Source organism: Novispirillum itersonii (assembly GCF_014205675.1).
Classification (GTDB): domain Bacteria; phylum Pseudomonadota; class Alphaproteobacteria; order Rhodospirillales; family Rhodospirillaceae; genus Novispirillum; species Novispirillum itersonii_A.
Map to the genome: position 1 here is coordinate 113,467 of NZ_JACIIX010000005.1, position 54,747 is coordinate 168,213.

Annotated in this window: 53 protein-coding genes and 2 CRISPR repeat arrays (1 of these 55 only partly in view); of the genes, 17 read left to right on the top strand and 36 right to left on the bottom strand. The window is 67.3% G+C overall.

Going from position 1 to position 54,747, the window contains the following annotated elements; translation table 11 throughout:
• The 3 genes from FHS48_RS08465 to FHS48_RS08475 form a co-directional block, all read right to left on the bottom strand.
• On the bottom strand, window positions 1-1,448 hold the 5' portion of the coding sequence (locus tag FHS48_RS08465) for an HD domain-containing phosphohydrolase (RefSeq protein ID WP_311769109.1). The gene continues 910 nt to the left of window position 1, outside the view; only the first 1,448 of its 2,358 coding nucleotides appear in the window; its start codon is at window positions 1,446-1,448; its stop codon lies beyond the left edge, outside the window.
• 240 nt (window positions 1,449-1,688) lie between these two features.
• Complete coding sequence (locus tag FHS48_RS08470) at window positions 1,689-2,072, bottom strand: VOC family protein (RefSeq protein ID WP_184263129.1); 384 nt, start codon at window positions 2,070-2,072, stop codon at window positions 1,689-1,691.
• A 20-nt stretch (window positions 2,073-2,092) separates the two neighbouring features.
• Entirely contained in the window at window positions 2,093-2,875 is a 783-nt protein-coding gene (locus FHS48_RS08475; protein ID WP_184263130.1) for a sulfite exporter TauE/SafE family protein, read from the bottom strand.
• 134 nt (window positions 2,876-3,009) lie between these two features.
• Between FHS48_RS08475 and FHS48_RS08480 the strand changes: the two genes are divergently transcribed.
• Window positions 3,010-3,921 (top strand): LysR family transcriptional regulator, encoded by a 912-nt coding sequence (locus tag FHS48_RS08480; RefSeq protein WP_184263131.1) that lies wholly within the window; start codon window positions 3,010-3,012, stop codon window positions 3,919-3,921.
• 170 nt (window positions 3,922-4,091) lie between these two features.
• Window positions 4,092-4,602: direct repeats of the CRISPR family, unit length 33 nt; unit sequence GTTTCAATCCACGCTCCCCCGTGAGGGAGCGAC.
• A 330-nt stretch (window positions 4,603-4,932) separates the two neighbouring features.
• Here the strand turns inward: FHS48_RS08480 and FHS48_RS08485 are convergent.
• The 6 genes from FHS48_RS08485 to FHS48_RS08510 all read right to left on the bottom strand — a co-directional run bounded on the left by FHS48_RS08485 (window position 4,933) and on the right by FHS48_RS08510 (window position 10,480).
• A complete protein-coding gene (locus tag FHS48_RS08485) occupies window positions 4,933-6,408 on the bottom strand; it encodes a PepSY-associated TM helix domain-containing protein (RefSeq protein WP_184263132.1) in 1,476 nt (491 codons plus the stop codon).
• 84 nt (window positions 6,409-6,492) lie between these two features.
• Complete coding sequence (locus FHS48_RS08490; RefSeq protein WP_184263133.1) at window positions 6,493-6,810, bottom strand: hypothetical protein; 318 nt, start codon at window positions 6,808-6,810, stop codon at window positions 6,493-6,495.
• Window positions 6,811-7,039: 229 nt separating this feature from the next.
• The gene (locus FHS48_RS08495; protein WP_184263134.1) at window positions 7,040-7,789 is read right to left on the bottom strand and encodes an ABC transporter ATP-binding protein; all 750 of its coding nucleotides are present in this window, start codon (window positions 7,787-7,789) and stop codon (window positions 7,040-7,042) included.
• A gap of 4 nt (window positions 7,790-7,793) precedes the next feature.
• A complete protein-coding gene (locus FHS48_RS08500; protein WP_260402397.1) occupies window positions 7,794-8,840 on the bottom strand; it encodes a FecCD family ABC transporter permease in 1,047 nt (348 codons plus the stop codon).
• Window positions 8,841-8,848: 8 nt separating this feature from the next.
• A complete protein-coding gene (locus FHS48_RS08505) occupies window positions 8,849-9,982 on the bottom strand; it encodes an ABC transporter substrate-binding protein (RefSeq protein ID WP_221443429.1) in 1,134 nt (377 codons plus the stop codon).
• Between the two features lie 81 nt (window positions 9,983-10,063).
• The gene (locus tag FHS48_RS08510) at window positions 10,064-10,480 is read right to left on the bottom strand and encodes a hypothetical protein (RefSeq protein WP_184263136.1); all 417 of its coding nucleotides are present in this window, start codon (window positions 10,478-10,480) and stop codon (window positions 10,064-10,066) included.
• A gap of 264 nt (window positions 10,481-10,744) precedes the next feature.
• Between FHS48_RS08510 and FHS48_RS08515 the strand changes: the two genes are divergently transcribed.
• From FHS48_RS08515 to FHS48_RS08525, 3 genes are read left to right on the top strand one after another with little or no spacing between them, the layout of a single operon-like run.
• Entirely contained in the window at window positions 10,745-11,854 is a 1,110-nt protein-coding gene (locus tag FHS48_RS08515; RefSeq protein WP_260402398.1) for an SMP-30/gluconolactonase/LRE family protein, read from the top strand.
• Between the two features lie 35 nt (window positions 11,855-11,889).
• The gene (locus FHS48_RS08520) at window positions 11,890-12,876 is read left to right on the top strand and encodes a sodium-dependent bicarbonate transport family permease (protein WP_184263138.1); all 987 of its coding nucleotides are present in this window, start codon (window positions 11,890-11,892) and stop codon (window positions 12,874-12,876) included.
• A complete protein-coding gene (locus FHS48_RS08525; protein WP_184263139.1) occupies window positions 12,873-13,184 on the top strand; it encodes a P-II family nitrogen regulator in 312 nt (103 codons plus the stop codon). The genes FHS48_RS08520 and FHS48_RS08525 overlap by 4 nt, the downstream gene beginning before the upstream one ends.
• A gap of 48 nt (window positions 13,185-13,232) precedes the next feature.
• Here the strand turns inward: FHS48_RS08525 and FHS48_RS20425 are convergent, their stop codons facing one another.
• Window positions 13,233-13,847, bottom strand: a complete 615-nt coding sequence (locus tag FHS48_RS20425; protein WP_184263140.1) for a TetR/AcrR family transcriptional regulator — start codon at window positions 13,845-13,847, stop codon at window positions 13,233-13,235.
• A gap of 96 nt (window positions 13,848-13,943) precedes the next feature.
• On the opposite strand from FHS48_RS20425, the gene FHS48_RS08535 reads away from it, so the two are divergent.
• Window positions 13,944-14,378: a DUF2214 family protein gene (locus tag FHS48_RS08535; protein ID WP_184263141.1), complete on the top strand. Its 435-nt coding sequence runs from the start codon at window positions 13,944-13,946 to the stop codon at window positions 14,376-14,378.
• A 30-nt stretch (window positions 14,379-14,408) separates the two neighbouring features.
• On the opposite strand, the gene FHS48_RS08540 is transcribed toward FHS48_RS08535, so the two are convergent.
• Both FHS48_RS08540 and FHS48_RS08545 read right to left on the bottom strand, forming a co-directional pair.
• On the bottom strand, window positions 14,409-15,056 hold the full coding sequence (locus FHS48_RS08540) for a class I SAM-dependent methyltransferase (protein WP_184263142.1): 648 nt from the start codon (window positions 15,054-15,056) through the stop codon (window positions 14,409-14,411).
• A complete protein-coding gene (locus FHS48_RS08545; protein WP_184263143.1) occupies window positions 15,056-15,478 on the bottom strand; it encodes a hypothetical protein in 423 nt (140 codons plus the stop codon). Before FHS48_RS08545 ends, FHS48_RS08540 begins: the two co-directional genes overlap by 1 nt.
• A gap of 209 nt (window positions 15,479-15,687) precedes the next feature.
• Here FHS48_RS08545 and FHS48_RS08550 point away from each other — a divergent pair, with 209 nt between their 5' ends.
• A complete protein-coding gene (locus FHS48_RS08550; RefSeq protein ID WP_221443430.1) occupies window positions 15,688-16,065 on the top strand; it encodes a winged helix-turn-helix transcriptional regulator in 378 nt (125 codons plus the stop codon).
• Window positions 16,066-16,082: 17 nt separating this feature from the next.
• Here the strand turns inward: FHS48_RS08550 and FHS48_RS08555 are convergent, their stop codons facing one another.
• Window positions 16,083-16,964, bottom strand: coding sequence for a DUF2189 domain-containing protein (locus FHS48_RS08555; RefSeq protein ID WP_260402399.1), 882 nt, complete (start codon window positions 16,962-16,964; stop codon window positions 16,083-16,085).
• A gap of 340 nt (window positions 16,965-17,304) precedes the next feature.
• On the opposite strand from FHS48_RS08555, the gene FHS48_RS08560 reads away from it, so the two are divergent.
• Window positions 17,305-18,477 (top strand): nucleotidyltransferase family protein, encoded by a 1,173-nt coding sequence (locus FHS48_RS08560; RefSeq protein ID WP_184263144.1) that lies wholly within the window; start codon window positions 17,305-17,307, stop codon window positions 18,475-18,477.
• A gap of 7 nt (window positions 18,478-18,484) precedes the next feature.
• Here the strand turns inward: FHS48_RS08560 and FHS48_RS08565 are convergent, their stop codons facing one another.
• Window positions 18,485-19,825, bottom strand: a complete 1,341-nt coding sequence (locus tag FHS48_RS08565; RefSeq protein ID WP_184263145.1) for a YihY family inner membrane protein — start codon at window positions 19,823-19,825, stop codon at window positions 18,485-18,487.
• 142 nt (window positions 19,826-19,967) lie between these two features.
• On the opposite strand from FHS48_RS08565, the gene fabI reads away from it, so the two are divergent.
• Complete coding sequence (gene fabI, locus FHS48_RS08570; protein WP_184263146.1) at window positions 19,968-20,804, top strand: enoyl-ACP reductase FabI; 837 nt, start codon at window positions 19,968-19,970, stop codon at window positions 20,802-20,804.
• A 6-nt stretch (window positions 20,805-20,810) separates the two neighbouring features.
• Entirely contained in the window at window positions 20,811-21,902 is a 1,092-nt protein-coding gene (gene aroC / locus FHS48_RS08575; RefSeq protein WP_184263147.1) for a chorismate synthase, read from the top strand.
• A 1,024-nt stretch (window positions 21,903-22,926) separates the two neighbouring features.
• On the opposite strand, the gene FHS48_RS08580 is transcribed toward aroC, so the two are convergent.
• Window positions 22,927-23,631: an SDR family oxidoreductase gene (locus FHS48_RS08580; protein WP_184263254.1), complete on the bottom strand. Its 705-nt coding sequence runs from the start codon at window positions 23,629-23,631 to the stop codon at window positions 22,927-22,929.
• A 119-nt stretch (window positions 23,632-23,750) separates the two neighbouring features.
• Between FHS48_RS08580 and gcvA the strand changes: the two genes are divergently transcribed.
• The gene (gene gcvA / locus FHS48_RS08585; RefSeq protein WP_184263148.1) at window positions 23,751-24,650 is read left to right on the top strand and encodes a transcriptional regulator GcvA; all 900 of its coding nucleotides are present in this window, start codon (window positions 23,751-23,753) and stop codon (window positions 24,648-24,650) included.
• A 391-nt stretch (window positions 24,651-25,041) separates the two neighbouring features.
• Here gcvA and FHS48_RS08590 read toward each other — a convergent pair whose 3' ends face one another.
• The 3 genes from FHS48_RS08590 to FHS48_RS08600 all read right to left on the bottom strand — a co-directional run bounded on the left by FHS48_RS08590 (window position 25,042) and on the right by FHS48_RS08600 (window position 27,925).
• On the bottom strand, window positions 25,042-25,881 hold the full coding sequence (locus tag FHS48_RS08590; RefSeq protein ID WP_184263149.1) for an OmpA family protein: 840 nt from the start codon (window positions 25,879-25,881) through the stop codon (window positions 25,042-25,044).
• A gap of 246 nt (window positions 25,882-26,127) precedes the next feature.
• Window positions 26,128-27,171 (bottom strand): class I SAM-dependent methyltransferase, encoded by a 1,044-nt coding sequence (locus FHS48_RS08595; RefSeq protein ID WP_184263150.1) that lies wholly within the window; start codon window positions 27,169-27,171, stop codon window positions 26,128-26,130.
• Window positions 27,172-27,277: 106 nt separating this feature from the next.
• Entirely contained in the window at window positions 27,278-27,925 is a 648-nt protein-coding gene (locus FHS48_RS08600) for a TetR/AcrR family transcriptional regulator (RefSeq protein ID WP_184263151.1), read from the bottom strand.
• Window positions 27,926-28,012: 87 nt separating this feature from the next.
• Here FHS48_RS08600 and FHS48_RS08605 point away from each other — a divergent pair, with 87 nt between their 5' ends.
• Window positions 28,013-28,723 (top strand): DAPG hydrolase family protein, encoded by a 711-nt coding sequence (locus FHS48_RS08605; RefSeq protein WP_184263152.1) that lies wholly within the window; start codon window positions 28,013-28,015, stop codon window positions 28,721-28,723.
• A gap of 15 nt (window positions 28,724-28,738) precedes the next feature.
• Here the strand turns inward: FHS48_RS08605 and FHS48_RS08610 are convergent, their stop codons facing one another.
• The 7 genes from FHS48_RS08610 to cas3 form a co-directional block, all read right to left on the bottom strand.
• On the bottom strand, window positions 28,739-29,146 hold the full coding sequence (locus tag FHS48_RS08610) for a hypothetical protein (RefSeq protein WP_184263153.1): 408 nt from the start codon (window positions 29,144-29,146) through the stop codon (window positions 28,739-28,741).
• Window positions 29,147-29,357: 211 nt separating this feature from the next.
• Window positions 29,358-30,319: direct repeats of the CRISPR family, unit length 31 nt; unit sequence GTTTCAATCCACGCCCCCGTGAGGGGGCGAC.
• 336 nt (window positions 30,320-30,655) lie between these two features.
• Window positions 30,656-31,522, bottom strand: coding sequence for a type I-C CRISPR-associated protein Cas7/Csd2 (cas7c, locus tag FHS48_RS08615; RefSeq protein ID WP_184263154.1), 867 nt, complete (start codon window positions 31,520-31,522; stop codon window positions 30,656-30,658).
• Window positions 31,519-33,354 carry a type I-C CRISPR-associated protein Cas8c/Csd1 gene (gene cas8c, locus FHS48_RS08620; protein WP_184263155.1) on the bottom strand — a complete coding sequence of 612 codons (1,836 nt, stop codon included), beginning with the start codon at window positions 33,352-33,354 and terminating at the stop codon, window positions 31,519-31,521. The genes cas7c and cas8c overlap by 4 nt, the downstream gene beginning before the upstream one ends.
• The gene (gene cas5c / locus FHS48_RS08625) at window positions 33,351-34,019 is read right to left on the bottom strand and encodes a type I-C CRISPR-associated protein Cas5c (RefSeq protein WP_184263156.1); all 669 of its coding nucleotides are present in this window, start codon (window positions 34,017-34,019) and stop codon (window positions 33,351-33,353) included. The genes cas8c and cas5c overlap by 4 nt, the downstream gene beginning before the upstream one ends.
• Window positions 34,020-34,252: 233 nt before the next feature.
• On the bottom strand, window positions 34,253-34,447 hold the full coding sequence (locus tag FHS48_RS08630; protein WP_184263157.1) for a hypothetical protein: 195 nt from the start codon (window positions 34,445-34,447) through the stop codon (window positions 34,253-34,255).
• A gap of 2 nt (window positions 34,448-34,449) precedes the next feature.
• Window positions 34,450-35,070, bottom strand: coding sequence for a hypothetical protein (locus FHS48_RS08635; protein ID WP_184263158.1), 621 nt, complete (start codon window positions 35,068-35,070; stop codon window positions 34,450-34,452).
• A gap of 28 nt (window positions 35,071-35,098) precedes the next feature.
• The gene (gene cas3 / locus FHS48_RS08640; protein ID WP_184263159.1) at window positions 35,099-37,300 is read right to left on the bottom strand and encodes a CRISPR-associated helicase Cas3'; all 2,202 of its coding nucleotides are present in this window, start codon (window positions 37,298-37,300) and stop codon (window positions 35,099-35,101) included.
• Between the two features lie 160 nt (window positions 37,301-37,460).
• Between cas3 and FHS48_RS08645 the strand changes: the two genes are divergently transcribed.
• From FHS48_RS08645 to FHS48_RS08655, 3 genes are all read left to right on the top strand, one after another.
• Window positions 37,461-37,811 carry an NHLP leader peptide family RiPP precursor gene (locus FHS48_RS08645; protein ID WP_184263160.1) on the top strand — a complete coding sequence of 117 codons (351 nt, stop codon included), beginning with the start codon at window positions 37,461-37,463 and terminating at the stop codon, window positions 37,809-37,811.
• 33 nt (window positions 37,812-37,844) lie between these two features.
• Window positions 37,845-37,997, top strand: a complete 153-nt coding sequence (locus FHS48_RS08650) for a hypothetical protein (protein ID WP_184263161.1) — start codon at window positions 37,845-37,847, stop codon at window positions 37,995-37,997.
• A gap of 95 nt (window positions 37,998-38,092) precedes the next feature.
• Window positions 38,093-38,251, top strand: a complete 159-nt coding sequence (locus FHS48_RS08655) for a hypothetical protein (RefSeq protein WP_184263162.1) — start codon at window positions 38,093-38,095, stop codon at window positions 38,249-38,251.
• Between the two features lie 353 nt (window positions 38,252-38,604).
• On the opposite strand, the gene FHS48_RS08660 is transcribed toward FHS48_RS08655, so the two are convergent.
• Genes FHS48_RS08660 through FHS48_RS08675 form a run of 4 tightly spaced genes read right to left on the bottom strand, consistent with a single transcriptional unit; the run spans window position 38,605 to window position 44,733 of the window.
• Window positions 38,605-39,684, bottom strand: a complete 1,080-nt coding sequence (locus FHS48_RS08660) for a sensor histidine kinase (RefSeq protein ID WP_184263163.1) — start codon at window positions 39,682-39,684, stop codon at window positions 38,605-38,607.
• Window positions 39,681-40,397 (bottom strand): response regulator, encoded by a 717-nt coding sequence (locus FHS48_RS08665; RefSeq protein WP_184263164.1) that lies wholly within the window; start codon window positions 40,395-40,397, stop codon window positions 39,681-39,683. Before FHS48_RS08665 ends, FHS48_RS08660 begins: the two co-directional genes overlap by 4 nt.
• An 8-nt stretch (window positions 40,398-40,405) precedes the next feature.
• Window positions 40,406-43,495, bottom strand: coding sequence for a multidrug efflux RND transporter permease subunit (locus FHS48_RS08670; protein ID WP_184263165.1), 3,090 nt, complete (start codon window positions 43,493-43,495; stop codon window positions 40,406-40,408).
• A gap of 29 nt (window positions 43,496-43,524) precedes the next feature.
• On the bottom strand, window positions 43,525-44,733 hold the full coding sequence (locus FHS48_RS08675) for an efflux RND transporter periplasmic adaptor subunit (RefSeq protein ID WP_221443431.1): 1,209 nt from the start codon (window positions 44,731-44,733) through the stop codon (window positions 43,525-43,527).
• A 251-nt stretch (window positions 44,734-44,984) separates the two neighbouring features.
• On the opposite strand from FHS48_RS08675, the gene FHS48_RS08680 reads away from it, so the two are divergent.
• Complete coding sequence (locus FHS48_RS08680; RefSeq protein ID WP_184263166.1) at window positions 44,985-45,521, top strand: helix-turn-helix domain-containing protein; 537 nt, start codon at window positions 44,985-44,987, stop codon at window positions 45,519-45,521.
• A gap of 9 nt (window positions 45,522-45,530) precedes the next feature.
• On the opposite strand, the gene FHS48_RS08685 is transcribed toward FHS48_RS08680, so the two are convergent.
• From FHS48_RS08685 to FHS48_RS08700, 4 genes are all read right to left on the bottom strand, one after another.
• Window positions 45,531-46,208, bottom strand: coding sequence for a LysE family transporter (locus FHS48_RS08685; protein ID WP_184263167.1), 678 nt, complete (start codon window positions 46,206-46,208; stop codon window positions 45,531-45,533).
• Window positions 46,205-46,726: a DinB family protein gene (locus tag FHS48_RS08690; protein WP_184263168.1), complete on the bottom strand. Its 522-nt coding sequence runs from the start codon at window positions 46,724-46,726 to the stop codon at window positions 46,205-46,207. The genes FHS48_RS08685 and FHS48_RS08690 overlap by 4 nt, the downstream gene beginning before the upstream one ends.
• 210 nt (window positions 46,727-46,936) lie before the next feature.
• Window positions 46,937-47,185 carry a hypothetical protein gene (locus FHS48_RS08695; RefSeq protein ID WP_184263169.1) on the bottom strand — a complete coding sequence of 83 codons (249 nt, stop codon included), beginning with the start codon at window positions 47,183-47,185 and terminating at the stop codon, window positions 46,937-46,939.
• A 335-nt stretch (window positions 47,186-47,520) separates the two neighbouring features.
• The gene (locus tag FHS48_RS08700) at window positions 47,521-48,261 is read right to left on the bottom strand and encodes an alanyl-tRNA editing protein (protein WP_184263170.1); all 741 of its coding nucleotides are present in this window, start codon (window positions 48,259-48,261) and stop codon (window positions 47,521-47,523) included.
• A 178-nt stretch (window positions 48,262-48,439) separates the two neighbouring features.
• On the opposite strand from FHS48_RS08700, the gene FHS48_RS08705 reads away from it, so the two are divergent.
• Window positions 48,440-49,540: a sensor domain-containing diguanylate cyclase gene (locus tag FHS48_RS08705; RefSeq protein ID WP_311769111.1), complete on the top strand. Its 1,101-nt coding sequence runs from the start codon at window positions 48,440-48,442 to the stop codon at window positions 49,538-49,540.
• Between the two features lie 34 nt (window positions 49,541-49,574).
• On the opposite strand, the gene FHS48_RS08710 is transcribed toward FHS48_RS08705, so the two are convergent.
• From FHS48_RS08710 to FHS48_RS08720, 3 genes are read right to left on the bottom strand one after another with little or no spacing between them, the layout of a single operon-like run.
• Window positions 49,575-50,660: a threonine dehydratase gene (locus FHS48_RS08710; RefSeq protein ID WP_184263172.1), complete on the bottom strand. Its 1,086-nt coding sequence runs from the start codon at window positions 50,658-50,660 to the stop codon at window positions 49,575-49,577.
• The gene (locus FHS48_RS08715; RefSeq protein WP_184263173.1) at window positions 50,660-51,487 is read right to left on the bottom strand and encodes a PhzF family phenazine biosynthesis protein; all 828 of its coding nucleotides are present in this window, start codon (window positions 51,485-51,487) and stop codon (window positions 50,660-50,662) included. Before FHS48_RS08715 ends, FHS48_RS08710 begins: the two co-directional genes overlap by 1 nt.
• Before the next feature lie 51 nt (window positions 51,488-51,538).
• Window positions 51,539-52,384 carry a PhzF family phenazine biosynthesis protein gene (locus FHS48_RS08720; RefSeq protein WP_184263174.1) on the bottom strand — a complete coding sequence of 282 codons (846 nt, stop codon included), beginning with the start codon at window positions 52,382-52,384 and terminating at the stop codon, window positions 51,539-51,541.
• Between the two features lie 511 nt (window positions 52,385-52,895).
• Between FHS48_RS08720 and FHS48_RS08725 the strand changes: the two genes are divergently transcribed.
• On the top strand, window positions 52,896-54,350 hold the full coding sequence (locus FHS48_RS08725; RefSeq protein WP_184263175.1) for an aminotransferase-like domain-containing protein: 1,455 nt from the start codon (window positions 52,896-52,898) through the stop codon (window positions 54,348-54,350).
• The last annotated feature ends 397 nt before the right edge of the window (window positions 54,351-54,747 follow it).

Below are 54,747 nucleotides of genomic sequence, written 5' to 3' on the forward strand. Positions count from 1 at the left end.
CGGTTGTAGATGGTTTCCAGCTTGGTGGCCTTATCGACCACGTATTCCGGCGTCACCACCTTGCCGCAGTCGTGCAGCCACGCCCCGATCTTGAATTCGCGCCATTCTTCCTCAGTCCGGAAGGCGAAGTCGGCCAGCGGGCCGCTGCTGACCTTCCCGGCTTCCTCGGCCAGCATCAGCGCCAGTTCCGGCACCCGTTCGCAGTGGCCGCCGGTATAGGGCGACTTGGCGTCGATGGCCCCGGCGATGATCTTGATCATCGAGTCCATCAACTCTTCCTGCGCATCCAGAAGCTGGCGGTTATACAGGGCGGTGGCCGCCTGTGCCGCCAGCGCTTCGACAAAGCTCTGGATATCCGGGTCGAAGGGGATGATGTCGCCGGTGCCCGGCACCCGGGCATTGATCAGCTGCAACGCCCCGATCACCTCGCCGCCGCGCGGCTTCAGCGGCACGGTCAGGAACGACTGTGACCGGTAGCCGTTGCGCTGGTCAAACACCTTGGTCCCGGAGAAGTCAAACTGTGCCGAATCATAGGCATCAACGATGTTGACGGTCTTTTCGGTGTTGACGCAGTAGCTGACCACGTTGTTGTGGTTCGGCTTGCCCGCCGCATCGCGCAGCGGCACCGCCGGAATCTCCGGCAGATCCCCCGAGGCCCCGCCGACCGCCACCTTCAGGGTGTCGTTGCGCAGGATCTGGAAGCGCAGGGTTTCGTCTTCGGTGCGGATGTACAGGGTGCCGCCGTCGGCGTTTGTCAGGTCCTTCGCCCCCATCAGGATCTTTTCCATCAGGGTGTTGCTGTCCTTTTCCGCCGACAGGCCGATGCCCAGCCGCACCAGCTTTTCCAGCTTGCTCTGCGCCAGTTCCAGCGCATTGGCCTTGCTGGCCAGCGATCCTTTCATCGACTCAAAGGCACCGGCCAGCGCATCGAATTCGATGATCATCGAATCCTTGGGGCTGGAGCCGGAGAAATCAAAACCCTGCACCCGCTGCGCTTCAGCAGCCAAAGCCCGGACGGTGGAGGCCAGACGGCCGGAGGCAATCACCGCCACCGGCAGGATGATCAGCATCACCACCGCGATCAGCAGCAGCGTGCGGTGCTGCATGGTGCGGATATGGCCGGTGAAGTCCTCAAACGGGGCCACCACGGCAATGCTCAGGGACTGACCGCCGGGGGCTTTCCAGTCGCTGATATGGGTCATCATCGCGGTGCCGCCGACATCCAGATGATGCATGCGCGGCCCCTGACCGGACGCCAGAACCGCCCCCAAGGCCGCCCCCAGCGGGACCGGGGCGGTTTCCAGTGCCGACAGCGGCGGCAGGCTGCCGAGCAGGCCGCTGCCCGCCGCCAGCACCTTACGCTGGCCGTCCAGCACCACCACCCCGCCATTGGCGGAAATCTTCTGACCGCTGATAAACTCCGCCAGCCCGGCGAGGGTGATATCCACCCCGACCACCCCGTCGCCGCCGTCACCAGCGCGATCACCGCCAGAATGGCCGTGGTCACGCTGACCTGAAAGCGCAGCCGGAACCGCCCTGCCTGCCCCATCCCCAGATCCCTACCCTGTTGGACTACCCCCGGTACCGTGGGTACAGATACAACCCCACGATGGGGAGAGCTTACCCGGTTTCGCACTGCATCAAAAGCGGGAATGACGGGGCGGACGGGCGGGGGCAGCGGCGGACGGTCACTCCATGTATTCCGACACCTCAATCAGGTTGCCGTCGGGGTCGCGGAAATACACCGACCGGATCGGCCCGGTGGCCCCGGTGCGCATCACCGGCCCCTCCTCCACCGTCACCCCTTCCGCCGTCAGGTGGGCGATCACCGCTTCCGTCCCGCCCTCGGCAATCAGGCACAGGTCGGCGGATCCCGGGGTCGGGCGGGCCGCCTTCGGCTCAAACTCCTTGCCGGCCTGATGCAGGTTGATCTTCTGGGGGCCGAAGGTCAGGGCGGTGCGCCCGGCCCCGAAGGTCACCACATCCATCCCCAGCACCCGCTGATAGAAGGCGGCGGTGGCCTCGATACTGGCCACCGTCAGCACCAGATGATCCAGCCACAGGATTTTCATCGTCGATCTCCTGAAATCCGTTACAGCAATCCGGTTTTTTCCAGCGCCAGCAGCCCGGCGGTGCCGATCAGCATCAGGCCGAACAGCGCCCTCAGCCGCCGTTCCGGCAGGGCATGGGCCAGCGCCACCCCGGCGGAAACGGTCAGCACCCCGCCGACCGCCAGCGCCGCCCCCAGCGGCCAGTCCACCCGCTGCGCCCGGGCGTAACTCAGCAGGGCCGCCGCCGAACTGGGCGACACCATCGCCAGCGCCACCCCCTGCGCCGCCCGCTGCCCCAGCCCGAACAGCCCGGTCAGCAGCGGCGTCGCCACCAGCCCGCCGCCGACCCCCAGCAGCCCCATGCAGCCGCCCCCGGCGACCCCGACCAGCGGCATCAACCTCTGCCGGGAAGACGGCGGCGCGCCCGCCGCGGCCTCTGCCCCCTGCCTGCGCCACTGGCCAAGCCCGACCACCACCAGAAACCCGGCAAACACCAGTTGCAGCACCTGCGGGTTGATCCCCTGCGCCACCTGCGCCGCGCCATAGGTGGTCAGCGTGCCCGCCAGCGCCACCCGCAGCGTGCCCCGGCCCAGCCCGCCGGGGCCGCGCCGCCAGTACCGCCACCACGCCATCACCAGATTGGGTACCATCATCGCCAGTGCCGTGCCCTGCGCCAGCGTCTGGTCCATGCCAAAGCCCAGCACCAGCACCGGAATGGCAATGATGCCGCCGCCGATGCCGAACAGCCCGCCGAAAAAGCCCAGCACCGCGCCGATGCCCAGCGCCGCCAGAAAGGGAAGCAAAAGGGAAATCACAGGATCCATCAGGACAGAACCGCCGTTGTTCAGAATAAGGGATCGGGGGGGGAGCCCGGTTTCCCCCACCTTATTCATGCCTGAACGGCGCATAAATGGGGCAGATCTTCCGTCAGCCGTGCGTTTAAGGTAAGAATGAACAGATGGATGTCCCCTCCGATCTCGCCTTTTTCGCCACCCTCGCCCGCCACGGCACACTGGCCGCCGCCGCGCAGGACCTTGGCATCACCGCCCCCGCCGTCAGCCGCCGCCTGAGTGCGCTGGAATCCCGGCTGGGGGTGCGCCTGCTCAACCGCACCACCCGCCGCCAGAGCCTGACCGCCGAAGGGGAGCGCTACCTGAACGAAGGCCGCCGCATTCTGGCCGACCTCGAGGCGCTGGAACGCAGCCTGACCGCCGCCCGCGACACCCCGCGCGGCCTGCTGCGCATCAACACCGGCATCGGCTTCGGCCGCCGCCACCTTGGCCCCGCCGTCAGCGACTTCACCCGCCGCTATCCGGAAGTTGAGGCCATCCTCCACCTCAGCGACCGGCCGATGGATCTGGCCGCCGAAGGCTTCGACCTGTGTACCCGCATCGGGCTGGGCAGCGATACCGGCCTGATCAGCCGCAAAATCGCCACCAACCACCGCTTCCTCGCCGCCGCGCCGGACTACCTCGCCCGCCACCCGGCCCCGCAGACCCCGCACGACCTGCAACACCACCAGTGCATCGTCATCCGCGAATACTTCGGGGCCTACAACAGCTGGCCGCTGGTCTGCGGTGACCGCCGCGTCACCGTCAAGGTCAGCGGTGCGCTGGCCAGCAACCACGGCGAAGTGGCGGTGGACTGGGCACTTGCCGGACACGGAATCATCCTGCGCTCCCAGTGGGATATCGCCCGCGACCTGCGCGCCGGGCGGCTGGTGCGGGTGCTGCCGGACTGGTGCGGCGTCGATACCGACATCTACGCCCAGACCCTGCCGCGCCTTCAGACCTCGGCCAAAGTCACCGCCTTCCTCGACTTCCTCACCGACCGCTTCGCCGATCACCGCCGGTCGGAGGAATACTGGTAGAGGGTAGCGGGGGATGCGGGATGCGGAAGGATGCGGGCGGCAGGATGACGGCGCTGGATGATGGCGGGCGCTGGATGATGCGGGCGCTGCCCGCCCCCGCCGGGAGGCGCGGCCTCCCGGACCCCGTCGAGGGGGGCCGGGGCGCGGTTGCCGTGCCCCTCATGCCGGCTGTTTCAATCCACGCTCCCCCGTGAGGGAGCGACGGGCCGGGTCCTCGCCAAACGGCACCGGGGACCGCAGTTTCAATCCACGCTCCCCCGTGAGGGAGCGACGCCTGCGGTGGGATCCTCCGGCGCGCCGCCGCCCGGTTTCAATCCACGCTCCCCCGTGAGGGAGCGACCGGCGATGAGCTTCCTTGTTGAAGAGTTGGGGAAATGTTTCAATCCACGCTCCCCCGTGAGGGAGCGACGCGCGACGAGACCGCTGGCAACGGCGGCGGGGAAGTTTCAATCCACGCTCCCCCGTGAGGGAGCGACCAGCGAGATTGCCACCCAGCTCATGGTACAGGCCGGCGTTTCAATCCACGCTCCCCCGTGAGGGAGCGACCGGCCCCGGTGTCACACTCCTCGACGGTGGCCGTGTTTCAATCCACGCTCCCCCGTGAGGGAGCGACTCAAGCGTTGGCACGCGGTGGCACGGCGGTTCGAGGTTTCAATCCACGCTCCCCCGTGAGGGAGCGACCGGGTACCGGGCACAGCCTTGACCCACAAGCCAAAATACACCCTCTACCGCGAACCGGCAAATCCCTCCTGACATTCCGCGTCATCGTTCCACAGTCGGAACTATTTATCCTGCAAATTCAACCTCTTCCGTCACCGCGAACCCCCCGGAGTCGCAGCACCCGCTTGCGGTTCGCGGTGGAAACAGAAATCCCCCGGCCCGGCACAGCAGGCCGGATCCGGGGGATCTGTAACCAGACTCAGATCAGCAGGCTTTTTGGGTCAAGCCTTTTTCCCGAAAAAGGCTTGGGTCCCACCGTCCAAAGGACGGTCCCCTGCCCCGTCCCCGGCCTTACTCCGCCGCCGCGCGGGCTTCGGCGCGGCGGGCGCGGGCGCGGCTGGCGATCTGCCAGCGGACGACATCGACCAGCAGGAAGGCCAGCAGGCTGACCCCCATCACCGGCAGGGCGTACCCGAGACCGGCGGCGACCAGCACGCTGCCGACTTTCCACAGCGGGGACAGGGCCTGCCATGCCTTCACCACGGTGCGGGCCGGGGTGCCGGGGGCCGGGCGGCGCTTCCACCACAGGCTGTAGCCATAGACGATGGACATACAGAGCGCCGAGCCCAGCGCCACCATCACGATCTGGTTGATCAGGCCGAACTTGATGCCCATGTGGATGTCGATGCCCCAGCGGATCAGCTTGGGGATGATCGTAAAGGTATCGAAATCGGCGCGGCTGGTGATAGTCATCGTGCGCGGATCAATGGCGATGGTATCGACCTGCGTCGGGGTGGAGCGGTCGTATTCCCGCACCATCCATGCCTTTTCCGGCACCTTGGACGGGCGGATTTCCATCAGCGGGCTGTCGATGCCGCCCTTGATGGCGGTGGCGTAGACCGCGTCGATCAGCGCCGCCGGATCGGGCACGGCCCCGGCGGGAGCATTGGCGACGGCAGCGGCGGCCATATGCTGGGCGTGGTCGGCATGGTCCGCCGAGACCGCCGGAGCGGCCGGGGCCGCCGGATCAATCTTCAGCGAGACGGACGGCGTCACCCAGCCCAGCGACATCCGCAGGGCATCAATGTTATCCCCGGCGTACTTCGACCACGTCAGGCCGGTGATCGACAGGAACGCCAGCCCCAGCGCCACCCACAGGCCGGTGGTGCTGTGCAGGCGGCGGGTGCGCGCCACCGGCGTGATCCGGGCACCGGAGGCCACGGCGGCGGCATCGCCCTTGCGGCGCGACAGCCACAGCACCACCCCGCCCAGCGTCGCCAGCCACAGCCACGACGCCGCCAGTTCGCTGTAATTCCGCCCCAGATCGCCCAGCATCAGATTGCGGTGGAACTTGTCGATCGCCAGCCGCAGCGGCAGCACCCCGGAGGTGCCATAGACCGTCAGGTCACCCCGGATTTCCAGCGTCACCGGATCGACGAAAACCGCCTGCGTTTCGGACTCGCCCAGCTTGGGGTCGGTGAACATCACGCGGGTGGTGCGGCCCGGCGCGGTGGCCGGACGCACGGCAAACACCGGGCGGCCATCCTTCAGATAGGCGCGGGCGGCATCCACCTGATCGCCCAGACTGCGGGCCGGGCCGGTGCTGGGGGTGGTCAACGCATCGCGGAAAAGCGCGTTCTCAATCTGCGGGGTCAGGACGTAGAGAACGCCGGTGACGGCGGCGATCAGGATGAACGGGCCGACGAACAGGCCGACGTAAAAATGCAGCCGCAGGATAAAATCCAGAATCTCGCGGCGCAGGCCGGCGGAAGGCGCAGCAGCGGGGGTGCCAACCGGCGGCACGCCGGAGGGAGCTGTGGTGGTCATGACGGAAAGGCTCCGTGAAAACAGGGATGGGGTCCGCCCCCGCCGGAGAAACCCCGGCAGGACGGCGGACGGATCACACAGTCATCACGAAAACAGGGGTGGCCCCCGGGCCGACAGGCGCAGCGGCGGCCCGGACGGGACCGGGGTACTGACCGCACTGTCCCACAGCCGCGCCACCACCGGGGTCCCCGGCAGCGGCAGCAGCACCGTTGCCCGCAGCAGCAGCGGCGCGGCGGCACAGGCGGTCTGGCACACCACGCCGCAGTCATGCCGGGTCACTCCGCCCCCGGACTCAGGGCCAGAGACCATCCCGGCATCGGTACACAGGATCAGGGCATCACTGCCCAGCCCGATGCCCTGCGGCAGCACCGGCCCGCCCAGAAACGCCTGAAGCAGCAGCACGCAGACCGTTATCAGAACGGTCCACTGCGCTGTCAGGCTGCCGGGCGGCAGTCTGTTCCGGGCCAGAGGGCCAGCGGGCGCTCTGCGGAATAGGGGGGCTGCGGGTGTGGTCATTCCCCTGCTGTGCCATAACCGCACCGCGCTGTCACGCCCCTTTTTACGGCCGGAAAAGAGGCTTTCCCCTTACATGATAAGGACATAAACAAGATGTACTATCATACCCCAGCCATCAGCCATGGGCCCCCAGCGGCAGGATCGCCCGGTGCCCGGAGGGGGAGACCAGAATTTCCGCCTCAATCCCATAGACCCGGCGCAGGGCATCGGGGCTGATCACCGTCTCGAACGGTCCATCCCCGGCCACCCGGCCCTGATGCAGCAGCAGGATGCGGTCGGTGTGGCGGGCGGCAAGGTTCAGGTCGTGGATGGCAATCACGACCAGCGCCCCGGTCCGCTGCACATAGGCCCGCAGCCGGTCGAACACCTGCATCTGGTGGCGGATGTCCAGCGCGCTGGTGGCCTCGTCCAGCAGCAGCAGATCCGGCTGACGCAACAGGCGCTGCGCCAGCAGCACCAGCTGCTGCTGCCCGCCGGACAGGATGTTCATGCTGCGGTCGTGCAGCCCGGCAATCCCGAACTCCTCCAGCGCGTGGATCGCCGCGTCCAGATCGGTGGCCTTTACCTGCCAGCCCAGCCGTTCATGACGGCCCAGCAGCACCGTCTCGGTCACGGTCAGGTCGGCCTGTACCAGCGCGTGCTGCGGCATATAGCCGATTTTCCCCAGCTCCACCGGCCTGCCGTGCCAGCGGATGGTGCCCGAGAACGGCAGCAGGGTGGCAATGGCGTTGATCAGGGTGGATTTTCCGGTGCCGTTGGGGCCGATCAGGCCGACGATCTGGCCGGGCTGCAACGTACAGCCCACGGTGTCCAGAATGGTGGTCCGCCCCCGGCGGACGCCGACGGATGTCAGATCAAGGGTCATGCGGTCAGCCCCCCTTCCGGCCACGCCGGGTGATGATGGCAAACAGGATCGGCACCCCGGCCACCGCCGTGATGATGCCGACCGGGATCACCGCACCGGGGGAGATCAGCTTGCCGAACACCGATGCCCCGATCAGGATCACCGCCCCGGTGACCGCCGCCAGCGGCAGGGCAAAGCGGTGATCTTCCCCCACCAGCGTGCGGGCGGCATGGGGCGCGATCAGCCCGATAAAGCCGATGGTGCCGACAAACGACACCGCCCCCGCCGTCAGCACCGCCACCAGCAGAAAGGTCCGCCGCCGCACCGCCTCGACCGGCACCCCGAGGCTCAGCGCCCCGGCATCGCCCAGCCGCAGCGTGGTCAGCGCCCAGATATCGCGCAGCACAAAGGGCAGGCTGCCCGCCAGAATCACCGCGCAGACGGTCACGCTGGTCCAGGTGGCTTTCAGCAGGCTGCCGAACAGCCAGAACACGATCTGCTGCAACACCTCCGGCGAGGCCAGAAACTGTAACAGCGACTGCACCGACTGGAAGAAGAACAGAACGGCGATACCGCCCAGCACCAGAATTTCCGGCGAGGCGCTGCGCAGCCGGGCCACCAGATAGACCAGCCCGCAGGCCACCAGCGTCATCGCAAACGCCGAGGCCGGAATCACCAGATAGGACGGCAGCGGCACCAGACCGCCGAACATGATCGCCAGCGCCGCGCCAAACCCGGCGGCGGCGGAAAAGCCCAGCGTGAACGGGCTGGCCAGCGGGTTGCCGAGGATGGTTTGCATCTGCAATCCGGCCAGCCCCAGACAGGCCCCGACCAGCGCCCCCATCAGGGTCTGCGGCATCCGCAGATCCCACAGGATTGTGGCAACCCCCCGGCTGGCCCCGTGCGGGCCATCGGCCAGCCCTTTCAGCACCACCGGCAGCGGCATCCCCGATGGCCCGGTGGTCAGGTCCAGCATCATCAGCAGGGCCAGCACCAGCACGGCGGCGACAATCATCGCCACCCGCCGGGCCGATGCGCGGCGGTAGGCACCGCGCATCGTTTCCGCAGACATCACACCCGTCATCGGGCAGCGGGGCTGTACGGCAGGACGAACACACCGTCTGCCGCCACCGGCAGCCATTTGGCGTAGTAATCGCGGATGTTGCGGTCCGGATCGACATCGCTGAACGCCTCGGGATACAGCTGCTTGGCGATGTACTGGGCATAAACGAAGTCAGACAGGGTGCGCGCCCCGCCATGGTACAGGGCATGGACCCCGGCATTTTTGACCGCCGGAAGATCCGACCAGCCCGGGCGCTTCAGGTACGCCGCCATCCGCTCGCGGGCCACCGCCGGATCAGCGCCGAAGCCGACCGTCACCGCTTCCGGCTTGTTCAGCCATTCCGACCCGCACAGGAAGATCAGGTCCGGCTGCTGCGCCAGCACGTATTCCGGGCTGAGCGGCCCCCAGTTGCCGATCTGTCCCTTGGCGATGTTCTGCCCGCCAAGCTGCTCGATCAGCGCCCCCCACATGGTGGTGCCGTAGGAATTACCGACCTGCGACGGCCCCTTCTGCGCCAGTTCGACATAGACCTTTTTGGTGGTCGGTCCGGCCTTGGCGATGCGGGCCTCGATATCCCGGAAGGCGTTCTTATAGTTTTCCGCCAGCGCCTGCGCCCGGTCCTCGGTGCCCAGCAGCTTGCCCAGCGCCAGCGTGGAGGTGACATGCTTCTCGATGGTCTGGGCGTTGTAATCCAGCACCACCACCGGAATCCCCGCCGCCTCGATCAGCTTCACGCCTTCTCCCAGCGCGTCATAGTTCCACGCCCCCAGGATCAGCAGATCCGGACTGGCGGCAATCACCTTCTCCACCGAGAAAGTGTTGTCCTCGGTATTGCCGATATCCGGCAGGGTGGTCAGCTTCGGGAAAACCTTGGCGTAGGCCTCAAACTGCCGGGGCCGCCAGTCTTTCCAGGTCGGCAGGGCCAGCGCCACCACCTTGTCCATGGCACCGGGGCCGCCGACCGCCAGATAATCCTCGTAATAAAAGCCCAGCGCCACCCGCTCCGGCACCTTCGGCACGGTGACGGTGCGCCCTTTCACATCGGTGACGGTGATGTCAGCAAGGGCGGGGCCGGTCAGGGCCGCACCGAACAGGAAGGCCCCGGCCAGCAGGCGGGCGGAAGCACGCAGAGCGGCAGAAAACATGCTCATGACGGAAATGCTCCGTGAAAACAGGGATGGGGTCCGCCGCCGGAGACACCCCGGCAGAACGGCGGACGGATCACACAGTCATCACGAAAACAGGGGTGGCCCCCGCGCCGACAGCCGCAGCGGCGGCCCGGACGGGGCCGGGGTGCTGACCGCACTGTCCCACAGCCGCGCCACCACCGGGGTCCCCGGCAGGGGCAGCAGCACCGCCACCCGCAGCAGCAGCGGCCCGGCGGCACAGGCGGTCTGGCAGACCACGCCGCAGTCATGCCGGGTCACTCCGCCGCCGGACTCAGGGCCAGCGGTCATCCCGGCATCGGTACACAGGATCAGGGCATCCTCGCCCAGCCCGATGCCCTGCGGCAGCAGCGGCCCGCCCAGCAACGCCTGAAACAGCAGCACGCAGACCGTTATCAAAACGGTCCACTGCGCTGTCAGGCTGCCCTGTGGCAGGCCATGCCGGGGCAGGCTGCGGGCAGAAAGGGGGGCGGATGCGGTCATCCCCCTGCTGTGCCATAACCGCGCCGGGCTGTCACGCCCCTTTCCCCCGTCGCAGCGCAGGGGAATTTATATTAAATTTTCACTATATATTATTCCTGCCCCACCCGGACTTGACTCCCGCCGACAGTCCCCCATCCTGCCAGAGGTTTCCTTCGCCTGTCTTTTTCGCCCTCTCTAGTCACCGGACCGGATTACAGACCCATGGCTTCACGTTCCCGCAGATTCAGACGGTATGGCTCCTCCCGCCGCAGGGGGCCGGGACGGATGCTGACACTGCTGGTTCTGGCCGTGCTGGGGGCCGGGGCGGCCTATCTGCTGCTGTGGCCGGTGCCGATCACGCCCCGGGCGTGGCAGGCCCCGGTGGATGCCGGATATAGCGGCCCCCATGCCGCCAACACCGGTCTGGCCGGGGTGCACCGCATCGGCCTTGGCGGGGCGGACGGGCCGGAACACATTGCCATCGGCCCGGATGGCCTGCCCTATGCCGCCGTCCATGACGGGCGGATCCTGCGGCTGGATCCGGCGGGCGGCCTGCCGCAGGAAGTGGCGGTCACCGGTGGCCGGGTGCTGGGCTTTGCCTTTGACCAGACCGGGCGGATCATCGCCGCCGATGCCCTGCGCGGGCTGGTCGCCATCAGCCCGGACGGCGTGGTGTCCCCGCTGCTGACCCAGATCGGCCCCGGTGACCCGCTGATCTATCCCAACAGCGTTATCATCGCCGCCGAGGGGACGGTGTACTTCACCGCCTCCTCCACCCGGTTTGACCCGGCGCGCTGGGGCGGCACCTTCAACGCCAGCCTGCTGGATATTCTGGAACAGTCGGCCACCGGGCGGGTGCTGGCCTATTCCCCGGCAGATGGCCGGGTGCGGGTGGTGGCGCGGGGCTTAAGCTTCGCCAACGGCATCGCCCTGTCGGCGGACGGCACCCGTCTGCTGGTGGCGGAAACCGGGCGGTACCGCATCTGGTCAATCGACCCGAAGGCGCAGGCAGTGGATGTTTCCACCCTGCCGCCGGAGGGGGATGCCTCGGCACGGGTGCTGCTGGAGGACCTGCCCGGCTACCCCGACAACCTGATGCGCGGCCGCGACGGGCGGACCTGGGTCGGCCTGACCAAGGCCCGCAGCCCGGTGATCGACCATCTGTCTGCCCTGCCGGAACTGCGGGCGGTGATCCTGCGCCTGCCGCGCAGCCTGTGGCCGGTGCCGCGCCCCTATGGCCATGTCTTCGCCTTTGATCCCGATGGCCGGGTGACGGCGGACCTTCAGGACCCCGCCGGAGCGACCCCGGACACCAGCGGCGTCACCGAAAGCGGCGACCGGCTGTATCTGCAAAGCCTGACCGCTGACTTTGTCGGCTGGCGGCCTGCGCCTTAATCCCCCTCCCCTTCCTCTGCCAGCGGTGACCGCCGATGATCGCCAGCCCTGCCGCCCTGCTGTCCCCCGTGATCCTGTTCTTCCTGCTGGGGGCCGTTGCCGCCTTTGCCCGGTCTGACCTGACGGTGCCGGAGGCGGTGGCCAAGGGCATTTCGCTGTATCTGATGGCCGCCATCGGCCTGAAGGGCGGCGTCGAGGTGGCGGTCAGCGGCTTTACCACCGATATGGCGCTGGCGGCGCTGGCCGGGCTGACGCTGTCGGTCCTGCTGCCAGTGCTGGCCTTTGCGCTGCTGCGCTCCTTCGGGCGGCTGGACCGCCTGAACGCCGGGGCGGTGGCGGCGCATTACGGCTCGGTGTCGGTGGTGACCTTTGTCACCGGGGTGGAGGTGTTGACCACCGGCGGCATGCCCCCGGCGGGCTATATGGTGGCGGTGCTGGCGCTGATGGAGCTTCCGGCGATCATCGTCGGCCTGCTGCTGGCCCGGGGCCGGGGCGATGATGCCGGAGCCGGGGCCGGGGCGGGCGGCCAGTCCACCGGATCCCTGCTGCATGAAACCCTGCTGAACGGATCGGTGGTGCTGCTGGCCGGCAGTTTTGTGATCGGGCTGGTGATCGGCAAGCCCGGCTTTGCCACCATCGCCCCGGTATTTGAAACCGGCTTCCGGGGGGTACTGTGCCTGTTTCTGCTGGATATGGGGCTGGTGGCCGCCCGCCGCCTGCGGCAGGCCCGGTCCCTGACCCTGCGGCTGGCCCTGCTGGGCATTGCCATGCCGGTGATCAACGGGGCGCTGGGGGTGGGGCTGGCGGCCCTGACCGGCCTGTCCCCCGGATCGGCGGCGGCGCTGGGGATGCTGGCCGCCAGTGCCTCCTATATCGCGGTTCCGGCGGCGCTGCGTCTGGCGCTGCCACAGGCTGACCCCGGCCTGTATCTGGCCATGTCGCTGGCGGTGACTTTCCCGTTTAACATCACGTTTGGCCTGCCGCTGTATATTTCCCTCGCCGTCTGGATGGTGCCCGCATGACGACCACGACCCTTCGCCGCAAAGTCGAAATTCTGGTGGACTCCCCGCTGGTGCCGCGCATTGCCGCCACCGCCGCCGGGGTTGGCGTCACCGCCTATACGCTGGTGCCGACCCTCGGCGGGGCCGGGCATGGCGGGGAATGGAGCGACGATCAGGTGACCGGCGCTGATTCCAAAGTGATTTTCACCACCGTCACCACCGAAGAGAAAGCCGCCGCCCTGACCGATGCCCTGACCCCGCTGCTGGAAAGCCACGGCCTGCTGCTGCTGATCAGCACCGTCGAGGTGGTGCGCGCCCAAAAGTTCTGAAAACCGGAGTTCTGAAGACCGGAGTTCTGAAATCCGCCGCGGCGCGCCCTACGCCCCCGCGCTGAAGCGGCGCTGGCTGTAGGCGGTCAGGGCCGCCGCCCCGGCCTCAGGCGGCAACAGGCCATCCAGATGCAGGCAGGCCAGCCCGTGCACCAGCGCCCATGCCTCCGCCGCCGCCTGCCGCAGGGTTTCCTCCGGGGCCAGCGGTGCGGTCTCAAGGCACTGCATCAGCAGCCCGAAAGCCTGCCCGGCCGGGTTGCTGGCATCGGCGGCCTCCACCGCCACCCGCCCCGGCCCGCCGCTGCCGAACATCAGCCGGAACAGACCGGTGTTGGCTCCGGCAAAGGCCAGATAGGCCCGCCCCGCCGCCGCCAGCCGCTGCGGCCCGGCCGGATCCGCCGCCCCCACCGTAACTGTCCCCACCGCCCCTGTCAGGGTGGCGGCAAACTGCCGGAACCCCTCCGCCGCAATCGCCGCCACCAGAGCCTGCTTATCCGGATAATGGCGGTACACCGCACTGGCGCTGACCCCCAGCCCCCGCGCCAGTTCCCGCAGGCTGACCGCCTCCAGCCGTCCGGCGGCCACCATCGCCAGCCCGTCGCGCAGCAGCGCCCCTTTCAGGTCACCGTGATGATAGGTTTCCCGCGTCATATCCTGCGTCATATGTTGACACCGTTCTCATTAGAGCCGATATGTAATCATCGTTCACATATCGGGTTCCGCCCGCCGCCGCAAGCCCCGCCTGCCGGAGAAACCGCCATGAAAGACCTGCTGCTGGCCGCCGGTCATCACCTTGCCGCCTTCACCCTTGTCGCTGCCCTCGGCGCTCAGGCGTTGCTGCTGCGCCTGCCGCTGCGGCCGGACACCCTGCGCCTGCTGGCCCGCACCGACCTTGTGTATGGCGTGGCGGCAGCGGCGGTGCTGGGGCTGGGTGGCTGCCGGGTGATGTGGGATGGCACTGCCAAGGGGGCCGCCTTTTACGCCGCCAGCCCGCTGTTCTGGGCCAAGCTGGCGGTATTTGCCGCCGTCGGCCTGCTGTCGGTATTCCCGACCCTGCGCTTCCGCCGCTGGGCCCGCCAGCCACAGGCCATACCGCCGGAACAGGCCGCCAGCGTCCGCCGCTGCGTCATGGCGGAACTGGCGCTGCTGCCGCTGCTGCCCATCCTGGCGGCGGCCCTTGCCCGCTCCGGCTGACCCTGTAAGGGACCAAAGAGTCCCGCCCGCTCAGGCGGCAGAAATAACCCACGCCGTCACCATGCCGTCGAGCAGCGGCACCGCCTCCAGCCGCCACGTCCCGGCCATGGCGGACAGGATCCGGTCCAGTCCCGCACGGTCCACCACCCGCGCCGGGGTCCGGGTGGCCGCCCACAGCAGCAGCCACCCGCCCCCTCCGGCTCCCCCTCCGGACTGCACCAGCCAGCGCAGGGCGTGGCGCAGGGTCATCCGGGCCGATGGCTCCACCAGCAGCAGCTGCCCGCCCGGAGCCAGCCGGGCCAGCAGCTGCCGCAACGCCGCCGCCCGGTCCGGCACCACCGCCAGCAGAGACCCCGCCGACACCACCGATACCGGATCCCACCCGGTCAGATCCTCCAGCGCTGCGGTGCGGAACCGCAGCCGCCGCAGCCGGATCAGCGCATCATTGGCCGGGTGCAGGGCCGCCGCCGCGATCATCGCCGGATCGCGGTCAACGGCGGTGACGGTGTAGCCCCGGACCACCGCCAGCCGCGCCAGCAGCCCGGGGCCACAGCCGACATCCAGCCACGCCGCCCCGTCGGCCCCCGGCGGCAGCAGCGCCACTGCCCGGCGGTGCAGGTCTTCGTAAAACCCCGCCGCCTGCACCCGCCGGAACAGCGCCGCCGCCAGCCAGCCCATCAGGCCCCGGCCTTGCTGTCATCCGCCTGCGGCCAGCACAGCAGCAGGACCACCACAAAGATCACCGGCAGGAACGACGCGGTGCTGACCTGCGCCAGCGTCACCGCCCCGGCCAGCAGGAAGCGCAGGGTGACCAGCCAGTCCAGTGCCTGAATCACCACCATCGCCCCGATCCACGGCCGCGCCGCCGCCGGATTGCGGGCCGCCAGCCCCATGCCATAGGCGAAGGCCAGAAACCGCGCCGCCATCATGCCAAACAGCCAATCTGCCCAGCCGGGGGCCGGAGAAAACCCCAGCACCGCCGCTGTCTGCGCCGGGGCGATCAGAAACCCCAGCCCCAGCACCGCCTGCACGGCGGCAATCCCCCACAGGGTGACGGTCAGCACCCGGGCCCGGCGCAACGGGCGCACGGGCACGGTCACGGATGCGCCCGGCATCCGGTTCAAACGTGGTGTCATGATGTGGTGTATCCCCTTACAGCCCCGGCCAACGGGCCCGATGCCCCCCCGACGCTGCCAGTGCCGGAACTGTAGACTTTTGACTTTGCGGCGGGAAGGAGTTACTTTTTGGTAACTATTGGAAAAATCACTACTTTTCCCCAGAAAAGTGGTCCGCCCCGCCGGAGGCCACAATGCCGCCCGAGTCAGCCGCCCCCACGCCCTCCTCCTCCTCCGACGTTCTGCCTGCTGCCGTCGGCCCCTGCCAGCCGGACTGTCCGGTGGCACGGGCTGCCCGCATTCTCGATGGCCGCTGGACCACCCGCATCCTGCGCGATCTGCTGGGCGGCACCCGCCGGTACTCCGAGCTGTTGCACTCCCTGTCCGGGATCAGCCCGAAGGTGCTGTCGCAGCGGCTGCGCCTGCTGGAGCAGGAAGGGATCATCCACAAGACCACCACTCCGACGGTCCCGCCCCGCACCGATTACAGCCTGACCCCGCTGGGGGAACAGGTCCGCCCGGTGGTGGAGGCGATGGCGGTGTTCGGGAACAGACTTCAGGATCCGTCCTGACGTTCTGATCTGATCCGTCAGTCCCAGCGGAGGATCCGGCGGTAGGCATACCATGTGGCATGCCCCAGCAGCGGCAGCGTCACCATCAGGCCCAGAAAGCCGGTCAGCAGGCCCAGCACCGTCAGGGCGGTGATGATCGCCGCCCACAGCAGCATCGGCCCCGGATTGGCCAGCACCGCCAGCCCGCTGAGGTATCCGGCGGCAAAGGCATCCACCTTGCGATCCAGCAGCAGCGGCAGGCTGAAGGCGGAGAAGGTGAAGCCGATCACCGCCATCACCCCGCCGACCCCGGTGCCGACCGCCAGAAACAGCAGCCCGTCCGGGGTCAGCAGGGCCTCCAGCGTGGCATGCCACGTCAGCGAGGTATAGGGGAAGAACAGCGCGAAGATCAGGGCGGCGATCCGCACCCAGATCATCATGAACAGCATCAGCAGCAGCCCGGCGGTGATGACATGGAAGCTGTTGGCCTGCCACGCGTTCAGCGCCCGCCACAGCGACGGTGGGCGGCCCTGCTCGGCATCGCGCGACAGGGCGTAAAACCCCAGCGCCAGCAGCGGCGCCACCAGCAGGAACCCGGCGATCATCGGGGTGATCAGATACAGCATCCCCAGCGCCTTCAGCCCGAAGGCCAGCCCGTAGCCGATGGCGACAAACACCGCGCCATAGGCGGTGCTGCGGCCCGGATGCCGCAGATAATCGCGCCAGCCCAGCCGCAGCCAGCCCCAGACATCGGCGGTGCTGATCAGCATCACACGGTCACCGTAGGGCAACATGTTCAGGCTGCGGCGCTTATCCGCCGCCTGCCGGGCCGCGGCGGACGCAGCACCGGACGCAGCACTGGAAGCAGCACTGGAAGGCGTGTCAGGGGCAGTGTCAGGGGCAGTATCAGGAGCTGTCATGGCGGGTCATCCCAACCGGGGCACCGGCTCCATTATGGAACCGTTCTACAGTACAGCAAGCAGGCATCGGGCCATCGCGGTCGACTCCCCTAAACTTTGCAGGGTATCCCTCCCCCCGGCCTCAGGGACCAAAGCCGAAAAGAGTAATCATTTTAATGGAGCAACGGGTATGATATGAGGGCGCCGGTCATGGGCCGTGGCGCGGCTTAAGGCCCGGCCCCACCACAGGCGGTCCGTCCGGAACAGTGGCAGCAGAGATGCCGGGAACCATGCCACACGAGCGAAAGGCCACCATGATCAGCACCATAAAGAGCATGCCGTCTGTCAGGGGCCCTGCACTGTGTCAGCACTGACCCTCAGCGGCACCCTGGATCAGCAGTGGCAGCCCGCCTTTACCCTGATCGCGGCCCTGCTGCGGGGCGACCGCGCGGCCGCCCGCCACTACGCGGAAACAGTGGACAGCACGGACCTCAGCGCCATGCTGGTGCGCCATGGGGTGGCGCTGGCCCTGCCCGCCGCCTCTGCCCTGAGCGATACCCTGCCGGAACCGCTGACCACCGCCCTTTCCGAGCGCCAGAAGAGAGCCGCCATGGCCGTGCTGAAGCGGGCCTTGACCATCTCCATGGTCGCCAAGGCCTTCAACAGCGCCCGGATCCCCTTTCTGGTGATCAAAGGCATCGCCTTTGCAACTCTGTTTGACAAATTCTCGAACCGGGAAGGGGCGGATATCGACCTGCTGGTTCATCCGCAGGACCGCGACCGCGCCCTGACCTGCCTTCAAGGCCTGGACTACCGCCTGTCCGACGTCACTCCGGCCGGACTGGATGCCCATTTTGCCACCGACCATGCGGTCTCCCTGCACCGGAGCGGCCCGTGGCCGATGATTGAGCTGCACCTGCGGTTCGGGTACGACGACCGCCAGTTTCCCATCGCCCTGTTCGATCCGTGGTCCCACGTCACACAGGTGCGGATCGGCAACACCGATGTCCCGACGCTGGACAAGGTGCAGGCGGTGGTCTACGCGGCGGTGCACGGGACACGGCATCACTGGAACCGCCTGATGTGGCTGGTTGATATCGTCTGGGCGCTGGAAGACCCGGACCTTGACTGGCAGGCGGTGCTGACCTTTGCCCGCAGGCTGTCGGTCGAACGGCAGGTGATGCTGGCGGTGAGTCTGGCGGAAGGCCTGCTGGCGGCAAAAGTACCCGCCGCCGTCCGGGCAGAGGACCGCCAGCGTCAACGGGTCAGGCCGCTGGCGGCGACCCTTGCCCCGGTGCTGGATGATCTGCCCGGCGGGCGCTGGGATCTGGCGCTGTACATCGGCCTTGGCCCGTATATCCGCTGGCTGTTCGTCCTGCACGAGACCGGGCGCGCCAAGTTCGGGCTGCTGCTGTTCCTGCTGGCCACCACGCAGGAAGACCGGGATTTTCTGCCGTTGCCGCCGTGGCTCGGCTGGGCCTATCCCGTGGTGCGGGGTCTGCGCATCCTGCGGCGGCGTCTCCCCCGGAAATAATCCCCTCTCAATGCCGCCCGGCCCCGCCGCCGGGCCGCCGGTCCCACATCACCCGGTCCAGCGGGATCGACAGGCCGACCGCCTGCATCCGCGCCGCGCCGGACAGGGCATCGGTCAGGGCCGGCCCCATCACCGCCCGCTCCAGCGCCGCCTGTTCCAGCACCGCCGAATCGGGCAGCCCGATCTCCAGCGCCAGCAGCAGATCCTGCACCGTCGCATCATGGCTGGAACGGGTGGACACCCAGCGCCCGTTTTCCGCCCGCGCCACAAAATGCGCCGCCGACAGCCGTTGCAGCAGCAGGATCACCGCATCCTCCGACAGGGCGGTGACCGCCAGCAGGCCGGTGCGGTCCAGCCCGGCCCCGCGCGGGGTGGCTTCCTCCAGCGCCCGCAGCAGATCCAGCGCCATCACCAGACGGCCCAGCCCGCCGTGGTCGGTCAGGCCGATCCGGCGCAGCCGCCATTCCGGCAGCGCCGCCGCCAGTTCCGCCCCGCACAGCACCACCACCCACGACAGGTAGATCCACACCAGAAACAGCGGGGCCACCGCCAGCGTGCCGTAAATGCTCTCATAGGTGCGGACGTTGCTGATAAAGGCGACAAAACCGGCGCGCAGCAGCCAGAACAGCCCCGCCGCCACCGCCGCCGCCAGCAACGCATCCCACAGCCGCACCCGGCGGTTGGGCACCAGATAGTACAGGCCGATCAGCCCGGCGAAGGTCACCAGCCCCGGTGCCATCACCGCCAGCAGATCCAGCAGCACCGGCACCCCCTGATCGCGCAGCCCCAGTGCCATCACCCACGACGCCAGCGAGAACATCCCCCCCAGCAGCAGCGGCCCGACCGTCAGGAAGGCCCAGTACAGCAGAATCCGCAGCACCAGCGGCCGCGCCCGCCGCACCCGGAAGATGACGTTGAAGGTGCGTTCAATGCTGACCAGCAGCAGCACCGCCGTCACCGTCAGCCCCAGCGTGCCGACCAGCGTCAGCCGCCCTGCCGCGCCGATGAAGCGGGCCAGATTGCGGTGCAGCGTGGTGCCGACGGTCGGCACGAAATTATCGAAAATAAACCCCTGCACCGCCCCGCGCGCATCCTCGAACACCGGAAACAGCCCCAGCGCCGCCAGCGCCAGCGTCAGGAACGGCACCACCGCCAGCAGCGAGGTATAACTGAGCGCCCCCGCCGCCCGCAGCACCGCATCGCCGCGCGCCCGCTGTGCCAGATGCAGGGCAAAGGCCAGCGGCCCCGCCTCCCTCTGCGTCAGCCGCCGCACCGTCAGCCGGTAGCCGGACGGCCTGACCCCGCCGGGGGTGTGTTCGCCGGGGGTGTGCTCACCGGGACTGCTCATGGCTGTTTCCAGTTTTGCGGCCGTAACGGCATACTGTTTCCCCTTTCTCTGCGGAATCTTTGACGCAATGCGCAACTGGTGTAGGATGCCGCCCTCTTTGTAGCATTGCTGCACGGATTTAACACAGACAGAGGGTACCCTGATGACCGCGTCCACCCAGCTTATGGCGGGCAAAAAAGGCCTGATTATGGGCGTTGCCAACGACCGCTCCATCGCCTGGGGCATCGCCAAGGCCTGCGCCGCCCAAGGGGCTCAGCTCGCTTTTACCTATCAGGGGGATGCGCTGGAACGCCGCGTCCGCCCGCTGGCCGAAAGTGTCGGCAGCCCGCTGGTGCTGTCGTGTGACGTCACCGACTCCGACAGCATGGATGCCTGCTTTGCCGCCATCGCCAAGGAATGGGACGGCCTTGATTTCGTGGTGCATGCCATCGCCTTTTCCGACAAGGAAGAGCTGAAGGGCCCGTATTACAACACCACCCTGCCCAACTTCCTCAACTGTATGCATGTGTCGGTGTATTCCTTCACCGACGTGGCGCGCCGCGCCCAGCCGCTGATGAAGGAAGGCGGGTCGCTGGTCACCCTGTCCTACTACGGGGCGGAACAGGTGATGCCGCACTATAACGTGATGGGCGTCGCCAAGGCGGCACTGGAAGCCAGCGTGCGCTATCTGGCCGCCGATCTCGGCCCCAACGGCATCCGCGTCAACGCCATTTCCGCCGGTCCGATCAAGACCCTCGCCGCCTCCGGCATCGGCGATTTCCGCCTGATCCTGCGCTGGAACGAACTGAACGCCCCGATGGGCCGCAACGTCACCATCGAAGACGTCGGCAACAGCGGCCTGTATCTGCTGTCCGACCTCGGCTCCGGCGTCACCGGCGAAGTGCTGCACGTCGACTCCGGCTATCACACCGTCGGCATGCTCAACCCCGCCAGCGCGGGCGAGCTGTCGGACCTGCTGGCCTATTACAAGAAGGACTGATCCCCCGTGTCTGGCAACGGTTTCGGCACCCTGTTCCGCTTCACCACCTTCGGCGAAAGCCATGGCCCGGCCATCGGCTGTGTGGTGGATGGCGTGCCGCCGCGCATCCCGCTGTCGGAGGCTGATCTTCAGCCGTGGCTGGACCGGCGCAAACCGGGCCAGAACCGTTTCGTCACCCAGCGGCAGGAGCCGGACGCCGTCCGCATCCTGTCCGGGGTGTTCGAAGGGCAGACCACCGGCACCCCCATCGGCCTGCTGATCGAAAACACCGATCAGCGGTCGAAGGATTACGGCGAGATTGCCCAGCAGTTCCGCCCCGGCCATGCCGATGTCACCTACTGGCAGAAGTATGGCATCCGCGACTATCGCGGCGGCGGCCGGTCCTCCGCCCGCGAAACCGCGATGCGGGTGGCAGCGGGCGGCGTCGCCCGGGCGGTGCTGAACGCGCTGGTGCCCGGCGGTGTCATCATCCGCGCCGCGCTGGTGCAGCTTGGCCCGCACCGCATCGACCGCAGCCGCTGGAACTGGGAGACGGTCAACACCAACCCGTTCTTCTGCCCCGATCCCGGTGCGGTGGCCGACTGGGAAGCCTACCTCGACGGCGTCCGCAAGGCCGGATCCTCCTGCGGGGCGGTGGTCGAGGTGGTGGCCGATAACGTGCCCGCCGGTCTCGGTGCCCCGGTCTATGACAAGCTGGATGCCGACCTCGCCAAAGCGCTGATGTCGATCAACGCCGTCAAGGGCGTGGAAATCGGCGACGGCTTCGACACCGCCGCCTACAGCGGGGAAGACAACGCCGACGAAATGCGGATGAACGCCGATGGCTCGATCCGCTATCTGTCCAACCACGCCGGGGGCATCCTCGGCGGCATCGCCACCGGCCAGCCGGTGATCGCCCGCATGGCGGTGAAGCCGACCTCCTCAATCCTGACGCCACGCCACAGCGTGGACATCCACGGGACCGAGGTGGACGTGCGGACCAAAGGCCGCCACGACCCCTGCGTCGGCATCCGCGCCGTGCCGGTGGCCGAAGCGATGATGGCCGTCACCCTCGCCGATCACCTGCTGCGCCATCGCGGCCAGTGCGGCAGCCGGTAAACGGCCCACGCCTTCAGAAAACAGGAAAGGGAGCCTGCACCGGCTCCCTTTTTTGTATCATTCCGTCCCCCCGGGCTGCCGCCCGGACCCAACCCCACAGCGGTCTGCCGCCCGGCCCCGCTTGGGGCCATTGGCCCCAAACCCCGTTTTATTCTCTTAAGGCCATCAAAACAGGCTGCGGACTTCTGCCAAGACGCCCACCCGGCCCCAAAACGGGATCCAAGGGCCAATGGCCCTTGGCGGGCGCGGGTGGAATCCGTAAAGCCCCTTGGATCCATACCCCGGGCTGCCGCCCGGACCCGCTTGGGGCCATTGGCCCCAAACCCCGCTTTAGTGTCTTAAGGCCATCAAAACAGGTTCCGGACTTCTGCCAGAACGCTCACCCGGCCCCAAAACGGGATCCAAGGGCCAATGGCCCTTGGCGGGCGCGGGTGGAACCCGCATTCGCCCTTGCATTCATACCCCGGGCTGCCGCCCGGACCCGCTTGGGGCCATTGGCCCCAAACCCCGTTTTGGTGTCTTAAGGCCATCAAAACAGGCTGCGGACTTCTGCCAAGACGCCCACCCGGCCCCAAAACGGGATCCAAGGGCCAATGGCCCTTGGCGGGCGCGGGTGGAATCCGTAAAGCCCCTTGCATCCATACCCCGGGCTGCCGCCCGGACCCGCTTGGAGCCATTGGCCCCAAACCCCGTTTTGGTCTCTTAAGGCCATCAAAACAGGCTGCGGACTTCTCTCAAGACGCCAGTCCGGCCCCAAAACGGGATCCAAGGGCCAATGGCCCTTGGCGGGCGCGGGTGGAACCCGCATTACCCCTTGCATCCATACCCCGGGCTGCCGCCCGGACCCGCTTGAGGCCATTGGCCCCAAACCCCGTTTTGGTGTCTTAAGACCATCAAAACAGGCTGCGGACTTCTCTCAAGACGCCAGTCCGGCCGCAAAAACGGGATCCAAGGGCCTGAAGGCCCTTGGCGGGTGCGGGTGGAACCCGCAAAGCCCCTGACGCCCCGTCCGGTCCCTTCGTACTCAGATGGAGCGCATCAGGCCGCCATCGACCCGCAGGCTCTGGCCGGTGATGTACCCGGCACCGTCGGAGACGAGGAAGGCGATGGTGGCGGCGATTTCCTCCGACGTGCCGTAGCGCTGCATCGGCACCCCGGCGCGGCGTTCCTCGGTGGCGGGCAGGCTGTCGATCCAGCCCGGCAGCACGGTGTTGATGCGCACGTTGTCGGCGGCGTAGGTATCGGCGACCAGCTTGACGTAGGCGTTGAGACCGGCGCGGAACACCGCCGAGGTCGGGAACATGGCGCTGGGTTCGGCCACCCAGGCGGTGGAGATGTTGACGATCGCCCCGCCCTTCTGGGCCTGCATCACCGGCACCACCAGTCGCACGGCACGGATGACGTTCATCAGGTAAACGTCCATGCCCTTGTGCCAGTCTTCGTCGCTGATTTCCAGAATCTGGGCGCGCGGACCATGACCGGCGCTGTTGACCAGCGCATCAATGCGGCCCCAGCGCTCCATGGCACCATCGACCAGACGCTTCAGGTCATCGTTGGACTGGTTGGATCCGGTGACGCCGAAGCCGCCCAGTTCGGCGGCCAGTGCCTCGCCCTTGCCGGAGGACGACAGGATGCCGACGCGGTAGCCATCCGCCGCCAGCCGCTTTGCCGCCGCCGCGCCCATACCGCTGCCACCGGCGGTGATCAGGGCCACTTTTTCTGCTGTCATCATCGTTCTCCGTGGGAAAGGCTGTCGTTTGACTGCCCCTGTTGTACCATGGGGGCCGGGGCACGACGAACCAGTTCGGCACCGTTGAGACTATAGAAAAACTATCGGATCCTGCATCCATGACCGACACCCCGCGCCGCCTGCCACCGCTGAACGCCCTGCGCGCCTTTGATGCCGCCGCCCGCAGCCTGACGTTCCGGCAGGCAGCGGAGGAACTGGGGGTGACGCAGGGGGCAGTGGCCCAGCAGGTGCGCGGGCTGGAAGCCCTGCTGGGGGTGCGGCTGTTCGACCGCCTGCCGCGCACGCTGGCGCTGACCGATGCCGGGCGCGCCTATGCCACCACCCTGCGCCGGGCCTTCGACCTGATTGCCGAGGCGACGGCGGAGCTGCTGACGCCGGAGCCGCAGCACCTGACCATCAGCGTCACGCCCAGCTTTGCCAGCCGCTGGCTGATCCCGCGCCTGCCCGCCTTCACCGCCCTGCACCCGGAAATTGACCTGCGGATTCTTGCCAGTGACCGCATTAGCACCTTCCAGTCGGACTCGGTGGATCTGGCGGTGCGCTATGGCCGCCCGCCGTTCGGGGCCGGGCTTCAGGCCGATCTGCTGTTCGATCAGGTGCTGGTGGCGGTGGCCAGCCCGCTGCTGCTGGCCCGCCTCGGCCCGCCGGAGACGGCGGCGGATCTGGCCCGCTACCCACTGCTGCATGATGCCCACACCCTATGGCCGCAGGTACTGGAGCAGGCCTTCCCCGCCGGAACGCCCCCGGCCCCGCACAACATCCGCTTCAACCAGACCGCTCTGGCGATTGAGTCGGCGATTGCCGGACAGGGTCTGGCGCTGGCCAGTCACTTTTTTGTCGGGGATGATCTGCGCGGCGGCCGCCTGAGCCGGGTGTTTCCGGGGGTGGAGGTACGGACCGGAGCGGATTTCTACGTCATCAGCCCGCGCAAGCCGCGCCACCCGGCCCCGGTGGCGGCGGTGCGCCAGTGGCTGCTGACGGCCGCAGGCCGGGCCTGATCCTGCAACCTTATCCCGGACCCAAAGCCTTTCCCCGGGCTGCCGCCCGGACCCAAAACATTTCCCCGGGCTGCCGCCCGGACCCGCTGGGGGCCATTGGCCCCAAACCCCGTTTTATTTCTTAAGATCATCAAAAGAAACTGATCGTCTTGTCAGAAAACAGCCGCCCCCCGCCACCGCAGACTAGAAACGACAGAACAGACAAAACGGGGCAGCGTCGCCACTGCCCCGTTCCGTCACCGACAGGTCAACCTGTCCTGCGGTTCAGATCATCTTATACCGCCCGGCCCATGAACTGACCCGTTGGATCAGTTCATGCCGAGACGGTGACGCTCAGATGCCGCGCGGGCTTGCCGGCCGCCAGACGGATCATTTCAAAGGGCGGCCGATCTTACTTTTCAAACCAGATTTCGACGCGGCGGTTCTTGCCTTCCGCCACATTGTCCTTGGTCGAAACCGCCAGCGTGCTTTCGCCCAGCGACTTCAGGTCCAGCGCCTTGGTGGCGACACCCATCTTGGCCAGCTGGGCGGCAACCGCCTTGCTGCGCTTTTCCGACAGCGCCTGATTGGCCTTGGCATTGCCGACCGTATCGGTATGCCCGGCCAGATAGATGTTGATCGGCTTATCCGCCGCCTGTTCCTTGGCGACATCGGACAGCACCGTCATCGCCGCCTTATCCAGCGCCGCCTTGCCGGTGGCGAAATAGACCACATAGCGCATGGTCATCTTCGGCTTGGCCGCCATCACCGGCTCCGCCTTCGGCACGCACAGGGCCATCGCCTTGTCGTAATTGCCCTTGTAGGTGGCGATGTCGTTGGTCTGCCAGCCTTCCTGCAACTGCTCCATCCAATGTTCGAACGACACCTGCGCCTTGGCGCAGGCCTCCGGCGCATCCTTCGGGGCCTTGGTCGCCAGCGCGGCAACCAGTCTGGCGCGGGCGGCGGCCACGTCGGCATTGCCCTCGAGACCGCGTTCCTTCGGCTCCTGCGGGGTCGGGGCGGTGCCATTGGCGGCAGCGCGGGCGCGTTCGGTGAAATACTGCACCGACGACCAGTTGCCTTCATTCTTCTCGAAACGGGCACTGTCCAGATAATTGGCCTGCAAGGCAGAGGTAAAGGCATCCCCTTTGCCCTTCATACCGGCCACGCCGTCGATGTCCCAGTTCTCAGCGCAGCCGCTGAGAGCCAAAACCGCCACGCCAGCAACAGACCACGCGATGAGCTTCTTCATAGTGCCATTTCCTCTGCTGTTCCAATTGCCCCACAGGGTTGACCGCCTGCCGGTATGCAGGCAGGCCGGTCAACCATGCCGGTGCCGCCGCGCTCCGGTGGCGGGGTGCCACCCCGGCCCCCCCTTGACGCTCCGGCGCGCTGACAGACAAAAGGCTACTCCTGATCTCTGTCAGGCGGAAAGCCACTTCGGGAAATGTGTCCAGCCTGAAAATATCCTTCGCAAACAGACAGTCGTTCTCTGGTTTTACGACAGCATCCGCTTGACCGTATCCTTCAGGCCAAGCCGGTCAAGCTGGCGCAGGGCAAACCGCCGCACCGCCCGCACGACAAAACGCGGATTGACCTTCAGGCTGGTGCGGTTGCGCTCGATCTGCTCCAGCAGCGCGGTGTTTTCCGCCAGAGAGGCGGCCATCTCTTCCGCCGTCAGCGGCTGCGGTGCCTCAGCCCGGCCCCAGCAGGAGGCAATCCGCTGATCGGCCTGCAAGCAGGTCAGGCCTGCCCGCTTGCCCAGCAGCGCCAGCGAGCGGCTGGAGAAATGCACCTTGTGGGAAATGTGCCAGTAGTTCCGCAGATCAAACTGATAGGCCCCGGCGCTGACATCATTCAGCGACGGCACCTCAATATACAGCACACCGCCGGGGCTGAGGTGATCGCGCAGGCGCAGCAGGAAGGCCAGCGGATCGCTGATATGTTCCAGCACATGGCAGACAATGATCAGGTCAAAGGTTTCCCCGGGCTGAAGCTGCTCCAGCGATCCGCGCCGGGTCTCGACCCCGTTGCGCCCGGCAGCGGCCAGATAGTCGCGGTCAAAGTCCAGCCCCAGCACCCGGCAGCCCTGATCCCGGAACACCGACAGGGTGCCACCGGCCCCGCATCCCACTTCCAGCACCGTCCGCGGCGTGACCAGCGGCGCAACCGCCGCGCTGATCTCCGGCCCGACCATCCGGCGTTGATGGGCAAACAGGCCATCCGGCTGGGGATGCCCGTACAGCCGCCGGTAGAACTGCGCATAAAAATCCGCCAGAACCTCCTCGGGGTAATACAACGCCTGCTGGACCGTGCCACAACAGTCACACAGGCCGGTGGGGTAATAGAAGCCGTAGCGGTCAATCTCGCCGACCACGGTCATTTCAGTCCCCTGACAGACCACACAACGCTGCGGCACCAATGCGGTATCCGGGGCATGCGCAGCAACAAAAGCCTCGCGTGCCTCCCGGGCCCGGGCATCAAGGGATGCATAGCCCCCTTCGCCGGATTGATAGCGTGCGCGCAGAAGCTTTTTCTTCATCACCCGAAGGCCCTTCATACCAGAATCACTGCCCCGCAGACCCGATATCCGGGCGCGGGAATACCACCGGATACTGACGGCTTTCATCAGCTTTTGCGAGAGGGTTTCAGGGCGCGGCCCCCGCCGTCAGCCGCAGCAGGCTCAGGGCGGCCTGCACCCGGGGGCGGATGTCCCATTCCGGCTGTGGCGGGGTCAGGCGGATGGCGATCTGGCGCAACGGTTCGGCAATCACCATCGACAGGATCAGGTCCGCCGCCAGCGCCGGATCCGGGCAGGTGATCACCCCGCGCGCCCGGTGGCGGGATAACCAGCCGGCCAGCAGGGCGCGGGACCGGTCGATCCCCGCCGCCGTGTAGATCTCCAGCACCGCCTCCCGCTCCGGAAGATCATTGACCAGCAGCCGGAACAGCCCGACCGCCTCCGCCGTCAACACCCGTCCGGCAATCAGGATGAGACTGTCTTCCAGCACCCGCAGCGCCGCCCCGGCATCCGCCGCCTCGGCCTCAAACGCCAGCGGAAACGGGGCGGTCCAGTCGCGCAGGATCAGGGCAATCAGCTCCTCGCGGTTGGCGGCAAAACGGTAAACCGTCTTTTTCGCCACATTGGCCTGCCGCGCCACCGCCTCCATCGTCGCCGCCGCATAGCCCTGCGACAGCAGGATCTGGGTGGCTGCCTGCACAACTTTTCCCCGCAGGTCCTCTTCCGGCAGGGCGGGGCGCCCCCGGGGGCGGGGCGGCGGGGCGGAAGGCGGCACGGGAACTCTCCGTTTGACAGCTCAGGGGGGCGGATGATACTCCGTAATTAGGAAACGATCAAAGTTTCCTAATTACGGAGTATCATCATGACCGACAGAACCCCCCTCTCCCCCGACCCCGCCCGGGCCGGAATCGCTTACATCGACGACCTGCTGGCCCCCGCCCCGCTGCGGCTGGAAACCGGTATCACCCGCCTTGCCGATGGCGCGCTGGTGGTGGCGGTGCGCACCGACCTGCACGGCTGCAAGGGCCGGATGCTGGACTGGTGGTTCAAGCAGTTTGACACCACCCAGCACCTGAAGTGGTGGCACCCGATCGACCATCTGGAGCATTGCGGCTGGGACCGGCACTGGCAGAAAGGCAAAAACTACGTTGGCGCCACCATCCGCGCCGTGGAGGCCCTCGGCGATTTTCCGCCGGTGTCCGCCACCATCAAATTCCACGACCCGGAAGAGGTGTTCACCCCCGCCCTGTACCGTCAGACCATGGCCGACGGCCACGCCTCCGCCGCCGTCTACGCCCGCATCGGCTTCGGCGAGGATGTCCGGCTGGATGCCAACGGCGACCCGGCGGACCAGATGGTGCATGTGGTGCGCGATACCAGCTACGGCGCGGTGCTGCGCAGCCGCTTCATCCTCGGCCAGACCGCCGCCGGAACCGGCCACACCCTGCCCGATGCCATCGGCCTCGGGCTGCTTCAGCACTGCTACGCCGAGTTCACCTATCTGTCGAAAGTGCTGCCGTCGCTGTACTGGGCCGATGCCGACAACCGCGCCGATGTGCCGCTGATGTGGTAACCCGCGATCAGGGATTTATGGGGTGGCGGGGCCCGCACCGGCAGGCTCTGCCGCCACCAGCACCAGACCATCTTCCTGCGCCCGCTGCGCCGCCAGCGCCCGCACCGCGCCTTCCAGCCCGCCGCCCTGCCACGGCGGCAGAACCGCCAGACCCAGCAGCGCCAGAACCCCCGGCTGCTCCTGCACCACCAGCCGCCCGGCCACTGCCCCCTCCACGGTGATCACCCAGACCTCCGCCCCGGTGGCGGCGAAATGGTCCCGCTGCTGGAAGAACTGCCACGTCAGGAACTCCGGCCGCTCCGCCTCCGGCAATCCGGCCTCCGCCATCTCCTGCCAGCGGCTGACGATGTACAGGCCGCGCAGACTTTCCAGATCCGACGGATCTTCCGGACGCAGGGCAAAATCCGGGGCAGTCTGCGGCATGGCGGGGCCTCCTTGCGGGAAAACGGCCCGCAGCATGGCGGGAAACCAGATCCGGCGCAAGAACCGCCCGGTGGGCGGTGAGATGCCCCCTTTTTCGAGAAAAAGGGAGCGCCAAAAAGCCTTGGGGAAAGTGGGAGGGTCGCAAAGACGGTTCTACGCCCCCGTGAGGGGGCGACGACGGGACTCCGATCTGGAGGAAAGGCCCCACGGAGTTTCAATCCACGCCCCCGCGAAGGGGGCGACCCTTGCCGTCTCGCATCGCAACAAACATCGCGTCAGTTTCAATCCACGCCCCCGCGAAGGGGGCGACATTGTGCCCGACGTCTATACCGACTATATGAGCCTTGTTTCAATCCACGCCCCCGCGAAGGGGGCGACGGGCTGACTGATGAGGGCATGATGAGCCAAGACCCTGTTTCAATCCACGCCCCCGTGAGGGGGCGACATTTTGGCGGGATCGGACAGGCTCACGGTCACTCCGTTTCAATCCACGCCCCCGTGAGGGGGCGACTCTTTGAGCGGAACCATCAATTCCGTTTCTGCGGAAGTTTCAATCCACGCCCCCGTGAGGGGGCGACAGGACGCGGTGCGTATCGCCGATACCGATACGGCGTTTCAATCCACGCCCCCGTGAGGGGGCGACCTTCGGATCGACGAACCGGCCTCGTAATAGCAGGTGTTTCAATCCACGCCCCCGTGAGGGGGCGACCAGGACGCCGACAACATCTATTTCGTTTACCGCCACGTTTCAATCCACGCCCCCGTGAGGGGGCGACGTGACGCTGGAAATCGAATACGAGGACAAAGAACGGTTTCAATCCACGCCCCCGTGAGGGGGCGACCCGCCTGCGGTACAATCCACCTAGCCAGCGGACAGGTTTCAATCCACGCCCCCGTGAGGGGGCGACCTCAAGCACTCTTCAAGCATGTGCGGCAGGTTACTGTTTCAATCCACGCCCCCGTGAGGGGGCGACGTGGTGATTTCAGCGAGCCGCCGGTACCATTCCGGCGTTTCAATCCACGCCCCCGTGAGGGGGCGACGTATCGACAGGCGTTTTACGGATCACGCGGGAAAGTTTCAATCCACGCCCCCGTGAGGGGGCGACGTCCTGCTGACTGGGCTGGCCCTCGACAACGCCGTCGTTTCAATCCACGCCCCCGTGAGGGGGCGACTGGGTGTCTGGCAATGCCTTGACCCGGCACTCAAAATACACCCTCTACCGCGAACCTCCAAATCCCTGCTGCCAAACGGCGTCATTATTCCGCATCCGGAAATATTTATCCAATCCCCTCAACCTCTTACGCCACCGCGAACCCCCCGGAGTCGCAGCGCCTGCTTGCGGTTCGCGGTGAAGACAGAAAAACCCCGGCCCGGCGCAGTACGCCGGAACCGGGGTTTCCTGACACCCAATCACAGAAACGGGCTTTTTGGGTCAAGCCTTTTTCCCGAAAAAGGCTTGCTTCCCCACCGTCCGCAGGACGGTTCCGCCGCCCCGCCCCGCCCCCGGATCAGAAGCGGTCAATCGCCTCCACCCCGGCGGGCAGGCCGTCGCGGTTCCACGTCACCACGTAATCGTCAAAGCTGCGGGCCGGGCCGGTGCTGCCGGGGGCGCGGCCAATCTTCACCCGGTCGAGCAGCGCCTTGGCCGGAGTGGAGCCGAGGCGGTCGGCGTGGCGGTAGACCTTCAGGCCTCGTGCCGTCATTTCCCCCCGGCTGGCGGAACGGTCGTGGTCAAACATATTGGCCAGCGCCGTCCACACCGTTTCCAGATCGGCCTCGGTGAAGCCGCTGCGTTCGGCCAGCGGGGCGGAAATGTAGCCGTGCAGGCGGTACAGCGCATAGGGCACCACATATTTGCGGCCCATGGTGCGTTCGCTCTCGCGGTCCTTTTCGTTGGTGACGGCCATGCGGGTGACGGTGATTTCCTGCACGGAAATCGGCTCCGCCGAGCGGGCGAAGGTCAGTTGCAGCGGCCCGCGCACCTGCCCGCAGTTGACACCGGTAGTCATCACCGCACCGAAGGTGCGGACATCGAAGAAGGTATCGCACATCCATTGGGTCAGGGCGGCGGCGGCGGCGGGGTCGCTGGTCGGCTTGAAGTTTTTGGCGTCCACCTCCAGCGCGGTGTAGGCGCGCTGGTGCTGTTCGTTCAGTATCGCCTTTTCGCGCACATAGATATCGTGGCGGGGGGTGCCGCCCAGCGCCAGATCGACGTAATTGCGGAGTTTCCGCTTGATGCAGACATCGGTGACGATGCCGTGCTGGTCTTCAAAGTTCTGGCGCGGCATGTTGCCGGCATCGGGGTCGCCGTTGGGATTGCCGTTGGTGACATCGAACAGGTAGACGAATTCATAACGGTTCTGCAACACGGTCATTTCGCGGCCTCGTCAGAAGAAACATCGGGGGAAGCGGCGGCGCTGTCCGCCTTCTTCCGGTACAGGTCGGTGCGCTGGTGGTAATAGCCGACGGCAAAATGCGCCTGTTCCGACAGCGACAGGCGGTCCGGCATCGCCCCCTCACTGGTCAGCAGCTCCATGATTTCACCGATCTGGCGGTCCTTGGTCTGGCCGTATTCATCCTTGGCGATGTGGTGGGTGGCCAGCTTCAGCAGCACCGGGAACACCATGGCCGGAGTGGCACTGGCGGCGGCGAAGTAACGGTCCTTGATGGTGGCATTCAGGCCGGGCAAGGCATCTTTCTGGGCCTTCTCCAGCACCGCGAACAACCGCCCGAGGCAGTAGGCCGGGGTCTTGTCCTGTGGGTTCAGGGACACGGTGATCTCCTGCGAATAATTGCGGATCAGGGTGGCTTTCAGCAGGCCGACGCGCAGCGCCGACAGCGGATCAAACTTTTCGCTCTGGCCGTGGCGGATGCGTTCCAGCACCAGCGGCAGCAGCGCCGCCGGATAGGGCGTGCCGTGCAGCACCGCGTTCAGCAGGGTGGTCACCAGCGGGCCGGGTACCTCTTCCCGCTTCTGTTCCGGCACCAGCGTGGTCAGGCACTGCCACAGGCCGAACATCTGCGGTTCCTCTGCCGGATTGGGGCCGGAGGGGACCACCGCCATGGCGGCGTGGTGGCGCTGCACATTGGTCAGCACCGCGCCGAGGGTGGTTTCCTCCCAGTAGCGCACCGTCAGGCGGGCCTTGCCGGGGGCCGACAGGCCAAGCAGGTAAAAGCGGGTATCGGCCTCCACCCCGAGCACATCGCGCGGCGGCACCCCCGCGCGGATCTGCCGCAGGGCGCGGTCCAGCCGCTGTTCGGTTTCGGCATCGCCTTCCAGCCCGTCGCCGGTCAGAAAGCTGTGGACCAGCGCCTCGCCGCCGTCTTTCAGGTGCAGGTTGGCCCAGTAGACCAGCGTGGTATCGCCGATGGTCAGCTTCTGGCGGTTGGCATCGCTGCCGCGCAGCAGGTGGTTCAGGGCGGTGGTATAGGCAAAGGCGGCAGGCTGGCCGATCGGGGCCGACAGGCCCTGATCCTTGGCGCTGCGGCCATAGGAACAGAAGGATTCTTTATTGAACGACACCATCGCCGCGCCGGAGGTCTGGGCATCCACCACCCCGCGCAGGGGCGAATGGACCTTGGCAACCGGCTGGATCTGGCCGGTGATCAGGCACTGGCCGGTGACGACATCGCCTTCCGCCGCCGCGCACCGGGCCAGCCAGGCATCGCGGAAGGCCGGGCGGTCGTGCAGGAAGCCCGGCTCCCCATCCAGCATGAACACCACATTGGTGGCGGTGATCTCGGCCCAATGCTCCAGCCCGGCCGCCTGTTCCGGCTGCCACTGTGCCAGAAAGGCCAGAAAGGCACGGGCCCCGGCATCGTCCACCCCGGTCAGAACCTCCGCCTGCAAGGCCCGGAACGCCGGGAAATGCTTCGCGATTTTCTTGGGGTCTCCCCCCTCTTCCGCGCCCAGTGCGTACGAGGTCTTATCCCAGAAGGGAAAGGCCATCACTCCGCTGGTGCGCGGGCTGGCAGGCTTGGGCACCACCATCGGGCGCGGCAGAACCTTGGAGGTTTCCTTCTTGCCCTTGCCCTGCCGGGTGATGACGGTGTTGCGCAGGTCGGTCACCCCCCGGACGCTGCCGTCCGCCCGCAGCACCACCGCCCACGAAATCCTTTCCACCCCGAAGCCAAGACGGGGGATTTCCCCCTCGCCGTCCTCCGCCGCCAGCCGGTCATACAGTTCATTCAGCCGTTGCAGGATCATGACACCAGCCCCACCTCGGCCCGGGGCGGCACATGCAGCACGCCATCCACCAGTTTCGCCCGGAAGAAACACGGAGCCCGCCCGTTGGCGTGATCAATGTCGTACAGCATCCAGCCCAGATCCCGCTCCCCGCGCAGGCTGTCATCGACCGGGGAAAGATCGCCGCTGACCGGGCCGAAATCGGTGGCCGAAAACTCCCGACAGCCCAGCACCGGATGCTGGAAGCTCTGGCCCTTGGCCAGACGGCGGGTGAAAATATCCAGATGTTTCCCGGGGTTGTCCTCCGGCCCGGCGCGGTCGGTCATCTCGAAGTGGGCATCGATGATGTAATCGACATCGGTCAGCAGCAGGCTGACCCGCTGCTGGCGGTCGTCCTCGATAAAGGTTTCCAGCCGCCCGCCGCGCCCGGTGGCCACCCGCGCCGCTTCCTGCCCGGAAACCTTCGAAGACAGCTCGTTCCGCCGCACCGACTGAAAGCGGATCGGCTTCAGCACCGTGATGCGGTCCACCACCCAGCGGATGGCCGGTTTCCAATGTACGCATTCCAGAATGCCGCGCGCCGCCGACGGGGTCATCACGTCGTAGGAGACCCGCTCCACCTTCATTTCCGGCCGGGTGAAACAGGCGTATTCCCCGCTGACCCGCATCCGCACACCAAAGGACATCGCGCTTCCTCCTCTTCCCCTCCACCCGCTCCGGCTTTCATGGCCAAAACAGGAAAATCCAAGGTCGATCATTATGCTGGAGCTGTTACTTTAAGATGTAGTTAAAGGCAGGGGGATGCCGTTGTCGGGGCTATCCCCCTTCATCTCAGGAAGACCCCAAAGACGAAAAACGGGGCAGACCAGCGTCTGCCCCGTGTCATCTTTCTGTTCCCGAAAGGCCTGACGGCCTGCCCTCAGCGGAGATTCCCCCCTCCGGCCACCTCTGGCCCGGCATCCCCGAAGACCACAGCCTTCTGATCCGCCGTCAGGCCAGACGTCAGGCTTCTGAAGCCTTTCAGGCGGGCGCGGGCCAGATCAAGCATGGCCTCGCTATCCCGGCAGGTTACCGATGAACCGGTACTGACAGGGGCATAGACGGCATTGCTCATGATCAGACCTCCCGCACGCAATAAGGTGCATAGCGTTTGCGTCCCTCAACAAACCGGAAACCGAGGGCCTCGTATTTTGACCGTATCCCTGGCAAAGGACGCACTAAACGGAGTTGCTTGCTGCCAATGGCCATAGCATGTGCCATGGCTGTGTCAAGGACGATGGAAAGTATACGCGTCTTCAGCGGATTATCCGGCTCAGGCGATCTTTCCATAAAATAAATACTCAACACATGATTCGCACGCGACGGCTTGCCAACCGCAAACCCACACAAAACCCTGACTTCATCATACGGGGAAGTAGAGCGCCGTACAACGGCCCAGACCGCAACTTCAAACCGTTTCTTGAAACGCCGGTATACCCTGTGGATATGGCCCCAGTCCCATCCTCCGGGGTTTCCGGGACGGTACTGCATCAGACGGATCTCTTCCCAGCAGGACAGGGCCTCTTCCGTAATGCCGGTCAATTCAATGGCGATACAGCCGGGGGGACAAGACCGGTTGATCTCGGCCTCGGTAACGTCATGGATCAACCGCCGCAAGGCAGCATACCTTGCCCTCTCAACGGCGGTAACACCCCGGTTTTTCATCCCGACACAATACCATTTATAAGAATTAACCACATCACAACTCTACCCTATCGACATCTCCTTACACAACCACCCCCAGCCCCGGATCGTAGGCCGCCGCGTCCAGCACGCGGAAGCGGCCATGCAGGGTTTCCAGCCGCCCGGCCCGCGCCAGTGCGGCGATTTCCGAGGCATAGAGGGTGACGGTATAGGCCTGCGCCTGCCGCAGCAGGCGTTTCGGCGGGGTTTCCGTCTGCCGCAGGGTGTCCAGCAGGGCCACCCCGGCAGGATCGAAGGGCACCAGCACCGGCAGGGCGCCGCCGTCCTCGATCATCCGGAAGCGCTCCGCCATCGTTTCAAAGGCGATCACCGGGCGGCTTTTGCAGGCATCGGCCACGCCCTTCATCACCTCCGGCTGATCGAGAACGCTGGTGTTGTAATAGGCCCGGAAATAGGCCGCCATCGCCGCCGGGCTGAACGGATCGTCGGCGTGGTCCGCCAGTACGGCGCGGGTGGCGGACAGGCGGCGCTGTTCCTCCGGCCTCTGTCTGTGGTCCGGATCCGGGGTGAACAGGAACATCTGCCCGCTGGCGCGCCGCAGTTCACGGTTACAGCGCCCGGCGGCCTGCGCCAGACTGTCCAGACCGGCCAGCGCCCGCCACACCACCGGCAGGTCGATATCCACCCCGCATTCGATGACCGGGGTGGCGACAATCCGGCACGGCAGCCCAGCGGCCAGCCGCTGCCGGGCCGCTGCCAGCACCATCCGGCGATGCTGCGGACACATCCGCGCCGACAGGTGGAACACGCTGTCGCGCTCCGCCTCCGGCAGGGTTTCGCGCAGCAGCCCGGCCAGCGTGGCGGCATGGGCGCGGCGGTTGACGATACAGGCCGCCTGCGGCACCGCCGTCAGCTCCGCCACCAGCGCCGCATCGGTCAGTGCCCCCCGGTCCTGCACCGTTACCCGGATCAGGCGGCGGTGCAGCCGGTGCGGATCGGCGATGATCGGGCGGATGCTGCCCGGCGGCAGCCCGGCCCGCACCCAGTCTGACGCTTCCAGCTCCGGCTGGGTGGCGGTGCAGAACACCACGGTGCAGCGCCAGTGCTGCACCAGCACCCGCAGGGCTTCCAGACACGGGCGCAGCAGCGACGCGGGCAGCATCTGCGCCTCGTCCAGCACGATCACCGACCCGATGATGTTGTGCAGCTTGCGGCAGGTTTCCGGGCGGGTGGCGAACAGGCTTTCGAAGAACTGCACACTGGTGGTCACCACCACCGGCGCATCCCAGTTGTCCTCGGCCAGACGCGGCTTGTCGCTGTCCTCATCCTCCGCCGAGCCATCGGTTTTCGGGGCCTGATGGTCGCGGAAGCCGGAATGGTGTTCCAGCACCGCCTCCGGCCCGAAGATCCCGGCGTAGACCGCCGCGTTCTGCTCGATGATGCTGGTATAGGGGATGACGCTGATCACCCGGCGCAGGCCGTGGCAGGCGGCGTGATCCAGCGCAAAGGCCATCGACGCCAGCGTCTTGCCGCCGCCGGTCGGCACCTGAAGGCTGAAAAACCCCGGGGCCAGCGGGGCAGCGGCGCGGGCCCCGGCCAGAATATCGGCCCGCACCCCGGCCAGTGGAGAGGCGGTTTCCTCCGCCCGCTGGCGCAGGGCCTCCAGCGCGGTCTGCAGGCGCTGCGGCAGATCCGGGGTCAGGATCCGCTCCGCCCCGCGCCGGGCGGAACGGTCCGGGGAGCAGAACCGTTCCGTCTCCAGCCGGTCGGCATCAACCAGCCAGGAAAACAGCATCCGGGTCAGCATCGCCCGCCCCATACCGGTGGCCAGCGCCCCCGGCAGCGGATCGGGGGACAGCGGTAACAGCGGGCCGTCCGGCGGCAGGGCCACCGCCGCCGCATCAAAGGCGGCACGACCGGCCCAGCCTGCCTTGCGGGCGGCCAGCGCTCCCCCGTCAGGCAGGCCGCTGTGGTGCCCGGCGATGCCATAGGACAGCAGCCGCCCGATCAGCCCGTACCCGTCCGCCAGCACCGCCCCGGCGGTGGCATGGTCCACCTTCGGGCCGCCGCGCAGGCGCTTCTGAAAGCCCGCGCTGGCCTTGCCCGCATCATGCAGCCACCCGGCCAGCCACGCCCATCCGGCCAGAGCTGTCTGACCGTCGGCCACAGCATCCAGCGCCGCCGCCCAGCCGCCCGCCCGCTCCGCCGTCTGCCGCAGATGGTCGGTCAACCGTTCCCATGTCTGTTCCGGGCCATCGGTGGAATGGGCGAAATAGTCCGTCATCAGAAAGCCTTGCGCGACTGCCGGGAAAACAACCGAAAGTTAGGATAGCGTTCCGGATCCGCCGCCTTCAACCCCAGTTGATGTGTGACGGTCGTCTCATGTAAGGGCTGCATCAGTCCTGCTATACAGGCTGAACACCTGTTCAGACCGGAAAGCCGCCATGCCCGCACCCTCCGCCACCCCCAGCATTGAAGATGTGATCGACGCCCGTCTGTCGGATCACCGGGCCATCCTGCTGCGGGCGCACCGGGATCCGCGCTTCCGGTCCGCCCTGCTGGCCAACCCCGCCCGCGCCCTTCAGGACGCTTTCGGCATCACCCTGCCCCCCGGCCTGACGCTGGACGTGGTGCAGGAAACCGCCTCCCGCTCCGTTCTGGTTCTGCCGCTGGAAGTGGCGCAGCCGCCGGGCGAACTCTCCGACCATGATCTGGAGTCGGTCGCCGCCGGAAACGGATCGGCGTCCCGGGGGCCGTCGGACTCCGCCCTCACCCCCGTCAAAAGACTGAGCTGACCGCTCTCCCCCCAGCCAAGGACCATGACCACCATGACCAAGCCGTCCCCCTCCCCGCAGCAGTCGCAGCCGCAGTCGCAGGACGAACTCTCTGACCGCGATCTGGAAGCCGTCTCCGCCGGAACCGCCTCCTCCCCCCAAGGGCCTTCGGACGTCGGCCTCACTCCCGCCAAAAGAAGAAACTGACCGTTTTTTGGCGGATCCTGACAACCGTCACACCCAGACCCCGCTGTTCCTGTCAGGATCCCCTCCCGACCCTCCCACCAAGGACCCTGCCCATCATGACCCAGAAGCCCACCTCCCCGCAGCAGCCGCAGCCGCAGGACGAACTGTCCGACCGCGATCTGGAAGCCGTCTCCGCCGGCAGCCGCCCCAACTGCTCCACCCCGCTGAATACCAAGAATGCCAACACAGCGGATAACTTCAGCCGCAACGGCTGATTGTCTGTTTAGCCCCTCAATCGCCGGGCGCGGGCGTCCGCCCGCTTGGCTCACGCGCGAATGGTCGCGCGGGGCCTCAATGGCCCAGTCGCTGCGCTCCGCTTTGTTTTTTTGGTCCCTCAATTGCCGGGCGCGGGCGTCCGCCCGCTTGGCTTACGCGCGAATGGTCGCGCGGGCCCTCAATGGGCCAGTCGCTGCGCTCCGCTTTGTTTTTTGGTCCCTCAATCGCCGGGCGCGGGCGTCCGCCCGCTTGGCTTACGTGCCCACGCGGGCACGGGGCCTCAATGGCCCAGTCGCTGCGCTCCGCTTTGTTTTTTTGGTCCCTCAATTGCCGGGCGCGGGCGTCCGCGCCCTCAGGATTCCTCCGGCGGCGGACAGGGCAGCCGGATCTCAACGGTCAGGCCCGGCGGTCCGCTGTCGGCAAGGGTGGCGTCGCCGCCATGGGCACGGGCAATCGCCCGCACAATCGACAGGCCAAGGCCGGATCCGCCGAGACGGCGCCCGCGTGACTCCTCCGCCCGCCAGAACCGCTCAAAAGCCCGGGCCCGGTTTTCCGCCGACAGGCCGGGGCCGCTGTCGGCGCAGCGGATCACGCTGAAGCAGCCGTCCGCCGTCCCCTCCACCCCGGTTTCCAGCCGCACCCGGCTGCCGGGGGCATAGCGGCGGCAGTTATCCAGCACCGCCACCACCATCTGCCGCAGCCGCGCCCGGTCGGCCAGCACCGGGGCCGGGGAAAACTGCGTGTCGATGCCAAGCCCGGCAGCGGTCAGGTCATCGGCCATGGTCGCCAGCGCCGCCGCCGTTTCCGCCCCCAGATCCAGCGGCCCCCGGTGCAGGTCCAGCTTTCCGGCGTTGCCCAGCGCCAGCGTGCGCAGTTCCTCGACTATCGCCGACAGGTCATCAACATGGGCGATCAGCCGCCCGTACAGCTCCGGGCTGGGGGCGAACACCCCGTCTGACAGCCCCTGAAGGCGGCCGCGCAGAATGGTCAGCGGCGTCCGCAGTTCGTGGGCAATGGCGGAATTGGAATAGGCCAGCTCCCCTTCCGCCCGCTGCAACCGTTCCGCCATGTGGTTGAAGTCGGCAACCAGCTCCCGCGCTTCGCCAAAGCCGCGCCCGGACAGATTTGCCCGGGCCGAGAAGTCGCCCTGCGCCACCCGGCGCGCCGCTTCCGCCACCGACTTCAGCGGATCGGCGATGCGGCGGGCCAGCCGCCAGCCGATGCCGGAGGCGGTGAGAATCCCGGTGCCCAGCAGCAGGCCCAGCATCACCGCATCGCCAAGCTGCCAGACCTCCACATCGGCGGCATCGGGATACAGCCAGTCGTAGAGGAAGAAGAAATAGGCCAGCAGGCCGAAGTACACCACGGCAAAGGCCAGCAGCGTCAGCCCGACCATCGCCCGCACGATGTGGGAATTCAGGTCACCGATCATGGCCGCCCCTCCAACCGGCTCTCCAACCGGCTCTCCAGCCGGTACCCGACGCCGCGCACCCCGGCCAGCAGACCGTCCGCCCCGGCGGCGGCCAGCTTGCGCCGCAGGTTGCTGATGTGGCTGTCCACCGTGCGGTCCAGCGCCTCGCCCTCCGGCAGGCAGGCATCAACCAGTTCCGACCGTTCAAAGGCCCGGCCCGGAGCGGCGGCCATATGCGCCAGCAGGCGGAATTCGGTCGGGGTCAGGTCCAGCACCACCGTTCCGGCGGGGCCTTCCACCGCCGCCCGGTGCGCCTGCGGGTCCACCTGCAACGGCCCGGCCCGCAGCACCTGTCCGTCCGTCCGCCCCAGTGTCCGCCGCAGCACCGCCTTGGCGCGGGCCACCACCTCCAGCGGGTTGAACGGTTTGACCACATAGTCATCGGCACCGATCCGCAGGGCCTGAAGCTTGTCCAGATCCTCGGCCAGCGCGGTGACCATGATCACCGGGGTGTCGCCGCGCCGCCGCAGCGCCGCCAGCACGTCGTAGCCATCCTGCCCCGGCAGCTTGATATCCAGCAGCACCAGATCAGGCCGCAGCCGCTGGTGATGGGCCAGCCCGGTGGCACCATCCCCGGCGGAGACCACCCGGAAGCCTTCCCGGCTGAGGTAGCGTTCAAGGATCTCGGCAATTTCCGGTTCATCCTCGATAATCAGGATCAGCGCATTCTGCACGGAAGACCTCACTTCTTTCCCGGACCGGTCCGGCCAAGGCGGCTGACCGTGGCATACAGGACCGGCACAAAAAACACCGCCAGCACCGTGGCGCTGACCATACCACCAAAGACCCCGGTGCCGATGGCGTTCTGAATCTCAGAGGCCGCGCCCCGTGCGGTCATCAGCGGCACCACCCCCAGAATGAACGCCAGCGAGGTCATCAGGATCGGCCGCAGCCGCAGCCGCGCCGCCGTCAGGATCGCCCGGTTCAGCCGGGTGCCCTGCCCGTGCAGGTGGCGGGCATATTCAATCATCAGGATGGCGTTTTTCGCCGACAGCCCGATGATGGTGATCAGCCCGACCTTGAAGAACACATCATTCTCCAGCCCCCCGGCCAGCACCGCGGCCACCGCCCCCAGCACCCCCAGCGGCACCGTCAGCAGCACCGCCAGCGGGATCGACCAGCTTTCATACAGCGCCGCCAGCACCAGAAACACCACCAGCGCCGACGCCGCCAGCAGCAGCGGGGCCTGTCCGGCCGCCTGCTGTTCCTGAAGGGACTGCCCGGTCCATTCCACGCCAAACCCCGGCGGCAGCGCCGCCGCCAGACGCTCCATCTCCGCCATCGCCGCCCCGCTGGAGACCCCCGGGGCCGCTGATCCGGTCAGGCGCAGCGCCGGATAGGCGTTGTAGCGCACCTTCTGAAGACTGACCGGCTCCCACTCCGGGGTCACCAGTTCCGCCAGCGGCACCATGCCGCCGTCAAGGTTGCGCACCTCCAGCCGCAGGATATCCTGCACCTGCATGCGGGCCGGGGCATCGGCCTGTACGATCACCTGCGCCAGACGCCCGCCGGCCGGGAAGTCGTTGACATACACCGATCCGACCGCCGCCGAGATCACCTCGCTGATCACCGAAAACGGCACGCCCAGCGCCTGCGCCTTCTGGCGGTCGATGTGCAGGGTCACGCCGGACCCGTCCGGCAAGCCTTCCTGCATCACCCCGGTCAGCAGCGGGCTGGCCGCCGCCGCCGCGATCAGGCGGTCTCCGGCGGCGGTCAGGGCCTGCGCCCCGTGCCCGGCCCGGTCCTCCAGCCGCAGCGAAAACCCGGAAGTGGTGCCCAGCCCTTCAATCGCCGGGGGTTTCAGCATCATCGCCGTCCCTTCCGGGCTGCCCGCCATGGCGGCGGTGGCGGCGGCGATTTCCGCCTCCACCGGGCCGCTGCGGCGGTCCCAGTCGGTCAGGGTGACAAAGCCCTGTGCCGCGTTCTGGCCGGAGCCGGAAAAGCCGAAGCCGAAAATCACCGTGCTTTCGACAATATCGGGGCGGGTGGCGGCGTGGGCCTCGTAGCGTTCGACCAACGCCCGGGTCCGCTCCGCCGTCGCCCCGGCGGGGAGTTCAAACGCCGCCATGAACGAGCCCTGATCCTCCTCCGGCACAAAGGCGGTCGGCAGGCGCAGATATCCAAAGGCCAGCCCCCCCAGCAGCAGGGCATACAGCCCCAGCATCCGCCCGCCCCGCCGCAGCACCCAGCCGACCCAGCCGGTGTAGCCTGCGGTCAGGGCGGCAAAGCCCCGGTTGAAGCCACCGAAAAAGCCATGCCGGGCATGGTCCGTCACCGGTTTCAGCAGGGTGGCGCACAGGGCCGGGGTCAGGGTCAGGGCCAGAAAGGCCGACAGCAGGATCGACACCGCCATCGACAGGGTGAACTGGCGGTAAATCGCCCCGACCGATCCCCCGGCCAGCCCCATCGGAATGAACACCGCCGCCAGCACCAACGTGATGCCGATCACCGCCCCGGTGATTTCGCGCATCGCCTGCCGGGTGGCCTCCTTCGGTGGCAGCCCCTGCGTGACCATAATGCGTTCCACGTTCTCCACCACCACGATGGCATCATCAACCAGAATGCCGATCGCCAGCACCATGCCGAACATGGTCAGCACGTTGATGGAAAACCCGGCGGCCAGCATCACCGCAAAGGTGCCCAGCAGCGCCACCGGGGCAACAATGGCCGGAATCAGCGTGTAGCGCACCTTTTGCAGGAACAGCAGCATCACCAGAAACACCAGCCCCATCGCCTCGGCCAGGGTCTGCACCACCTTCAGGATCGACACTTTGACGTAGGGCGCGGTGTTATAGGACACCATCACCTCCATATCCTCCGGCATCGCCGCCCGCAATTGCTCCAGCCGGTCGGCGATGCCGTCCGCCGTGCGCACCGCATTGGCCCCCGGGGCCATCTGCACCGCCGCCGCCGCCGCCGGGCGGCCATTGCTGCGGACCGAGAACGCCATGGTCTGCGCCCCCAGTTCCACCCGCGCCACATCCGACAGCAGCAGCCGCGATCCGTCCGGCTGGGCCCGCAGCGGAATGGCGGCAAACTCTTCCGGGGTGCTCAGCTGGCCGCGCACGGTCAGCGGGGCGGACATCCGCGTGCCCGGCACCGTCGGCTCATCCCCCAGCCAGCCGGGGGACACCTGCGCGTTTTCCCGCTGGATGGCGGTGATCACCTCGGCCATGCTCAGGCTGTGGGAGGCCAGCTTTGCCGGATCAACCCACACCCGCATCGCCTGCTCCGCCCCGAAGGACTGCACCCGGCCAACGCCGGGCACCCGCCGCAGGTCCTCGGCCAGACGGCGGTTCAGGTAATCGCCCAGCGTCAGCGCATCGGTGGCGCCGCTGCGCGATTTGACGGTAATCACCATCAGGAAGCCGGATTCCGCCGCCTCGACCGTCACGCCGTTGCGGCGCACCGCTTCCGGGAGGCGCGGTTCGGCGCTTTTCAGGCGGTTCTGCACGTCCACCTGCGCCAGCTCCGGGTCGGTGCCGGGCCGGAAAGTGACCATCACCGTCGCCGCCCCGGAGGAGTCCACGGTGGACTCGGTGTAGAGGATGTTGCGGACCCCGGACAGTTCCTTCTCGATCGGGCTGACCACACTGTCCTGCACCGTCCGGGCGCTGGCCCCGGTGTAGGTGGCAAAAATGCTGATGCTGGGCGGCGCGATTTCGGGGAAGCGCGCCACCGGCAACTGCGGCAGGGCCACCAGCCCGGCAAGGGCGATGAAAATGGCGATCACCCAGGCAAAAACCGGGCGGTCGATAAAAAACTGCGGCATGGCGTCAGGGCTTTCGGGGAGAGATCAGGTCACGGCGTGCGGGACAGGGGGGTGTGAGACTGGGGCGTGTGGAAAGACGGGGCATCGTCGGCCTCAAGGACGGAGGCCTGCACCGCCACCCCGCCGGGGATGCCGTCGGGAACCCGGTCCTGCCCCTGCACGACCACCCGGTCCCCGGCGCGGAGGCCGGAGCGCACCACCACGCGCCGCCCGACGGTTTCGCCCAGCTGAACCTCCTGCCGGATGGCCCGGCCATCCGCCGTCACCGTCACCAGCTGCGTATGGCCGCTGCCGGTGCGGATCACCGCATCCTCCGGCACCAGCAGGGCGGCAGGCAGCACCACCGTCGGCACCCGGGCCCGCACATACTGCCCCGGCAGCAGGGTCAGGCCGGGGTTATCAACCACCACCCGCACCAGCAGGGTGCCGGTGCCGGGGTCTACGGTCAGGTCGGAAAAGGCCAGATGCCCCGGAGAAGGATGCGGCTGGCGGTCCGGGCGGATGATCTCCACCGCCCCGGCCCCGGCGGCCCCGGCGGCCCGCAGCGCCGCCAGACTGGCGGACGGCAGGCGCAGATCGACATAGACGCGGTCCAGCTCCTGCACCACTGCCAGCGCCCGGTCAGAGGTCGGGGTGGCAAGGCCGCCTTCCTCCACCAGCCCGCTGGCGACATATCCGGCAACCGGGGCCCGCACGGTGGCAAAGGCCAGATCCAGCTGACGGCGGCTGACCCCGGCCTGCGCCTCGGCCAGCGTCGCCCGGGCCACCGCCAGATCGTTGCGGGCGGCATCGTGGCGTTCGCGGCTGATGGCATTGCCCGCCAGCAGGCCATCGGCCCGCTCCATCGCCCGGCGGGCGTGGGCCTCGGCGGCGCGGGCACGCTCCAGCACCGCCTCGGCGGTGGCGAGGTCAGCCTTCAGCGGGGCCGGATCAATCTGGAACAGCACCTGCCCGGCCTCCACCCGCATCCCTTCCCGCACCGGGCGGTGCAGCAGGATGCCGCCGACCTGCGGGCGGATCTCCACCCGGCGGGAGGCCGCCACCCGGCCCGGCAGGGTCTCGGACAGGGTCACCGCCTGCGGCTGAAGGGTCAGGACGCTGACCGTCACCGGGGCCTCGGCGGCGGCGGGGGCCTCATCGGGGGCCGGGGTGGCATTGGCGATCCAGCGCAGCAGAAACACCACCGCCATCAGGCAGGCGCAGAACAGGAACAGGGTACGGAAACGGGAGGAAGACATCGTCGGCATCCAAAGACCGGGACAATTCCGCCCTGATCCCACAGGCCTGTCGATCTTCCGCGCAGAGAGTATGGAGATTTGATGGAGGCGGCGACGCAGGCGGACGCGCTGTCTTTAGGGCCAGAAGCCGGTAGACCAGAAGCCGGCAAGAAATGCGTGCAACCTGCCGGAGAATGCCTATACAGATTTCATCTCTTTTTCTTCCGGTCAGGGGCTGGCACGGCCACCCCCGGCCACCCCACAGGTGAACCATGACGAACGACGAGCTGAAGGCGTGGCGGAAGGCCATGAAGATGACCCAGAAGCAGGCTGCCGAAGCGTTGGGGGTCAGCTGCCCGACCTACCAGCAGTATGAAAGCGGCCGTCGCTTTGGCACCCATGCCCCGCAGGCCGTGCCGCATGCCGTGGCGCTGGCCTGTCTGGCCCTGTCCGGGCCGGGCGGAACGGCGGCAAGGGGCACAGGGAGCAGCCCCGCCGACGCCGGAGACACCGCAGCCGGAGGCCCCGGCCGTGTCGCAGACCGACAGGCGGTGCTTGGGGACAATGCGATTGCTGCGGCACGTCAGGCCACCGCCGACGCCGATGCCATTCTTGCCGCAGCCCGGCTGACGGCAGAGGAGGCCGCAGGCATTCTGGCGACCACCCCGCATGAAATCCGGCGCGCCGTGACCCAGCCCCGCCACAACGATCCCGGCCTTGCCCTGCTGCTGCGGATCTGGCGGCGGCTGTGCGTCGACGATCAGGAAATCCTGTTACGCGGAGAGCATCTTCAGGACCGGGCAGAGTAAGCCCCGCCCTTACGCCGTCATCGCCCGGACCGCCCCGGCCAGCAGGGTCAGCCCCAGCAGGCCGAAGACGGCGGCATAGATCCCGTCAAACACCGGGCTGAACCGGCCATAGGCGCGGCGCACCGCCGGGCGGGAAAACAGGATGGCATAAGCCCCGTAGATCAGCAGCGCCGAGGTGAACCCCAGCGGCGCAAAGCCGATCACCTGCACCGGGGTCAGCCCGGCATTCAGCATATAGGCGGCGATGGAGGCCCATACCATCGCCGACTTCGGGTTGGTCATATTGACCAGCAGCCCATAGCGCCACGCCTGAACAGCGGTGCGCTGAAGGGTTTCCGCCGCCGGGGCCGCCTGCCCGGCCCGGCGCAGCAGGGCCAGAACCATTCCGCGCAGGGTGCGGGCCGCCATCCACAGCAGATAGGCCCCGCCCAGCAGCGACAGTCCGGTCAGCAGGCGCGGCCACAGGGCCAGCAGCGCCCCCAGCCCGCAGGCCGCCGCCGTCACCCACAGCGCGGTGGCACAGGCCACCCCCAGCGACACGAAACGCGCCGCCCGGCTGCCCTGCCCCAGCGCGGTGGCGGTGACGGCCAGAAAATTGGGTCCGGGGGCAGCCTGCCCGGCTGCCAGCCCGAGCAGGGTGGTCAGGTAAATGCTGAACAGGCCGGTGGTCAGGTCTGGGACGGTCACGTCGGGATCTTCTTCACAAACACGCTGTAATCATTGGCCGTCGGAGTGACCCCGGCCTGATACATCATATCCGACACAAAGCCCCGGTGATATGTGCCGTGATTGACGATGTGCAGCAGAATATCCTGCCGGGTCATCCGCCCGTCACCGCCGCCGACAAAGGTGAAGGCCACCTCTTCCGCCGCGTCCGGCTCCGTCCAGCCTTCAACCGTGCGGACATACCAGTCATCCATCTGCTGCACCCGGCCCCACAGACCGGCGATATCCGGCGGGGTGTCGGTGTTGCGGGCGGTGTAACCATGCGGCTGCCCCAGCAGGTGATGGCGGAAAATGTCGTCCACCACCCAGATGTGGTTGAGGGTATGGACGATGGAGCCAAACCGGGTCTGGCGCTGGCGGGTAATCTCCTCCGGCGGCAGGGCCAGCACATCGGCGAAGGTGACGGTGTTGGCCCACTGTTTATAGGCCGCCAGCCGCCGCAGGGTGGAGAGGATGGCAGAGGGGGCAACAGAGGTCATGACCGGGAGTCCTGATCTGATATGGAAACGCCCCATCCTGCCCGCCCCCGTCACCGGAACGCCAGAGACGGTTGTCTTTTTTCCGGCCCCATCCGTACTGCCCGGCAGAGCAGGACAGTTGTCACCGCTCCAGCCCGGTCTGAACTGAAAACAGACAGGGCCGGGGCTGACAGCGCCCCGGCCCACAGTCTCCACCGTACCGGAGCAGAATCACAGAACCTCCAGTTCCTCCACCCGCTCCCCGCTGAGATCAACCCGCAGCAGGGTCTTGGTGCCATCGGGATCCTCGCGGATCACCAGTTCCGGCTCGGAACAGCGGGCGGCGCTGTAATAAATCGGATATCCCGCCCGCAGCAGGGGCCGGGGTTCCGCCACCGGCGTGGTGTCCAGCTCTTCCTCAATCGGGAAGACGCCGTCGTCGCCGTTTTCATCATCCCAATGCTCAAACAGATCGGTCATGGTTGCCCCCATCCGCGCGTAAGCCGTTTTCCGGTTGCAGAACACCCATCACGCCGGAAAAACCGGACCAGAAAAACCGGCCAAGAAAACCGGCATCTCACTGGGGTCTGTCACTGCTGCGGATGATCGCCCCCCGGCGAAAGCCCCCCCGCAACCCCTACACTCCACCACCCTCAGGGGTGGAAAGTCAAGACGGGCTCTTCCACTAAAACAAAAGGCTGATTGGAATTCCTCCAAAGATCCTCCGGAAGGTTTAGGGCGGCTGTCAGGCCGGTCATTCGATGGCAAACCAAAAGGGTAAAAGGCGTCAACGCCGGGCGCTGACGCCTGTGCGCTTAAGCCCCGGAAAACTCAACGGTGATCCGCCGGTTCAGCTTGCCCTTCTTTTCCATCTTCACCACCCGCACCGGGCCGATTTCGCCGGTGGCCTGCACATGGGTGCCGCCGCAGGGCTGAAAATCCACCGACTCCCCGATGCGAATCACCCGCACTCCCTCCGGCGTCACCGGCGGCTTGACCGACATGGTGCGCACGATGTCGGGGTTGGCCTGAAGCTCCTCAGCGCTGATCCACGATGCCGTCACCGGGTGGTTGGCGGCAATCAGGGCATTCAGCTTTGCCGTCAGGTCGTCCTTGTCCGGCGCGGTGTCCAGATCAAAGTCCAGCCGGGCCTTCTCCGCCGAGACACTGCCGCCGGTCACCGGGGCATCAATCAGCGAACACAGCAGATGCAGGCAGGTGTGCAGGCGCATGTGCCGGTGGCGGCGGTCCCAGTCGATGCGGCAGGTCACCGCCGTTCCGACCGGTGGCAGGGACGCACCCGCCTCCGGCACATGCATCCAGTCGCCGCTGGCACGGTCCTTCAGCACCGTGGTGATCGCCACGCTGCCGCCGTCCCACTCCAGCGTGCCGCTATCCCCCGGCTGGCCGCCGCCTTCGACGTAAAACACCGTGCGGTCCAGCACCACGCCGGTCAGGGCCCCGGCGGGCCCATCCAGCGTCACCTGCGCCTGCACGGTGGCGGTACAATCCTGTGCGTAGGGCGTTTCACGGAACACGGCTTCAGTCACGGTCATTCTTCTGTTCCTCCCACGGGTGTCGATAGCGGGCCGCCCGCAGCCGACCCGGCCCGGACAACCATTTTAGCGTGAAAAATGAGAGCTTTCGCAGCTTTTCCCATCAGTCCGGGCAGCGTACCTTACCTCTGCGGCAGGGATGTTTCCCCCTCTGCCCGGCCTGACCACGGAGACCCCGGTGCCCCTCTCCCCCTTCCTTCGCCCCGACGCCCCGGCGCTGGACCCCGCCACCCTGATGGACATTATCGCCCTACAGGGGGACATCGCCCGGCTGGGGCCGGAACTGGGATCGGTGATGGCGCTGGTCACCGACCGCATGCTCGCCCTGACCGGGGCCACCGGCGCGGTGATCGAGCTGGCCGAGGGCGAGGAGATGGTCTACCGCGCCGCCTCCGGCATGGCGCAGGAGCAACTGGGCCTGCGGCTGGCCGCCGGAAACAGTCTGTCCGGCCTCAGCGTGCGCAGCAACAGCATCCTGCGCTGCGATGATTCCGAGACCGACACCCGCGCCAACCGCGAGGCCTGCCGCGCCGTCGGTCTGCGGTCGATGGTGGTCTGCCCGCTGACCCATGGCACCACCGGCACGACCCCAGCACCCGGCGGGGTGCCCAGTGGAGTGCCCGATGGCGTCATCGGGGTGCTGAAGCTGATTTCCCCCACCGTTTCCGCCTTCGACGGACGCACCGAATACATCCTGCGGCTGGTGTCAGACATGATCGCGGCGGCGATGTTCCATGCCGCCCGCTTTGAGACCAGCCAGCTATACCACATGGCCACCCACGATGCCCTGACCGGCCTGCCCAACCGCGCCCTGTTCCACGACCGGCTGCGGCAGGGGCTGGAGCAGGCCCGCCGCACCTCTGCCGCGCTGGGGGTGCTGATCCTTGACATGGACGGCCTGAAGACCATCAACGACACCCTCGGCCATGCCGCCGGGGATGCTGCCCTGCGCGAGGCCGCCAGCCGCATCCGCGACGCCGTCACCGCCTTTGCCGTGGCGGCGGGCAGCACAGGGCCAACCGTGGCCCGGCTGGGCGGCGACGAGTTCGGCATCCTGTCCGCCCCGCTGGAGGACCCCGCCGTTCTGTCCGCCAAGGCCGAACGGGTCGCCGACGCGCTGGACGCCCCGTTCCACTTTGACTCGGCGACGCTGCCGCTGGGGTGCAGCATCGGGCAGGCGGTGTTCCCCAAGGACGCCGATATTCCCGACGCCCTGATCCACACCACCGACCAGCGGATGTATCAGCACAAGCGCAGCCGCAAGGGCGATAAACGCTGACGCCCCGCTGCCGGAACCGCTGCCGGAACAGCCCTTAGATCACCGGCATCCAGTCACTGTAGCAGCGGAAGCCATCAATGCTCTGCCCCTGCAACACCTGATGGAACAGGCTGCTGTCGGCATTGCCGCCGGACAGGATCAGGCCGACCTTCTTGCCACGGAACTGATCGGCATGGCGCAGCAGCGCCGCCAGCGGCACCGCCCCCGCGCCTTCCGCCACGTTGTGGGTATCGGTGAAGTAATGGCGCATGGCGGCGGCGATTTCGTCATCGCTGACGCTCAGCACCCCGGCGGAACGCTGCACCAGTGCGCTGACCACCTGCGGCACCGGGCTGCGGCAGGCCACCCCGTCGGCGATGGTGTCGGCGCGGTCGGAACAGACCACCCGCTTTTCCTGCCACGACAGGCCATAGGCCGGGGCACCGTCCGCCACCACACCATAGACCTGCGCCTTGACGCCCAGCGCATCCCGCGCCGCCAGCACGCCGCAGACGCCGGAGCCCATGCCGACCGGCACCAGCACCGCATCCAGATCCGGTGCCGCCTCGAACAGTTCCAGCCCGTAGGTCGCCACCCCGGCCACCAGCCAAGGGTGGAACGACGGGATCTTGTGCAGGCCGCTGTCGCGCGCCATGCGGTCAGCAATTTCCGAGCTTTCCTGCACGTCGCGGCCTTCGACCACCAGCTCCGCCCCCAGTGCCCGCATCAGGGCGTTCTTTTCCGGGCTGTTGCAGGTCGGCACCACGATCACGCAGCGCAGACCCAGCGCCTGTGCCGCCCGGGCCACCGACTGGCCGTGGTTGCCCCGGGTGGCGGTGATGACGCCGGGCAGATCCGGCTGTTCCGCCAGCAGGCGGGTCAGGTAGACAATGCCGCCGCGCACCTTGAAGGCCCCGGTCGGGTTATGGTTCTCGTGCTTGACCAGCACCTCGCAGCCGGTGCGGTCATTCAGCAGCGGCCACGACAGCAGCGGCGACGGCTGCACATGCGGGCGCACCAGCTTCAGGGCGGCGGCGATGTCGGTCCAGCTCGGCAGGCCGTGCGGCGGCAGGCTTTCTGCGGACAGGGTCTGCATCGCCACCGACGACGGAACGGGGGAAGCGGTGTGGAAGGAAGTCATCACACGGTCACCTTACCTTCAAGATACAGGACGGCATCACCGGCAACCTCGGTACGGTCACCGTCAACGCGGCAATACAGGGTACCGCCACGCGGCGACACCTGACGGGCGACCAGATCGGCCTTGCCCAGACGTTTGGACCAGAACGGGGTCAGCACCCGCTGGATGGATCCGGTGACCGGATCTTCCGGGATGCCGCGTTCCGGCAGGAAATAGCGGCAGACGTAATCGCCGGTGCCGGTCAGCGGGTCCGGCCCTTCGGCGGTGACGCAGACCGCCTTGGTGCCCAGACTGCCGATCCGGTCCAGCTGCGGGGTCAGGTCCCGCACCCGGGCCGGGCTGTCCAGCACCACCAGCAGGTCACCTTCGCTCATCCGCTGCACTTCCAGCGCCCGCGCCCCCAGCACGCGGTCAATGCCTTCCGGCACCGTGCGCACCAGCCGGGTGAACGACGGGAAACTCATCACGCTGCGGCCGTCCGCCCCCCGGCGCACGGTGACGTCGCCGACCTCGCGGGTGTGGAAGGTGATGGTCTGCGCCGCCGGATCCAGACGGTTGAAAATCACCCACGCCGAAGCCAGCGTGGCATGGCCGCACAGCGGCACCTCCACCGCCGGGGTAAACCAGCGGATGTCATAGCCACCATCGGCGGACGGCACGAAGAAGGCGGTTTCCGACTGAGCGTTTTCGGCAGCCACCGCCTGCATCACCGCCTCCTCCGGCCACGCCGCCAGCGGCATCACCGCCGCGGCATTGCCGCTGAGACGGGTCTGGGTGAAGGCATCGACAATATACAGCGGCTGATCGGTCAGAACGGGGGTGGTCATGGCAAAAACTCCGGAACAGAACGGACGGACGACATCCGCCGTCTGAGGGACCTAAAAAACAGGCACCGAACAGGTGCCAACCAGAAACGGCACCGCGTATCCGGCAATTTCGATGCGCTCGCCCAGATCGCGGCAGTACAGGGTTCCGCCACGCTTCGACAGCTGCCGCGACACCAGCACATCTTTCCCCAGCCGTTCCCGCCAGAACGGCACCAAAAAGGTGTGCATCGACCCGGTCACCGGGTCTTCCGGCACGCCCCGCCCCGGCTGGAAATTGCGGCAGACAAAATCACAGCCCCATGGGCCTTCGACCCCGCCGGGGGCCGCCGCCGTCACCATCATGCCGTTGCTGAACACGCCGTTGCGGCCCAGCGTGGTGATGCGGTCGATCTTCGGCGCGAAGTCCCGCACCGCCTCCGGCCCGTCCAGCACCAGCAGGAAATCGGCCGCCCGCACCGCCCACACACTCTGCGGAACCACTCCGGCCACCGCCTCCAGCTCCGGGAAGGTCTGCGACGGGTGGAAATCGGTCACCGGAAAATCCATCACCAGCCGCGCCGGATCAGCGGCATCCCGCCGCACGGTCAGGTCGCCCATGGTGCGGGTGCGGAAGGTGATGCTGTCCGCCGCCGGATCAAGGTGATTGAAGATCACCCACGCCGACCCCAGCGTGGCATGGCCACACAGCGGCACTTCCATCGCCGGGGAAAACCAGCGGATTTCATAATGCCCGCCGTTGCGGACGAAAAACGCGGTCTCCGACACGCTGTTCTCGGCGGCGATGCGCTGCATCAGCGCCTCCGGCAGCCAGCGGTCCAGCGGCATCACCGCCGCCGGGTTGCCCGACAGCACATCACTGGCAAACGCATCAACCTGATACAACGGAAACCCGGACATTGTCTTACCTTATTCTCTGTTTAGCCCCTCAGGCGGCGGGCGGGGGCGTCCGCCCCCTTGCCTCACGTGCCCACGCGGGCACGGGGCCTCAATGGCCCAGTCGGTCTGCTGCGCAGCCCTCCATTTGTCTGCCCCTCAATCGCCGGGCGCGGGCCTCCGCCCCCTTGCCTCACGTGCCCACGCGGGCACGGGGCCTCAATGGCCCAGTCGGTCTGCTGCGCAGCCCTCCATTTGTCTGTCCCTCAATCGCCGGGCGCGGGCCTCCGCCCGCTTGGCTTACGCGCGAATGGTCGCGCGGGCGCTCAATGCGCCAGTCGGGCCGTTGGCCCTCCGTTATCTGCCCCTCAATCGCCGGGCGCAGGCCTTCACCTCATTGTCCTACACCATCCTCCGCAAACAAGGTAAGACATTTCTTCATTCCTTTAGGCAATGCTTAATTGCCTTACCTGACAGAGCCTACGTCTTGCAAATTGTCATGGTCAACGTTAACATTGTACGCATGACAATATGGATGCCCGACCTGTCCGCCGCCGCCGGTCCGCACAGTGATCGCCCGCTGGCCACCTATAAGGCGATTGCCGACGCCATCGGCACCGCCGTGGCTGATGGCACCCTGAAGCCGGGCGACCGTCTGCCGACCCACCGCGATCTGGCGTGGCACCTGAAAGTCACCGTCACCACCGTCACCCGCGCCTATCAGGAAGCCCGCCGCCGTGGCCTGATTGATGGCGAGGTCGGGCGCGGCACCTTCGTCCGCGATCCCGAAGACACCATGGCCGCCGCCCCCAACAGCCTGCCCGCCGCCAGCGCCCGCCCGGTGATGGACACCCCGGAGGACGGCGGCCCGGTCAACCTGAGCATCAACTGCCCGCCGCTGACCCTGCAACGGGAGGCACTGGCCCACACGCTGGCCGATATCAGCCGCAGCAACATGATGCAGCAGCTGCTGTCTTACCAATACGAGACCGGCATGCGCGAACACCGCGAGGCCGCCGCCGACTGGCTGGGGCGGGTCGGCATCCACGCCACCCCGCACACCGCCCTGCTGACCTGCGGGGCGCAGCATGCCAATTCCATCGCCTTCACCACGCTGGCCCGCCCCGGCGAGGTGATCCTGACCGAACCCACCACTTACCCCGGCACCAAATCCATGGCCGCCCAGCACGGTGTGCGGCTGGAGCCGGTGGCGGTGGACGAGCACGGCCTGCGCCCCGATGCGCTGGACGAAGCGATCCGCCATCACGCCCCGCGCGCCCTTTACACCATGCCGCTGCTGCACAATCCGCTGGCCTATGTCACGCCGGAACACCGCCTGCGCGATCTTGCCGCCGTGCTGGCCCGCCACAGCCTGCCGGTGATCGAGGATGACGTTTACGGCCTGCTGGTGCCGGACCGTCCGCCGCCGCTGAAATGCCTGCTGCCGGACCTGACCATCTACGTCACCGGCACCTCGAAAAGCATGGCCCCGGGCCTGCGGGTCGGCATCATGGCGGTGCCGGAAATGCTGTTCAGCCGCATGGCCGCCGGGGTGCGGGCCAGCTGCTGGATGGTGCCGCCGGTGATGGGCGAGGTGATGCGCCGCTGGGTGCAGGACGGGGTGGCCGACGCCATCACCGCCGAACTGCGCCGCGATGTGCAGGAACGCCGGGCCGAGGTCGATGCCCTGTTCGCCGAGGCCACCGCCTTTGCCCCGCATCTGGAAAGCCCGCAGGGCCACCCTTACAGCTATCACCTGTGGCTGCCGCTTCCCGCGCCGTGGCGGGCGGAAAGCTTTGTCGCCACCGCCCAGCGCATGGGGGTACTGGTGCTGCCGGGCGAAAGCTTCGCCGTCGGCCGCCACCGCCCGCCCCCGGCAATCCGGCTGTGTACCGGCACCGTCGGCGGCCTGACACGCCTGCGCGAAGGCATCCGCCTGCTGGCCCGCGCCGTCACCAGCCAGCCGGAAGACCTGATGGCGATGGTGTAAGCAACCGCCCCTGCTGGCTCCTCGCCTGAACCCAGAACTTTTCCATCGGGCACCCGCCCGAACCCAGAGCTTTTTATCGGGCTATCGCCCGAACCCAGAGCTTTTTATCGGGCTATCGCCCGAACCCATCTGGGGAGGATCTCCCCAGACCCCTTTTCTTTTCTTCTGAAAAGAAGACGGAGAGGTTGGAACAGATGCGCCCCCCGGCATGTGGGGGCGAGGCACTAAACGGATAAGGACAGAGAATGGAAGCGCGGTTTACCGCGCTGACTGGCCCATTGAGGCCCCGTGCCCGCGTGGGCACGTGAGGCAAGGGCGCGGATGCGCCCGCCCGCCGTCTGAGGGACAGATAACGGAGGGCCGAAGGCCCGACTGGGCCATTGAGGCCCCGTGCCCA

What these genes read in the sequence shown, in the direction of transcription:
- FHS48_RS08715 (WP_184263173.1), bottom strand. Translation starts at nt 51,487, where the DNA reads ATGACCACCCCCGTTCTGACCGATCAGCCGCTGTATATTGTCGATGCC.
- FHS48_RS08670 (WP_184263165.1), bottom strand. Translation starts at nt 43,495, where the DNA reads ATGCCGCAGTTTTTTATCGACCGCCCGGTTTTTGCCTGGGTGATCGCC.
- cas7c (WP_184263154.1), bottom strand. Translation starts at nt 31,522, where the DNA reads ATGACCGTGTTGCAGAACCGTTATGAATTCGTCTACCTGTTCGATGTC.
- FHS48_RS08590 (WP_184263149.1), bottom strand. Translation starts at nt 25,881, where the DNA reads ATGAAGAAGCTCATCGCGTGGTCTGTTGCTGGCGTGGCGGTTTTGGCT.
- FHS48_RS08525 (WP_184263139.1), top strand. Translation starts at nt 12,873, where the DNA reads ATGACGACCACGACCCTTCGCCGCAAAGTCGAAATTCTGGTGGACTCC.
- FHS48_RS08595 (WP_184263150.1), bottom strand. Translation starts at nt 27,171, where the DNA reads ATGAAGAAAAAGCTTCTGCGCGCACGCTATCAATCCGGCGAAGGGGGC.
- FHS48_RS08675 (WP_221443431.1), bottom strand. Translation starts at nt 44,733, where the DNA reads ATGTCTTCCTCCCGTTTCCGTACCCTGTTCCTGTTCTGCGCCTGCCTG.
- FHS48_RS08650 (WP_184263161.1), top strand. Translation starts at nt 37,845, where the DNA reads ATGACCAAGCCGTCCCCCTCCCCGCAGCAGTCGCAGCCGCAGTCGCAG.
- FHS48_RS08720 (WP_184263174.1), bottom strand. Translation starts at nt 52,384, where the DNA reads ATGTCCGGGTTTCCGTTGTATCAGGTTGATGCGTTTGCCAGTGATGTG.
- cas5c (WP_184263156.1), bottom strand. Translation starts at nt 34,019, where the DNA reads ATGTCCTTTGGTGTGCGGATGCGGGTCAGCGGGGAATACGCCTGTTTC.
- FHS48_RS08695 (WP_184263169.1), bottom strand. Translation starts at nt 47,185, where the DNA reads ATGACCGATCTGTTTGAGCATTGGGATGATGAAAACGGCGACGACGGC.
- FHS48_RS08475 (WP_184263130.1), bottom strand. Translation starts at nt 2,875, where the DNA reads ATGGATCCTGTGATTTCCCTTTTGCTTCCCTTTCTGGCGGCGCTGGGC.
- FHS48_RS08520 (WP_184263138.1), top strand. Translation starts at nt 11,890, where the DNA reads ATGATCGCCAGCCCTGCCGCCCTGCTGTCCCCCGTGATCCTGTTCTTC.
- FHS48_RS08580 (WP_184263254.1), bottom strand. Translation starts at nt 23,631, where the DNA reads ATGACAGCAGAAAAAGTGGCCCTGATCACCGCCGGTGGCAGCGGTATG.
- FHS48_RS08655 (WP_184263162.1), top strand. Translation starts at nt 38,093, where the DNA reads ATGACCCAGAAGCCCACCTCCCCGCAGCAGCCGCAGCCGCAGGACGAA.
- FHS48_RS08565 (WP_184263145.1), bottom strand. Translation starts at nt 19,825, where the DNA reads ATGAGCAGTCCCGGTGAGCACACCCCCGGCGAACACACCCCCGGCGGG.
- cas3 (WP_184263159.1), bottom strand. Translation starts at nt 37,300, where the DNA reads ATGACGGACTATTTCGCCCATTCCACCGATGGCCCGGAACAGACATGG.
- FHS48_RS08540 (WP_184263142.1), bottom strand. Translation starts at nt 15,056, where the DNA reads ATGGGCTGGCTGGCGGCGGCGCTGTTCCGGCGGGTGCAGGCGGCGGGG.
- FHS48_RS08660 (WP_184263163.1), bottom strand. Translation starts at nt 39,684, where the DNA reads ATGATCGGTGACCTGAATTCCCACATCGTGCGGGCGATGGTCGGGCTG.
- FHS48_RS08470 (WP_184263129.1), bottom strand. Translation starts at nt 2,072, where the DNA reads ATGAAAATCCTGTGGCTGGATCATCTGGTGCTGACGGTGGCCAGTATC.
- FHS48_RS08505 (WP_221443429.1), bottom strand. Translation starts at nt 9,982, where the DNA reads ATGAGCATGTTTTCTGCCGCTCTGCGTGCTTCCGCCCGCCTGCTGGCC.
- fabI (WP_184263146.1), top strand. Translation starts at nt 19,968, where the DNA reads ATGACCGCGTCCACCCAGCTTATGGCGGGCAAAAAAGGCCTGATTATG.
- FHS48_RS08485 (WP_184263132.1), bottom strand. Translation starts at nt 6,408, where the DNA reads ATGACCACCACAGCTCCCTCCGGCGTGCCGCCGGTTGGCACCCCCGCT.
- FHS48_RS08495 (WP_184263134.1), bottom strand. Translation starts at nt 7,789, where the DNA reads ATGACCCTTGATCTGACATCCGTCGGCGTCCGCCGGGGGCGGACCACC.
- FHS48_RS08535 (WP_184263141.1), top strand. Translation starts at nt 13,944, where the DNA reads ATGAAAGACCTGCTGCTGGCCGCCGGTCATCACCTTGCCGCCTTCACC.
- FHS48_RS08680 (WP_184263166.1), top strand. Translation starts at nt 44,985, where the DNA reads ATGACGAACGACGAGCTGAAGGCGTGGCGGAAGGCCATGAAGATGACC.
- FHS48_RS08550 (WP_221443430.1), top strand. Translation starts at nt 15,688, where the DNA reads ATGCCGCCCGAGTCAGCCGCCCCCACGCCCTCCTCCTCCTCCGACGTT.
- FHS48_RS08690 (WP_184263168.1), bottom strand. Translation starts at nt 46,726, where the DNA reads ATGACCTCTGTTGCCCCCTCTGCCATCCTCTCCACCCTGCGGCGGCTG.
- FHS48_RS08645 (WP_184263160.1), top strand. Translation starts at nt 37,461, where the DNA reads ATGCCCGCACCCTCCGCCACCCCCAGCATTGAAGATGTGATCGACGCC.
- FHS48_RS20425 (WP_184263140.1), bottom strand. Translation starts at nt 13,847, where the DNA reads ATGACGCAGGATATGACGCGGGAAACCTATCATCACGGTGACCTGAAA.
- FHS48_RS08605 (WP_184263152.1), top strand. Translation starts at nt 28,013, where the DNA reads ATGACCGACAGAACCCCCCTCTCCCCCGACCCCGCCCGGGCCGGAATC.
- gcvA (WP_184263148.1), top strand. Translation starts at nt 23,751, where the DNA reads ATGACCGACACCCCGCGCCGCCTGCCACCGCTGAACGCCCTGCGCGCC.
- cas8c (WP_184263155.1), bottom strand. Translation starts at nt 33,354, where the DNA reads ATGATCCTGCAACGGCTGAATGAACTGTATGACCGGCTGGCGGCGGAG.
- FHS48_RS08510 (WP_184263136.1), bottom strand. Translation starts at nt 10,480, where the DNA reads ATGACCGCATCCGCCCCCCTTTCTGCCCGCAGCCTGCCCCGGCATGGC.
- FHS48_RS08610 (WP_184263153.1), bottom strand. Translation starts at nt 29,146, where the DNA reads ATGCCGCAGACTGCCCCGGATTTTGCCCTGCGTCCGGAAGATCCGTCG.
- FHS48_RS08480 (WP_184263131.1), top strand. Translation starts at nt 3,010, where the DNA reads ATGGATGTCCCCTCCGATCTCGCCTTTTTCGCCACCCTCGCCCGCCAC.
- FHS48_RS08700 (WP_184263170.1), bottom strand. Translation starts at nt 48,261, where the DNA reads ATGACCGTGACTGAAGCCGTGTTCCGTGAAACGCCCTACGCACAGGAT.
- FHS48_RS08500 (WP_260402397.1), bottom strand. Translation starts at nt 8,840, where the DNA reads ATGTCTGCGGAAACGATGCGCGGTGCCTACCGCCGCGCATCGGCCCGG.
- FHS48_RS08710 (WP_184263172.1), bottom strand. Translation starts at nt 50,660, where the DNA reads ATGACTTCCTTCCACACCGCTTCCCCCGTTCCGTCGTCGGTGGCGATG.
- FHS48_RS08555 (WP_260402399.1), bottom strand. Translation starts at nt 16,964, where the DNA reads ATGACAGCTCCTGATACTGCCCCTGACACTGCCCCTGACACGCCTTCC.
- FHS48_RS08725 (WP_184263175.1), top strand. Translation starts at nt 52,896, where the DNA reads ATGCCCGACCTGTCCGCCGCCGCCGGTCCGCACAGTGATCGCCCGCTG.
- FHS48_RS08630 (WP_184263157.1), bottom strand. Translation starts at nt 34,447, where the DNA reads ATGAGCAATGCCGTCTATGCCCCTGTCAGTACCGGTTCATCGGTAACC.
- FHS48_RS08515 (WP_260402398.1), top strand. Translation starts at nt 10,745, where the DNA reads ATGCTGACACTGCTGGTTCTGGCCGTGCTGGGGGCCGGGGCGGCCTAT.